This window comes from Paenibacillus sp. KN14-4R (assembly GCF_052180255.1).
Lineage (GTDB): Bacteria > Bacillota > Bacilli > Paenibacillales > NBRC-103111 > Paenibacillus_AM.
In genome coordinates, this window is the sequence record NZ_CP197466.1 from 1106373 (window position 1) to 1164043 (window position 57671).

Annotated in this window: 40 protein-coding genes and 1 tRNA gene (1 of these 41 only partly in view); 29 read left to right on the top strand and 12 right to left on the bottom strand. The window is 41.8% G+C overall.

Annotation, left to right across the window (positions count from 1 at the left end):
• Positions 1 to 45: 45 nt before the first annotated feature.
• Entirely contained in the window at positions 46 to 1419 is a 1374-nt protein-coding gene (locus ACSBOP_RS05350) for a sensor histidine kinase (RefSeq protein ID WP_442603405.1), read from the bottom strand.
• Complete coding sequence (locus ACSBOP_RS05355) at positions 1416 to 2096, bottom strand: response regulator transcription factor (protein WP_442603406.1); 681 nt, start codon at positions 2094 to 2096, stop codon at positions 1416 to 1418. The genes ACSBOP_RS05350 and ACSBOP_RS05355 overlap by 4 nt, the downstream gene beginning before the upstream one ends.
• A 123-nt stretch (positions 2097 to 2219) precedes the next feature.
• Here ACSBOP_RS05355 and ACSBOP_RS05360 point away from each other — a divergent pair, with 123 nt between their 5' ends.
• The 3 genes from ACSBOP_RS05360 (at position 2220) to ACSBOP_RS05370 (ending at position 5397) form a co-directional block, all read left to right on the top strand.
• Complete coding sequence (locus ACSBOP_RS05360; protein ID WP_442603407.1) at positions 2220 to 3032, top strand: MurR/RpiR family transcriptional regulator; 813 nt, start codon at positions 2220 to 2222, stop codon at positions 3030 to 3032.
• Positions 3033 to 3218: 186 nt separating this feature from the next.
• On the top strand, positions 3219 to 4715 hold the full coding sequence (locus tag ACSBOP_RS05365; protein ID WP_442603408.1) for a PTS transporter subunit EIIC: 1497 nt from the start codon (positions 3219 to 3221) through the stop codon (positions 4713 to 4715).
• 37 nt (positions 4716 to 4752) lie between these two features.
• Positions 4753 to 5397, top strand: a complete 645-nt coding sequence (locus ACSBOP_RS05370; protein ID WP_442603409.1) for an N-acetylmannosamine-6-phosphate 2-epimerase — start codon at positions 4753 to 4755, stop codon at positions 5395 to 5397.
• 74 nt (positions 5398 to 5471) lie between these two features.
• Here ACSBOP_RS05370 and ACSBOP_RS05375 read toward each other — a convergent pair whose 3' ends face one another.
• The 3 genes from ACSBOP_RS05375 to ACSBOP_RS05385 form a co-directional block, all read right to left on the bottom strand.
• The gene (locus ACSBOP_RS05375) at positions 5472 to 6977 is read right to left on the bottom strand and encodes a thiol-activated cytolysin family protein (RefSeq protein ID WP_442603410.1); all 1506 of its coding nucleotides are present in this window, start codon (positions 6975 to 6977) and stop codon (positions 5472 to 5474) included.
• Between the two features lie 211 nt (positions 6978 to 7188).
• Complete coding sequence (locus ACSBOP_RS05380; RefSeq protein ID WP_442603411.1) at positions 7189 to 8493, bottom strand: D-arabinono-1,4-lactone oxidase; 1305 nt, start codon at positions 8491 to 8493, stop codon at positions 7189 to 7191.
• A complete protein-coding gene (locus tag ACSBOP_RS05385; protein ID WP_442603412.1) occupies positions 8490 to 9689 on the bottom strand; it encodes an amino acid deaminase/aldolase in 1200 nt (399 codons plus the stop codon). The genes ACSBOP_RS05380 and ACSBOP_RS05385 overlap by 4 nt, the downstream gene beginning before the upstream one ends.
• A gap of 947 nt (positions 9690 to 10636) precedes the next feature.
• Here ACSBOP_RS05385 and ACSBOP_RS05390 point away from each other — a divergent pair.
• From ACSBOP_RS05390 to ACSBOP_RS05410, 5 genes are all read left to right on the top strand, one after another.
• Positions 10637 to 12187, top strand: coding sequence for a stalk domain-containing protein (locus tag ACSBOP_RS05390; RefSeq protein WP_442603413.1), 1551 nt, complete (start codon positions 10637 to 10639; stop codon positions 12185 to 12187).
• A 743-nt stretch (positions 12188 to 12930) separates the two neighbouring features.
• Positions 12931 to 23829, top strand: coding sequence for an amino acid adenylation domain-containing protein (locus tag ACSBOP_RS05395; RefSeq protein ID WP_442603414.1), 10899 nt, complete (start codon positions 12931 to 12933; stop codon positions 23827 to 23829).
• Positions 23830 to 24197: 368 nt separating this feature from the next.
• The gene (locus tag ACSBOP_RS05400) at positions 24198 to 25175 is read left to right on the top strand and encodes an MBL fold metallo-hydrolase (protein ID WP_442603415.1); all 978 of its coding nucleotides are present in this window, start codon (positions 24198 to 24200) and stop codon (positions 25173 to 25175) included.
• A 271-nt stretch (positions 25176 to 25446) separates the two neighbouring features.
• Positions 25447 to 27087 (top strand): thiamine pyrophosphate-binding protein, encoded by a 1641-nt coding sequence (locus tag ACSBOP_RS05405; protein ID WP_442603416.1) that lies wholly within the window; start codon positions 25447 to 25449, stop codon positions 27085 to 27087.
• A gap of 26 nt (positions 27088 to 27113) precedes the next feature.
• Positions 27114 to 29255 carry an ATP-binding protein gene (locus tag ACSBOP_RS05410; protein ID WP_442603417.1) on the top strand — a complete coding sequence of 714 codons (2142 nt, stop codon included), beginning with the start codon at positions 27114 to 27116 and terminating at the stop codon, positions 29253 to 29255.
• 56 nt (positions 29256 to 29311) lie between these two features.
• On the opposite strand, the gene ACSBOP_RS05415 is transcribed toward ACSBOP_RS05410, so the two are convergent.
• Positions 29312 to 29824 carry a phosphatidylglycerophosphatase A family protein gene (locus ACSBOP_RS05415; protein ID WP_442603418.1) on the bottom strand — a complete coding sequence of 171 codons (513 nt, stop codon included), beginning with the start codon at positions 29822 to 29824 and terminating at the stop codon, positions 29312 to 29314.
• A gap of 191 nt (positions 29825 to 30015) precedes the next feature.
• Here ACSBOP_RS05415 and ACSBOP_RS05420 point away from each other — a divergent pair, with 191 nt between their 5' ends.
• The 3 genes from ACSBOP_RS05420 (at position 30016) to ACSBOP_RS05430 (ending at position 32779) form a co-directional block, all read left to right on the top strand.
• Entirely contained in the window at positions 30016 to 31113 is a 1098-nt protein-coding gene (locus ACSBOP_RS05420; RefSeq protein ID WP_442603419.1) for a GerMN domain-containing protein, read from the top strand.
• A gap of 233 nt (positions 31114 to 31346) precedes the next feature.
• Positions 31347 to 32096 carry a ribonuclease PH gene (rph, locus tag ACSBOP_RS05425; protein ID WP_442603420.1) on the top strand — a complete coding sequence of 250 codons (750 nt, stop codon included), beginning with the start codon at positions 31347 to 31349 and terminating at the stop codon, positions 32094 to 32096.
• Positions 32096 to 32779, top strand: a complete 684-nt coding sequence (locus ACSBOP_RS05430; RefSeq protein WP_442603421.1) for a non-canonical purine NTP pyrophosphatase — start codon at positions 32096 to 32098, stop codon at positions 32777 to 32779. Before rph ends, ACSBOP_RS05430 begins: the two co-directional genes overlap by 1 nt.
• 104 nt (positions 32780 to 32883) lie before the next feature.
• Here ACSBOP_RS05430 and asnB read toward each other — a convergent pair whose 3' ends face one another.
• A complete protein-coding gene (gene asnB, locus ACSBOP_RS05435) occupies positions 32884 to 34728 on the bottom strand; it encodes an asparagine synthase (glutamine-hydrolyzing) (protein ID WP_442603422.1) in 1845 nt (614 codons plus the stop codon).
• 193 nt (positions 34729 to 34921) lie between these two features.
• Between asnB and ACSBOP_RS05440 the strand changes: the two genes are divergently transcribed.
• The 3 genes from ACSBOP_RS05440 to ACSBOP_RS05450 all read left to right on the top strand — a co-directional run bounded on the left by ACSBOP_RS05440 (position 34922) and on the right by ACSBOP_RS05450 (position 36511).
• A complete protein-coding gene (locus ACSBOP_RS05440; protein ID WP_442603423.1) occupies positions 34922 to 35278 on the top strand; it encodes a hypothetical protein in 357 nt (118 codons plus the stop codon).
• 131 nt (positions 35279 to 35409) lie between these two features.
• Positions 35410 to 36351: a patatin-like phospholipase family protein gene (locus tag ACSBOP_RS05445; protein ID WP_442603424.1), complete on the top strand. Its 942-nt coding sequence runs from the start codon at positions 35410 to 35412 to the stop codon at positions 36349 to 36351.
• Positions 36352 to 36376: 25 nt separating this feature from the next.
• Positions 36377 to 36511 (top strand): hypothetical protein, encoded by a 135-nt coding sequence (locus ACSBOP_RS05450; protein WP_442603425.1) that lies wholly within the window; start codon positions 36377 to 36379, stop codon positions 36509 to 36511.
• Positions 36512 to 36589: 78 nt separating this feature from the next.
• Here the strand turns inward: ACSBOP_RS05450 and ACSBOP_RS05455 are convergent, their stop codons facing one another.
• The gene (locus ACSBOP_RS05455; RefSeq protein WP_442603426.1) at positions 36590 to 37306 is read right to left on the bottom strand and encodes a LysM peptidoglycan-binding domain-containing protein; all 717 of its coding nucleotides are present in this window, start codon (positions 37304 to 37306) and stop codon (positions 36590 to 36592) included.
• A gap of 199 nt (positions 37307 to 37505) precedes the next feature.
• Here ACSBOP_RS05455 and ACSBOP_RS05460 point away from each other — a divergent pair, with 199 nt between their 5' ends.
• From ACSBOP_RS05460 to ACSBOP_RS05470, 3 genes are all read left to right on the top strand, one after another.
• Positions 37506 to 38564: an ABC transporter permease subunit gene (locus ACSBOP_RS05460; RefSeq protein ID WP_442604389.1), complete on the top strand. Its 1059-nt coding sequence runs from the start codon at positions 37506 to 37508 to the stop codon at positions 38562 to 38564.
• On the top strand, positions 38557 to 39498 hold the full coding sequence (locus tag ACSBOP_RS05465) for a hypothetical protein (protein WP_442603427.1): 942 nt from the start codon (positions 38557 to 38559) through the stop codon (positions 39496 to 39498). The genes ACSBOP_RS05460 and ACSBOP_RS05465 overlap by 8 nt, the downstream gene beginning before the upstream one ends.
• Positions 39499 to 39602: 104 nt before the next feature.
• On the top strand, positions 39603 to 41855 hold the full coding sequence (locus ACSBOP_RS05470) for a UvrD-helicase domain-containing protein (RefSeq protein ID WP_442603428.1): 2253 nt from the start codon (positions 39603 to 39605) through the stop codon (positions 41853 to 41855).
• A 62-nt stretch (positions 41856 to 41917) separates the two neighbouring features.
• Here the strand turns inward: ACSBOP_RS05470 and ACSBOP_RS05475 are convergent, their stop codons facing one another.
• The 3 genes from ACSBOP_RS05475 to ACSBOP_RS05485 form a co-directional block, all read right to left on the bottom strand.
• Positions 41918 to 42322: a VOC family protein gene (locus tag ACSBOP_RS05475; RefSeq protein WP_442603429.1), complete on the bottom strand. Its 405-nt coding sequence runs from the start codon at positions 42320 to 42322 to the stop codon at positions 41918 to 41920.
• 68 nt (positions 42323 to 42390) lie between these two features.
• Positions 42391 to 42969, bottom strand: coding sequence for an undecaprenyl-diphosphatase (locus tag ACSBOP_RS05480; protein ID WP_442603430.1), 579 nt, complete (start codon positions 42967 to 42969; stop codon positions 42391 to 42393).
• Between the two features lie 111 nt (positions 42970 to 43080).
• Positions 43081 to 43154 (bottom strand) — tRNA-Arg (locus ACSBOP_RS05485).
• Between the two features lie 177 nt (positions 43155 to 43331).
• Here ACSBOP_RS05485 and ACSBOP_RS05490 point away from each other — a divergent pair.
• The 5 genes from ACSBOP_RS05490 (at position 43332) to ispG (ending at position 49000) form a co-directional block, all read left to right on the top strand.
• Positions 43332 to 44276, top strand: a complete 945-nt coding sequence (locus tag ACSBOP_RS05490; RefSeq protein WP_442603431.1) for a hypothetical protein — start codon at positions 43332 to 43334, stop codon at positions 44274 to 44276.
• 138 nt (positions 44277 to 44414) lie between these two features.
• A complete protein-coding gene (gene tig, locus ACSBOP_RS05495) occupies positions 44415 to 45704 on the top strand; it encodes a trigger factor (RefSeq protein ID WP_442603432.1) in 1290 nt (429 codons plus the stop codon).
• Between the two features lie 185 nt (positions 45705 to 45889).
• Positions 45890 to 46480 carry an ATP-dependent Clp endopeptidase proteolytic subunit ClpP gene (gene clpP / locus ACSBOP_RS05500; protein WP_442603433.1) on the top strand — a complete coding sequence of 197 codons (591 nt, stop codon included), beginning with the start codon at positions 45890 to 45892 and terminating at the stop codon, positions 46478 to 46480.
• Between the two features lie 14 nt (positions 46481 to 46494).
• On the top strand, positions 46495 to 47760 hold the full coding sequence (gene clpX / locus ACSBOP_RS05505) for an ATP-dependent protease ATP-binding subunit ClpX (RefSeq protein WP_442603434.1): 1266 nt from the start codon (positions 46495 to 46497) through the stop codon (positions 47758 to 47760).
• 142 nt (positions 47761 to 47902) lie between these two features.
• Entirely contained in the window at positions 47903 to 49000 is a 1098-nt protein-coding gene (ispG, locus tag ACSBOP_RS05510) for a flavodoxin-dependent (E)-4-hydroxy-3-methylbut-2-enyl-diphosphate synthase (RefSeq protein WP_442604390.1), read from the top strand.
• 25 nt (positions 49001 to 49025) lie between these two features.
• Here the strand turns inward: ispG and ACSBOP_RS05515 are convergent, their stop codons facing one another.
• A complete protein-coding gene (locus ACSBOP_RS05515; protein ID WP_442603435.1) occupies positions 49026 to 49742 on the bottom strand; it encodes an N-acetylmuramoyl-L-alanine amidase in 717 nt (238 codons plus the stop codon).
• Between the two features lie 189 nt (positions 49743 to 49931).
• Here ACSBOP_RS05515 and lonB point away from each other — a divergent pair, with 189 nt between their 5' ends.
• The 7 genes from lonB to ACSBOP_RS05550 all read left to right on the top strand — a co-directional run.
• Positions 49932 to 51653 carry an ATP-dependent protease LonB gene (lonB, locus tag ACSBOP_RS05520; protein ID WP_442603436.1) on the top strand — a complete coding sequence of 574 codons (1722 nt, stop codon included), beginning with the start codon at positions 49932 to 49934 and terminating at the stop codon, positions 51651 to 51653.
• Between the two features lie 86 nt (positions 51654 to 51739).
• Positions 51740 to 54124, top strand: coding sequence for an endopeptidase La (lon, locus tag ACSBOP_RS05525; protein WP_442604391.1), 2385 nt, complete (start codon positions 51740 to 51742; stop codon positions 54122 to 54124).
• Between the two features lie 37 nt (positions 54125 to 54161).
• A complete protein-coding gene (gene yihA, locus ACSBOP_RS05530; protein WP_442603437.1) occupies positions 54162 to 54788 on the top strand; it encodes a ribosome biogenesis GTP-binding protein YihA/YsxC in 627 nt (208 codons plus the stop codon).
• Positions 54789 to 55067: 279 nt separating this feature from the next.
• Positions 55068 to 55655 (top strand): non-ribosomal peptide synthetase module, encoded by a 588-nt coding sequence (locus ACSBOP_RS05535; RefSeq protein ID WP_442603438.1) that lies wholly within the window; start codon positions 55068 to 55070, stop codon positions 55653 to 55655.
• Between the two features lie 297 nt (positions 55656 to 55952).
• Positions 55953 to 56354: an adenosylmethionine decarboxylase gene (gene speD, locus ACSBOP_RS05540; RefSeq protein WP_442603439.1), complete on the top strand. Its 402-nt coding sequence runs from the start codon at positions 55953 to 55955 to the stop codon at positions 56352 to 56354.
• 123 nt (positions 56355 to 56477) lie between these two features.
• A complete protein-coding gene (locus tag ACSBOP_RS05545) occupies positions 56478 to 57011 on the top strand; it encodes an S-adenosylmethionine decarboxylase (RefSeq protein ID WP_442603440.1) in 534 nt (177 codons plus the stop codon).
• Between the two features lie 102 nt (positions 57012 to 57113).
• Positions 57114 to 57671, top strand: the beginning of a protein-coding gene (locus tag ACSBOP_RS05550) for a hypothetical protein (protein WP_442603441.1). Its footprint extends 921 nt past the window's final position; only the first 558 of its 1479 coding nucleotides appear in the window; the start codon lies at positions 57114 to 57116; its stop codon lies beyond the right edge, outside the window.

Here is a 57671-nt window from a genome sequence, read left to right on the forward strand (position 1 = left end):
TGAACGGAGAGTGAACGGGGGGTTACATATGGGTAGGCTTGGCCGCTATGGAAGCCGAATAATCATCGTCGTTCCGCTATTTTTAGGGCTTTGCGCTTCGATTGTTCCTTGGTGCAAGAGGACGATTTTTTGCACAATAGATAAGCCTAGACCGCTTCCAGCTTGTGACCGATTCCGTGATTGATCGACCTTATAGAAACGATCAAAGATCGAAGGTAGATCAGCCTCGGGAATTCCAATTCCACGATCTGCTATTTGCACGACGACGACTTCGTGATCAAGTTCAATATGAACATGAATGGCACTGCCGGTATTGGAAAATTTTATGCTGTTGGTGATGAGATTGAGCCAGACGAGATGCATCAATTGCTTGTCTGCATTTACATGAATGGCCGTGGAATCGAGGTGAATCTCGATATTCTTTTCTGTCCATTGCCACTCCGTCATGATGATGATTTCCCGAATTTGTTCATCTAATCGGTAGATCGTCTTCTTCAGAACATTGGATTCTTTATCCAGTGATGCGAGAGTTAGCAGCTGTTTGCTGAGCGAAGACAATCTTCGGCTTTCATTATCTATAATGGATAAGTAGCGCATTTTATCATCAGGGGATGTCTCGCTATTCATCGCTTCACTTACGAAACCTTGGATGGAGGCAAGTGGAGATTGAATTTCATGCGAAACGTTCGCGACGAACTCTTGACGCATGTCATCGAGCTGTTTAAGCGATTGGGCCATGGATGAGAAATGTGATGCTAGATTCCCAATTTCATCCCCGCGAGAGACATCGAGCTTGATATCGTAATTGCCATCCATGATCTGCTTCGTTGCTTTTGTTAGTGACTTCACAGGCTTCACGATAAATCTTGTGAATATCACAACAAAGACGATGCTGAAGAAAAAAGTAAACGAGAGCAGGATCGCCATCAAATATCGGACTTCGCCAATCTGCTGTTCTAAATCAGGACGAACGAATAAAGCATAAGGTTTTTCCTCAATTTGCAGTGGAATACCGACACTGTTGCTCAAGCTATTTTTAAAAAAGCTAGTAAAGGAAAAATCATGAGGTTGTTCTAAAATACTGTATGGCTGCTTGTCTACTAGCACTTGTTTCTTGAATGTATCATCCAGATCCAGATATTTGAATGCCCGCCCATAATAGACTCCTTCGTGTTGTCCATCTAGAAGGAACATCTGAAATCCCATACCCGAAATTCGAGTTAAGTAAGCATCTGCCGCTCCTTTAGGGGCTTCTTCTACTAATGATTTGACCTCTAGGGCAATATTCATCACTTTGTCTTCGTAATAAGATTTGATACGGGTCTCGTAATAAATGTTCGATGCTAAGAAGGCAAGACCAATACTCATTATGGCAATGAGGAGCGAAATAATCACGACGCGAAAATATAAAGTTTTCATGATCCACCCACCTCAAGCTTATAACCTACGCTGCGAATGGTTGTGATGACGAAATCTTCGCTGCGATGCATAAACCGCTCCCGCAGCCGCTTAATATGTACATCAATCGTTCGACTATCCCCTTGGAAATCTGCTCCCCATATGAGTTGGAGCAGCTGTTCGCGGGTATAAATTTTACCGGGAAAGCTGGCAAGCTGAGATAACAATTCAAATTCTTTTAATGGCAAAATAATCGTCTCATCGCCTGTCTTCACTTCGTAACTGTTTCGATCAATGACGGTCTGATTGAGCCGAATCACATCCGAAGAGACCATCTGGTAACGACGCAGCAGCGCTTTGATCCGAAAGAGCAGCTCCTTTGGCTCAAATGGCTTGACCATGTAGTCGTCCGTTCCAGATAAGAATCCAATTTCTTTGTCCTTTACGTCCCCTTTGGCAGTTAGCAGGATCACAGGAATATCGTAATAACGTCGGATTTCCTCACAGATTTCCCAACCATTTTTGACAGGCATCATCACATCGATAACAGCGATATGGATTGTCTCCTGCTCAAGAAATTTTGAGGCTTCACCGCCGTCAGCTGCCTGGAAAACCGTATACCCCTCTCTTTTTAACACCAAAGTCAATAGTTCGCGAATATGAGAATCGTCGTCTGCGATCAGAATATGCATGCTCAATGCGTTCACACCTTTACATCAATAGGATTACTTTAATTGTCGGTCAATGGAATCAGGATTGTCAATCTTGTTGAATCTCCATGTAAATTTTGCTATAATTCCCGGATGGTAGGTGGTGAGATCATGGATATACTTACAGTGATTCAACAGCTATATCCGAGTTTTTCAAAGAAAGAACAGTTTATTGCGAATTACATTTTACAAAACGGTAAAGCGATTAAAAATATGAATATATCCGTGCTAGCTAACCATGTAGGTGTTTCAAACGGGACAATTACACATTTTTGCAAAAAGATTGGTTGCTATAATTTTGCAGATTTAAAGGTACAATTGGGTAGTATTAGTACAACAGTTAGTCCTGCTTCGGAGAATGATATTCTTGTACAAGTCCATCATTTTTATCAAACGGCGATTGAGCGTTCCAATCAATTATTGGAAATTAAATATTTGCATCAGCTTGCTGATCGGATCAGAAAAGCAGCACGAATCTATATTTATGGGATTGGGAGTTCGGGACTTTCTGCCAATGAGCTCATGCTCCGATTGCTTCGGATGGGTTTTAATGTGCAGAGTATTACGGACTCTCACTTGATGGTAATAAACAGTTCGATATTGAACGAAAAGGACTTTGTTATTGCAATATCGAGTTCGGGTGAAACAACTGCCATTATTGATGCTGCCCGGATCGCTAAAAATAACAAGTGCAAAGTGGTTTGCTTGACCACTTTTTCTGAAAGTAGGCTAGCCCAACTGACGGACTCTTACGTTATTGTTTCTAATTCTTTATTTATTGATAAAGAACGGTTTGTAAATAGCCAATTTTCTACCATGTATGCGATCGATGTTTTATGTTCGATCTTGCTAACAGATGTGAATCTAAAAGGCAGTATGCAAATTACGGTTGATACGATTCTTGAACATAATCGAGTCGAGTAAAGTTATGACTCCATCTTAATACCTGTAATCTTCAAAGGTGTTTTACACCATTTGATGATTACAGGTATTTTTTTCATGTCTAAATTTTTTATTAAAAATAAAATTATTTTATTTAAAATCTATTTACTAAATTTATTTCACAAATTACAATAACATTATATCTCGTAACCAAATGGGGGGAGTAATATGTTTAAACAATTGCAAAAGCTCGGCAAGTCATTTATGTTACCGATTGCAATCTTGCCTGCAGCTGGTTTGCTTCTTGGGATTGGTGGGGCTTTATCGAATCCGAATACAGTATCAGCCTATCCCATACTGAACGCAAAATTTTTGCAGTCTATTTTTCAAATTATGTCTGCAGCAGGAAATGTGGTTTTTGCGAATCTCGCCCTTATTATGTGTATTGGTCTTGCCGTTGGTTTAGCGAAGAAAGATAAAGGTACAGCCGCTCTTGCATCAGCAGTTGCTTTCTTAGTTATGAACGCATCCATTGGCTCGATGATCACGGTATTTAATCCAGATATTAAGTCCATCGATACAGGAGTAGTTGGAGCAATCGTAATTGGTTGTTTAGTTACTTATTTGCATAGTCGTTATAGAGAAATTCAATTACCTTCTTTTTTAGGATTTTTCGGAGGTTCTCGATTTATTCCAATCATCTCTTCGTTTAGTGCTATTTTTGTCGGAGCGATCTTTTTCATCATTTGGCCGACTTTCCAAGGATGGTTAGTATCAGCAGGTACAGCGATTGCTGGAATGGGTTACGTGGGGACGTTCTTCTATGGATTTTTGCTTCGTTTAACGGGGGCGGTCGGTCTTCACCATATTATTTACCCGATGTTCTGGTTTACTGAACTTGGTGGTGTGGCGACAGTAGCAGGTCAGCAAGTGGTTGGAGCGCAGAAAATATTTTTTGCAGAGTTAGCAGATCCGAATCATGTGGGACTTTTCTCAGAGGGAACTCGCTTTTTTGCAGGACGTTTTGCAACAATGATGTTTGGTCTGCCTGCTGCATGTCTTGCGATGTATCATTGTGTACCTAAAAATCGTAGAAAATTAGTATTTGGTTTGTTTTTAAGTGCAGCGCTTACATCTTTCCTAACCGGTATTACCGAACCGATTGAATTCATGTTCTTATTCGTGGCTCCTTGGTTATATGTCATTCATGCTGCATTAGATGGCTTATCTTTTATGATTGCAGATATGTTATCGATTCGTATAGGCAATACATTCTCAGGCGGGGCAATCGATTTCACGCTCTTCGGTGTTCTACAAGGTAACAGTAAAACGAACTGGATCTATGTCATCATTGTGGGTCTTGTGTGGGCAGTTTTATATTATGTCATCTTCCGTTTCTTAATTACAAAGTTTAAAGTTGCGACACCAGGACGTGAGAGTGATGGTGAAGATGCAGCGGTAGTAGTTGAAACGAAAGATACGATTAAAGAAACAGCACTTCAAGTACTAGATGCGCTGGGTGGTCCATCAAATTTAGAAGATGTAGATGCTTGTATTACAAGACTTCGTGTAGCGGTAAAAGATGTGAACAAGGTAGATAAAGATGCGATTAAGAAATTAGGTGCTACGGCAGTATTAGATGTACAAGGTGGAATTCAAGCTATCTTTGGTGCTAAAGCAGATTTAATCAAGCAAAAAATCAATGATGCTCTTGGTGAAGAATAAATGAAATAGAAAAAATTAGATCGTGGAGGACTATACTGTGAACAGAGGATTAATTGTTTCATGTCAAGCCTTAGAGGAAGAACCACTTCATAGTTCATTTATTATGGGACGTATGGCAATCGCGGCTGTAGTAGGCGGTGCAGTAGGCATTCGTTCGAATAGCGTTGCAGACATCGAAGAAATAAAAAAACAGGTTCATGTACCAATTATTGGTATTATAAAACAAGATTATCCAGGTTTGAAATCATTCATTACTCCAACCATGGCAGAGGTAGACGCTCTTGTACAAACGGGAGTAGAAATCATCGCTGTGCAGGCAACAGAGGATCAAGACGAAAGTTTTTTACAAGCGATTTTCAACAAATACCCATCCCAGAAATTCATGGCGGATATTTCAACACTTGAAGAAGGGCTGCGAGCTGACCGATTAGGGTTTCATTATATTGGAACAACCTTAATTGGCTATACACCGCAATCTCAAAACATTGAAAAGTTTGATGTGTTAAAGCAACTTATTATGCATTGTAAAAAGCCAGTGATCGCAGAAGGTAATTTTAATACACCAGAAGAAGCAGCTCAAGCGATCGAGATGGGCGCCTATTCCGTTGTCGTAGGGACTGCGATTACTAGACCGCAAATCATTTCAAAATGGTTTGCTGATGCAGTAGATGAGGCTCTATAAGGAACACGAAAAAACGGTTAAGCACATTGCTGCTTAACCGTTTTAACGCTATTTCTATTTGATGCTCAAAATGATCAGTGACTAATCTTACCTGTCGGGTATAACGTCGTTCCTCCAATGGAAACTTTTATATCGCTGGATAATGGAACGTTCGTTTCATTTATAACTGTTCTCCACCAATCCCACGCAAGACCTGTACATTCTTTTGCAGAAATGTTGATGTTCTTGGAATTAGGAGGAAGTGGAATCTCTGTCGAGAAATGTGCTGTTTTATCTAGACCATTTCCTTCCCAAGTTCTATGGGTAACAACTTCTTGTCCATCTGCACCAAATGTGAATTCATCCCAAGATACTTGGAATTGAGCCACGTATGCACCACGATGATCAAGCGTTATTTTGCCTTTCGAATATTCTGTGGATTTAGTCTCAATATAATCCGTGTTGTTGTGAACAGCAGCAATGGAATTGTCTTTCAAGAAGACACTTGTATATGAAATTGGGTAAGCTGGATTCTTAGTACTAAATTGTGCATTGTCCTTGATTACATTTTGAATGACATTGAAGTCTTTCGATACGACCTGGTTATGTGTTTGTGCATCGCCGCCTAATACAACAGCAGTAAACGAACTTTCATCATAAATATTTTTGTATTGTCCACTAGCTTGTATGTTAGAATTTTTGAGCAATGCTTTAAATGCAGCTTGTACATCACTGCTCTTCGAAGTTGTCTCTAATTTCACGTAAATGGTTCTGCCATAAGCTACGTTGGAAACCATCAGAGGTGGAGCCTCTTTACTTACCCCTTTGCGGACCAATTCAGCAAACGTCACACTGTTATCAAAAAGGTCGGATGGATTGTTAGGAAGAGCTGCATTTACGGTATAAAAGATTTGCTTATAGGCAGCTACCATTACTTTTTTCTCGCCACTTGCCACCGCGTTAAAGTCGATGCCCAGCGTATTGTTAAGCACTTGAGCGTTCACATTCAGTGCACTGGCAATTTGATTTTTGCTGTAAACCATAGATTCTGCATACTGTAGTCGTGCAGGCAGTGTATGCGTGCTCGAATACTTATCAACCCAATTCGACACTAGCTGATCAACGGCACCAGAAACGCGACTGTAAGTTGGATTTTGAACCGCAATTGTATTTTCATTCTTCAACCCAGGTAGATCAATGCTAATATCTAATGGTTTTCTTGCAGCCATAACCAGACTAGGCTGATTATCCGCAAAATCCTTATTTGCAAGCTGTATTGCGCCTGGATAAGTGCGATTCGTTATCGAATCAATAATAGAAATATCTACTGGTGAAGTTGTTAGTGATTTTTTCTCCCGTTCAACCACGATAAATTTGCCATTGGACTGGGTACCTTCTTTGGGAACAAAACTACTAATTTGATCCCCATTAACGGCCAAAACTTCATTACGATTATAATTCAGGTTTGCGATCCCAGCATCAATCTCATTAGGCACGGTGGCTTCAGCTAATGAAATATTGGGATAAGTAAAGACGTTTAAACTAACTAATAGACTTGCTAATAACAATTTCGCTCCTTTAAAATGTTTTAGTTTTTTCATAAATATCGCTCCTTTTTGTAAACTAGGGGAGTTCCCTACTCTATATATCGGTTTTTTGTAGAGAATTTGTTGTATTTGCAGAAAAATATTCACTCGTGCTGTAAAGAACACGAAAAACGGTTAAGCACATTGCGGCTTAACCGTTCTTCTTTTATATGAACCGATTCCATGCAAAATTAACGCTTACCAGTAAATTTCTCAGTCCGCAATGTCACCCAAACAACCCGCTCACATAGTCATTGGAGAACAACCCATCTGGATCTAACATCCTCCGCACTTCAAGAAAATCCTCAAACTTCGGATACAGCTGATTTAGTTCACTAGCTCGAAGCGAATGCAGCTTGCCCCAATGCGGTCGTCCGCCATGGCGAAGGAAAATAGTTTCCAATGTAGTGAAGTAGTCCTTGTAAGGCATGCCTTTATACATGTGAACCGCAATATAGGCGGAATCACGACCATAAGCAGGACTAAGCCAGATATCGTCTCCTCGCACATATCGGCATTCAATTGGAAAGTGAACGGCGAATTGCTTGCGCTCCATACAAGCTTTGACCTCTTCCAAGATCGGGTGCATACTGTCCGCTGGGACACTGTATTCCATCTCACTGAACCGCACTAAACGTGGCGTAGCGAACAATTGATGCCCGTAGCCTGATTCGCTTAAAGTCGGGATCGCCTTGGCAGATAGTCGGCTTGCCGCCTGACACATTTTCGGAAATATACGGCATCCTTCGGAAATGAGCCAGAAGGCGGCATTTTCCATTACAAGCTTATTCAGATGATTCCAGACATTATTCTTGCTCGCAGGCAAATCGGTTGTATTCATGAACTTCACTTGTGTTTGATCGGTATATGGGAACCAATAAAACTCGAAATGCCGATGCTCCTGTCGCCAGATTTCAAGGTTATCCATACACGTTGTAAAGCTTGCCATTTTACTTTGAAAATGCATCCGTTGTGCAGGTATCACCTTCAATCGAACCTGCACAATAATCCCTAAAGTACCGAGTGACAACTGCATCGCTTTAAAAAGCTGCGGATTCACCTCATCACTGCACTCTAGTACACTTCCATCTGCAGTGACGACAGTGAGCCCCACGACTTGCGTCGATAAGCTGCCAAACTGAACACCAGTTCCATGTGTCCCTGTGCCAATTGCACCCCCAATTGACTGCGCGTTAATATCACCAAGGTTTTCTTGCGCCCAGCCTGCGGCGTACAAATCTTCACCGAGCTTTTTGAGCTTGGTTCCTGCCCAGACAAGAGCGGTTTGTTGTTCCCGATCAATATGAAGAATACCCTGCATGGCATCAAGTGATAATAAAGTGAAATCAGTTCGCGCAAGCGGTGGAAAAGAATGTCCAGAGCCGACAATGCGAATTTTGGTCCAGTCTTTACGGCATTGGTGTACGATGTCCACGACATCTTGAATGGATTCAGGGTAGAGCAGCTCTTGCGGCTTACTCATCGATAATCTAGACCAATTACGCCACGTTGGATTCGCGATTTGCTTCATAGAAAACACCGTCCCAGTCCACGATAAGTTGGAAACACCATCTTTATTTCCCCTTGTGAATAGCCGTGTAGTTGTGTAAAACGCTCACATAGCTCGCCTGCCTTGCTGTGGCGCATGAAGATCGGATCTCCTAAATTCAGTGTTTCAGGTCCTTGGTATACGATGGGGGTCTGCACCTCGCCTGCTCCTTCTAATTTCGTAAGTTCGGCACCTTGAGGCAGATGGACTTTTGGCAATTTATCTCGTGCACATGCACCTGATGCCGTATAGCCACCGCCGAGGCAGGTGTACGTGTCAGTCCGGGGTTGTCTAACGATTTCGATGGCATATCCTGCCGCGGGTTGGAATTGAATATCCTGGTAGTAGTCGAACAAAGCGGGGGCATAGAATGCGGAGCCGACTGTCACTTCAGTAACGACATCTTCCAGTGTAGTGGTAAGTAAGCTGCCGCTACCGCCTCCATTGACAAATCGTGGTGTAATGCCTTTTTGATTAAGAGTATGAAGGAGTTCTGCACGTGTTTTAGTGAACTCAGCAATGGAGCTTTGTTTAAGTAAACGGATAACGTGGTTTTTCATTCGAGTAGCGGGGTTTTGATCACCGAGGCCTGCAATTTGTGCTTCATAACCCATGATACCGTCTAGTACCAGATTGTCTGATAAAGCGATTTTCTCAGCTAATTGAACAGCGGCTTCCACCGTTCGAGTGGGGGATCTCCACACACCAAAATGCAGCTTCCAAAAATCCGAGGAAAGGTCTAGATCGATGCATACAGGCATCTTTACCTTAAACTTTCGGGCAATCTGCTCGATATGTGCGACATGCGCCATGGAGTCTACCATGAGCGTTATGGCTCGTCCTTGATCAACAAGCCCGGCAATGGATTCAATTAGGGTTGGATTCCAGATGGGGTAGCCAAGAAGTAAGTCATTAAAGCCTTGCGAAGCGAGAAAGATCGTTTCCTCCCCTGTGAAAGTCATGAGGCCGATAAAGGCAGGATCACTGTCCATCAACAGATGTAAGACATGGACGGAGCGGATGGATTTGCTGGCAATTCGGATTTTTTTGGTGGTGGCAAGTCGTAGGACTTGCTGGCGATTTTGCTCCAAGAGATCGAGGTCCAGATAAGCAAAAGGCTTGGCTAAACCGGCAAAAGCAGCTTTATATGCTGCATAGGTGGATGCTTGGTTCGGCATGAGGAATGCACCTCCAGGAAATAAATAGATTTCTTGTCGCTGTGAAATCGCTTTCTGCCTATTGTAACATGGAATCTTTTTCCATAAAAGAGTGTTTGCGGGTCTATATCGATAGCAGTATCGAAGGATGTTACACTTGCAAAATGATTAAAACAAAATTGGCTCAAAACCAAAATCAGTTCTTGACGAATTAAAGTTCGGCTAAAATGGAAAAACATCTGCTAATCCTGTATTGTTGTAAGTCCCCACCCACAACAAAAAAGGAATAGACAGATGCATATCCAGTATATCTAAAACGGAAATTGTAAGAGCATTACGTGACCGAGAATTTAGGAGTCAGTTTGAAGGATTTGAACATCCAGCAGGTAACAACATTCAACTTTTGTCCAATGACACAAAAGTGCCTACATAATCGTTATTTGACAGAATGTTATCTACATTGTCGAGGATGCTGGTTTAAGTGGAAAAACACTCACTTTTATGCAAGTTTAAATCGCACTTTATTGAGCTAACGGGCAGACTAACGTAATGGATAAAAATGGCATATAAAGTTCTTGATATTTGACTATGTCAAGAACTTGATCCGATTCTCGAATCATGCCATAAATATTGTCCGATTGCCGATACAATATTACCTGGGTCCACACTTAACATTATGCTTATTATTCCAATTTTCTTTATGGCACGTTTTTTATGTAGACTATGAATGCAATGGATACTTTGATAGGTTTTTGTTTCACATAAAGGAATTTGAGAGATAAAGTCGAAATCAATAATATTTTTCTTAGGCGGACAACCCTGTGAGGTGAACCGCTTCGCGAGGCCAGCCTTTACAGGCGTTAAGGTTCTCGGGTTCGTAAATAAAAGAGACACTAGACGATATCATTTATAGGAGGAAAAGCATTGTCAAAAATATTTGAAACTATATTTAGGGAGATGAATACAGTATGATTCGTAAACTATCTCTTATTACAAGATGTACTCTTCTTTTCATATTATTATTTTTCACGCTGTTTAATCGTACAATTATTACTCATGCGGAGACCTCTTCAGAGATAAGTAATACCAAGGTTGCCTGGAAAGAGATTGCTGTTGGAAGCACGATTAGTTTGGCAGTAAAGCAGGATGGGACAGTGTGGGCATGGGGGATGAATAATTACTACGGTTTATTTGGAAATGGAGAAAGCGGAGATCAGGCGGTAAATACCAAAATACCAGTCCAAGTTAAAGGTTTGAATAACGTGATTTCTGTTGCAGTAGGAGCAGATCATGCACTTGCCTTAATGAAGGACGGAACCGTCTGGGCATGGGGATTTAATGAAGTTGGACAAATTGGGGATGGGACCCAATCAATGTATTATTATGATAAATCTAATGAATCTAGGATTGATAATAATCGCCTGTTTCCTGTAAAAGTTAAAGGTATATCGAATGTTATTGCGATTGCAGCAAACCGATTAGGGAGTTATGCGATTAAGGAAGACGGAACGCTTTGGGCGTGGGGCAAAATACAAGAGACCTGTGAATGTGTAGAATACCAATCATCTCCTTTGGAGATTAAACGATATACGAACGTTGCAGCTATTGCATTAGGGTATGATAATCTTTTGGTATTAAAAAAGGATGGAACCGTTTGGACAACGGAAAAATCTATAACTTTTCAAATTAAAGAGTTGAGTAACATAAAAGCTATTGCAGCAAGTTACGGAGCTAACTTCGCTTTGAAAGAGGATGGCACGGTTTGGGCATGGGGTTCCAACTCGCGTGGACAACTAGGGGATGGAACTTTTATAGATCGACAATCGCCCATACAAATACAAGGAATAAAAGATGTTGTATCGCTATCTGCAAGTATAGCAGGACCCCTTTACTTAAAGGAAGATGGAACGGTATGGGCAAATGGTCAAAATGGTGGAGGTCAGTTAGGAATTGGCTCTTATGAACATAGTAATGTGCCTGTTCAGGTAAAAGGACTAAAGAAAATTACGAAAATAGCTGCATCCTCGATAGGGTTTCGATCTATGGCTCTCCGTGTAGACGGAACACTCTGGTCTTGGGGAATTAATTACGTTGGAGATGGTACAGAAGGGACCAGAACGGAGCCGGTATGGATAAAAAGCTATGATACCGAGATTCTACAAAGCGATCCGATAACAGTAAAATTAAATGAGAAAATATTGGATTTTGAACAACCTCCAATTGAGATTAATGACCGTATTATGGTACCACTTCGCAAAATTAGCGAGTTGATCGGAGCAGATGTGCAATGGGATCAGAATACAACCACCCTGACTATGACAAAAGGAAATAATATAATTAATCTGACAATAGGGAATGATTTAGCATTTAAAAATGGGCAAATCATTCGACTGGATAGTCCACCTACAATAATCAACGACAAAACCTTCGTGCCTGTAAGATTCATAGGAGAATCATTCGGCGTTACGATTGATTGGGACGACAAAACAAAAACCGTTATGATAAATACTACAAAATAATAAAATGATTATTCACCTATTTACTTCCAGAGGAATAAATACCAGTAAACTAATACTTTATACACTTTAAGTTATAATTGAGCATTTCACTTCCAGTAAACTTTGAATCAAAATGAATAAGGATAAAGTGCCCTCCTTGTGGTAAATAGTAGTCACCAGAACAACTTTACACGAAGTAGAAAACACTTTGTCTCATGAAGCAATCGTTCCGCAGTTCGGAACTACCTATTGCAACCGTTTACCATTTTACTTTTTCAAACCATTATAATTACGAACGCCCACACCAATCCCTTAACGACTGCAAGCCATTTCAGTATTATGCACATAGTATTGAAAGAGTTGCATCGTAATCTAGCAATTAAAAACGAACAGGAGGCTTAACTTATTCCTCTTGGTAGAGAGGCTCTAACATCTCTCATTATTGTTAAGCAAGGGCACACTTTTTTTCTACAATGGAACGACAATAAGTGTCAATATTATCTATAGTTGAAAGTTAAATTGACAAAATATTCGTGTATTCATACTATAAGAATAGAGCAAACTCAGGTTCATATTGGAGGGTGGACATACGAAGGATAGGATGTGATAAACGAGTTATCGAGCCAATAACATCATGGAGCAATCGATACAAGGAAGCGAAATATACTCGATGATTCATACTATTTTGTGCATATTTTATAGGAAAAGGCAGGAAAAAGATTGTCTGTATTTCTAAATAAAATGTCTGGGATGGTGAAACATCAGTGAAAAAATTCTTTAGTGATAGTATTACTTTAGAAAGTTACATGGAGAGTCCTACACAGATCGACTTCTCTCCAGGAAGCGTGAATTTTACTATTGATCCTTCGCTTACTAACAGAATGAGATCAATTGCCGAGAAAGATAAGATTTCAGTTAACACCCTTTTATTTACTGCATTTACAACTTTATTGTTTAAGTATACGCGTGAAGAAGAACATAAGATTGGAAATATAGTTGCAACTGAAAATAGCAGTAATCCATTCAAATATGCTTTCATTAACAATGTCATAAATGAAAATGAAACTTTTAGAAGTGCAAGCATGAATGCAGATGTTAAATTTTCTGAATTTTCTATCGCTTCCAATGAGTCGGATAATTATCACGATGTAATCTTTGATACAGTGACTATGCTGAAGGAAATTTCTTTGTTAAAAGAACTTAAGTTTGGTATATGGATTAGATTTGGTGAAATTTCGCAAGGAATAAATGGAAGAATCGAATTTAACACAAGTCTTTTCGAGAAAAATGAAATTAAACAAAAATGCGAACATTTTATCAATATATTAAAAAAAATAACGGAAAATCCAGAAATTAAACTGTGCGAAATAGACATGCTTTCAGATGTAGAAAAGAAGAGAATTTTAGTGGATTTCAATGAAACCAAGGCGGAATTCCCTAAAGATAAAACGATATCTGCGTTATTTGAGGAGCAAGTTGAAAAGACACCGGATAACCTAGCAGCAGTTTATGAAGATAAGAAATTAACCTATAGAGAACTGAATGAGAAGGCCAATCGATTGGCAAGGGTGCTACGGTATAAAGGTGTAGTGCCGGACAGCATTGTAGGAGTAATGGCAGAGCCATCGATAGAAATGCTGATCGGAATAATGGCAACGTTAAAAGCGGGTGGAGGTTACCTGCCTATAGACACCAATTATCCCAAGGAAAGGATACAATATATGCTTGAAGACAGCGGAACAAGCATATTACTTACGCAAAAGGATTTACCCGAAATAGATTTTACGGGAGAAATAATCGACCTGAACAATGAAGAAGGATATTCAACGGAAGGGGGAAATTTAGAAAGTATAAATAGCCCAAATGCATTAGCTTATGTGATATATACCTCCGGGTCTACGGGAACGCCTAAGGGAGTTATGGTCGAACATACAAGCTTAGTGAATTTATGCGTTTGGCATAACGATTATTATGAGGTAGACGAATCTGATCGAGCAGCAAAATATGCAGGAGTCGGTTTTGATGCTTCTGTGTGGGAAATATTCCCTTATCTTATATCCGGTGCTTCCATACATATCCTCAGTGACGAATTGAAACTTGATGTCAATAAGTTAAATCAGTACTTCGAGGAGAACGAAATATCAATAGGCTTCATGCCGACCCAAATTTTCGAACAATTCATAAGATTGGAAAATCATTCGTTACGGAAATTATTAACGGGAGCGGATACGCTCAGATATACAGAGAATAAGAACTATGAGATATACAATAACTATGGCCCGACAGAGTATACGGTTGTATCGACAAGTTTTAAGATCGATCAGGAATATGAAAATATACCAATTGGAAAACCAATAAACAACACAAAGATTTATATTGTGGATAAAAATAATAATCTTCAGCCAATAGGCGTTCCAGGAGAGATCTGTTTATCGGGCAGCGGTATTTCAAGGGGATACTTAAATAATGAAGATTTAACTAAGGAAAAATTCATAGAAAATCCTTTTGAATCCGGTACGTACATCTATAAAACAGGAGATTTAGGAAGATGGTTGAGCGATGGAAATATAGAATTTCTAGGCAGGATAGATAGTCAAGTAAAAATAAGGGGCTATCGAATCGAACTTGGAGAAATCGAAAGTCAGTTGCTGAAATATGAAGGAATAAAGCAGGCAGTTGTGCTGGATAAACAGGATGGACAAGGAAATAATTACTTATGTGCCTATATGGTATCCGAAGAAGAGATAACAGTAAGAGAGTTAAGAGAAAACCTGTCTCAAAGCTTGCCGAATTATATGATACCCACATATTTTATGCAAATCGAAAAAGTGCCTGTAACACCAAATGGCAAGATAAATAGAAGGGCACTGCCAACACCGGACAAGGAAATCGATACAGGAGTGGAATATGTCGCTCCAACAAATGAAGTAGAAGAAAAGCTTGCGAAAATATGGAGTGAAGTATTAGAAGTAGATCGGATTGGAATCAATGATGATTTCTTCACTTTGGGTGGACATTCATTAAAGGCGATCAAAATCGCGCTCATGATCCAAAGAGAGCTAAATGCCGATCTATCTGTAGGTAAAATATTTAGCCATCCGACTGTAAGAGTGCTGGGAGAATATATAGGGAAAACGGAAGAAGCTGTCTATTCACCTATAGAAGTTGTAGAGGAAAAAGAACTTTACGAGGTATCCTCCGCTCAAAAAAGGATGTTTGCTTTACATCAGTTTTCAAAACAGGAGATCCATTATAATCTACCGTTCATCCTGCTTTTGGAAGGCGAGCTGGACAGAAATAAAGTTGAAGAGACGTTGAGTAAGCTTGTGCAAAGACATGAAGCCTTCAGAACTTCCTTTGAATTGGAAGCTGGAGAAATTATGCAAAGAATTCACCAAACGGTTGAATGTAAGGTGGAATACGAAGAAATAAACACAGATTCAGAAGAAATGATGAAGGGTGAAGTAGAGAAATTCGTAAAACCTTTTGATTTATCAAAAGCGCCTCTTCTTAGAGTGAAGCTTATTCGACTTGCGGCAGAAAAACACTTGTTCATGTTCGACATGCATCACATCATATCTGACGGTACTTCCATGAGTATTTTTATGGAGGAGTTCACAAAACTGTATAGAGGTGAAAGCTTAAAAGAGCTAAGCGTACAGTATAAGGATTATTCTGCCTGGGAACATAACTTGCTGAAATCCGAGGCCATGAAAAAACAGGAAATATACTGGACAGAGCTATTCCGTGATGGCGTACCGGTATTAGACTTGCCAATGGATGAACCAAGACCCGCTCTGCAAAGCTTTGAAGGGGAAAGTATCGGCTTTCAACTAAACAAGAGACTAACGGAAAAGCTGAAGAAAGTAGGCAAGGATAGCGGAGCAACCTTGTACATGACTTTATTGTCCGCCTACAATATCTTGCTAGCCAAATACAGTGGACAGGAAGATATAGTCGTAGGTTCGGCGACAGCAGGCAGATCCCATGATGATTTGCAGGGAGTCATGGGTATGTTTGTCAATACCTTGGCTCTAAGAAACTATCCTGAAGGAAAGAAAAGTTTTGCTGCATTTTTAGATGAGGTCAAGCAAAATGCATTGGGTGCCTATGAAAATCAGGATTATCCGTTTGATCGATTGGTGGAAGCACTAAATCTAAGAAAAGATGTAAGCAGGAATCCGTTGTTTGATACGATGCTTGTGCTGCAAAATACGGATACGAAAGAAATGGAACTTGAAAATATAAGCATAAGAGAATATGCGTATAGAGGGAAAGTATCCAAGTTTGATATGACGTTGGAAGCAGAAGAAGTAGGAGACGAAATAAGATTTCATTTAGAATATTGTACCAAGCTATTTAAGCGGGAGACCATAGAAAGAGTCGTTCAACATTTTATCAATATCGTAAAGGTAGTAACAGAGAATCCGGAAATAAAACTATGTGACATCGATATGCTTGCAGAGGAAGAGAGACATCAGTTGCTGCATAAATTCAATGACACCTATGCAGAGTATCCAAGTGGCAAATCTGTTCATGAGTTGTTTGAGGAGCAAGTAGAAAGGACACCGGATCATATAGCCATTGTATTTGAAGATAAGGAGCTTACTTACAGGGAACTAAACAGCAAGGCGAACCAGGTTGCAAGAACGCTCCGAAATGAGGGAATCGATGAGAATAAGATCGTCGGTATTTTAATTTCCAGATCTGCTGAACTTCTCATCGGTATACTTGGCGTACTGAAGGCCGGAGGAACTTACCTGCCTATCGATACGCAATACCCATCAGATCGAATTGAATATATGCTGAAGGATAGCGGCGCAGGCATATTGTTGACACAGGAGAGCTGCCGTACGCAGACGGAAGGTTTGGGTATACAAGTAGTAGGGATAGAAAAAATAGTAGAAGCGTCCGAACAATCCGTAGAAAATTTGAATCTCAAGTATCGTCCGGATCGGCAGATGTACCTGATCTATACCTCAGGTTCTACTGGGAATCCAAAGGGCGCCACGGTAAGAGCCGATTCTTTTACGAACCTTATGAACTGGTTTACAAGGGATTTTGAAATAAATGAAAGCGACAGCATTCTCTTAATCGCACCTGTAGGTTTTGATCTAGCGCAAAAGAATCTTTACGCGTCCCTCATCAAAGGGGGAAGGCTGATTGTGCTTCCAGAAAAAATTTACAGCTACAAAAATGTTCTTTCACTGATGGATGAGCAAAAAGTCACGATCGTGAATTGTACGCCGAGTGCATTTCAAATCCTTGTGGATACAACATCGGACTATCGTGAATTAAGGCATTTGAAGCGGGTATTTTTAGGCGGGGAACCCATCAATATCCCTAAATTGTTAAGCTGGATCAATACGCCGTACTATCAGGCAGAAATCGTCAATACCTATGGCCCGACAGAGTGTACGGATATCGCGGCATACTACAGAATTCCGAATGAACAGATCAAACATATAGAAGTAGTACCGATAGGGAAACCCATTGACAACGTAAAACTGTATATAGTCAATAAAGATGATCAGTTGCTTACCATTGGACAACCGGGTGAACTGTGTATCGCGGGTGACAGTTTAGGAACAGGGTATCTAAACAGACCGGAGCTGACGGCAGAGAAGTTTGTTTCCAACCCGTTCGTACCGGGAACTAAAATGTACCGAACAGGAGACTTGGCAAGATGGCTGCCTGATGGCAACGTAGAATATTTGGGAAGGATCGATCACCAGGTAAAGATACGGGGCTTCAGGATCGAACTGGGAGAGATAGAAAGCCAGCTGCTTTGTTATCCAAATGTCATGGAAGCAGTCGTCGTAGCAAGAGGGGAAGGCGGCAGCAAGTACCTCTGTGCATACATTGTAGGAAATAAAGAACTAACGGTAGGCGAGCTAAGAGTATATTTATCGAAGGTATTACCGGATTACATGATTCCATCCTATTTTGTACAATTGGACAAATTTCCGTTGACACCAAACGGTAAGGTTGACAGGAAGGCGTTGCCCGAACCTGATGGAAGTATGGAAACAGGAACAGAATACGAAGCACCAAGAAACGAAACAGAAGAAAAATTGGTGGAAATATGGCAGGAAGTACTTCATGTAGATGTAGTAGGAATAAATGATAACTTCTTTATCTTGGGGGGTCATTCTCTAAAGGCCATAAAAATGGCAGCCATTGTACAAAGAGACTTACTTGCTGAAATATCCGTAGATGAAATATTTAAAAACCCAACGGTAAGGCAATTGGCAGAGTATGTAGGGAATACCAAGCAAGCTGAATATTCATCGATCGAAGCTGTAGAAGAAAGGGAACGGTATGAGGTTTCCTCGGCACAAAAGAGATTGTTTGCTTTAAATCAGTTCGCGAAGGAAGAAATCAGTTACAATATCCCGTATGTGTTCGTTTTCGAAGGAAAATTGGATCGAGAGAAGTTATCGGAAAGCTTTTCTAGGCTTGTGCAAAGACATGAAGTCTTCAGAACTTGCTTTGAATTGGAAGATGGAGAAATCAAGCAGAAAATTTATGGAACGATTGCATTTAGCATGGAATACGAAGAGAGGAATACAGACTCTGAAGAGATGATCATCTCTGAGGCGGGAAAATTCGTAAAACCCTTTGATTTAGAAAAATCGCCGCTGCTAAGGGTGAAGCTAATTCGGCTTGCAGCAGAGAAGCATGTTGTTATGATGGATATGCATCACATTATATCCGACGGTACTTCCATGGGTATTATTTTGGAGGAACTCGCGAAGCTGTATAAAGGTGAAGCATTAGAAGAGCTGAAAATACAGTATAAGGATTACTCTGCCTGGGAACATAAAATGATAGAATCCGAGGCTATGAAAAAACAAGAAGCCTATTGGACAAACCTATTCAGCGATGAAATACCTGTATTGAATTTGCCTAATGATTATCCGAGGCCAAGTTTTCAAAGTTTTGAAGGAGAAAGCATCGGATTCCATCTGGACAAGCATGTAACCGAAAAGCTAAAGCACATATGCAAGACGAAGGAAGTCACCTTGTATATGACGTTACTGTCCGCCTACAACGTATTGCTTTCCAAGTATAGCGGACAAGAAGATATCGTAGTAGGTTCGCCAATATCAGGCAGGCCGCATGCGGATCTGCAGCATATGGTAGGAATGTTCGTCAACACGCTTGCCATGCGAAACTATCCTGGAAGAACGAAAACGTTTGCCGGATTTCTGCAGGAAGTAAAGAGAAATGCTTTATGCGCATATGAACATCAAAATGTTCAATTCGATCGATTGGTGGAAAATCTAAACCTACGAAAAGATTTAAGTAGAAATCCATTGTTTGACACGATGTTTGTACTGCAAAATACGGACACGAAAGAAATGGAGCTGGATGGGGTAACAATTAAACAGCTTCCATTTGAAAGAGGCGTTTCCAAGTTTGATCTCACGCTAGGAGCGGAAGAAAAAGGGGAGGAAATCTGCTTCGAGTTAGAGTATTGCACCAAGCTGTTTAAGCGAGAAACCATCGAACGAATGATTGCGCATTTTCAGAATATCGTCAAGGCAGTAGTAGAGAATCCGGAAATACAGTTGTGCAAAATCGAGATGCTTTCAGCGGAAGAGAAAAAGGAAGTCGTAGTCGATTTTAATAACACGAAAGCACCATATCCCCAGGATAAAACGATCTGCGAAGCCTTTGAGGAACAAGTAAAAAAGACGCCGGACCAGATCGCAGTCGTATATGAAAATCGAAAATTAACTTACCGGGAACTCAATGAGAAAGCCAATCAATTGGCAGGCGTGTTACGAGGAAAAGGTGTAAAACCGGATACCATCGTCGGAATCATGGTGGATCGATCGGTGGAGATGATGGTTGGAATCATGGGCATTATAAAAGCCGGAGGAGCTTATTTGCCAATTTCACCTGATTATCCGAGTGACAGGATCACCTATATGCTGGAGGATAGTAAAACTACCCTGTTGCTGACACAAAAACATCTCATGCATACGATACAGTTTGAGGGAATGGTATTAGATTTAGAAGACGAACAATGGTATCAAGGTGATAAAACGAATGTAGAAATCGTCAATCATCCGAATGATCTTGTCTATGTCATCTATACTTCTGGTTCAACGGGCAGACCAAAAGGCGTGATGATCCAGCATGGTAATGTGATCAATCTTGTTACAGGGCTGGGTAAAATCATTTATGACCAATATACCGGACCATTACAGGTAGCTTTGGTTGCACAATATGTTTTTGATGCTTCCGTCAAGCAGATATTTGCCAGTTTGTTACGAGGCGACTGCCTGCATCTAATCCCAGAAGACTACAGAACCATAGGGGAAAAACTGGTAGAATACTACATTGATCACGCAATCGATGTTTCAGACGGAACACCGTCTCATTTGAAATTGATCTTGAGCGATAACAGAGAAATAATAAAAGAGATGACCGTCAAGCATTTTATATTCGGCGGGGAAGAATTGACCGTTTCAGCCGTGAAAGACTTCTTCACACTTTGCGGCGAGAGAAAACCCGAGATCACCAATATATACGGGCCAACCGAATGCTGCGTGGACTCGACTGCCTTCCTGATTGACCGAACACGTCTGGATCAGTTGAACACGATTCCGATTGGTCGTCCGCTAGTCAATTATTGTGTGTACGTCTTGGACAAAGACAATCATCCTCAGCCTGTAGGGGTACCAGGGGAATTATGTATTGCAGGAGACGGACTTGCAAGAGGTTATCTCAATAATCCAGAGCTGACAGAAGAAAAGTTTGTAGCAAATCCATTTGCCCCAGGGGAAAGGATGTATAAAACAGGAGACCTTGTTAAATGGCTGCCTGATGGAAATGTACAATTTTTAGGACGTATCGACCACCAGGTAAAAATCAGAGGCTACCGCATTGAAATCGGGGAAATCGAGGCTACGATTAAGAGTTACCCTTCCGTGCAAGATGCCGTCGTACTGGTTCGCGAGGATAACGCGGGCGAAAATAGAATATTCGCGTACATTGTTCCAAAGACAAACAGCGAGGAGAAATATAGCGAAGCGGGAATAAAGGAATATGTAAAGAAACAACTTCCTCAATACATGATTCCGGCTAAATTTGTTCAGCTTGAGTTGATCCCGCTAAATACGAATGGTAAGGTTGACCGTTTTGCACTTCCTGAGCCTGATTTGCTGTCAAGAGATTCGGATGAAGGCTTTGTCGCGCCGAGGAACAAAGAAGAAATGGACATGGCTGAAATTTGGGCCGGCGTACTCGGAATTGAGAAAATAGGCATTGATGAAGATTTCTTTGATTTAGGTGGAGATTCTTTTAAAGCCATAAAGCTGGTCAGAAGTATTAGCAACAACCTAGGAGTCATGGAGCTGTTTAAAAATTCAACGATTCGCGAATTGGTCGCTTATTTATCCCAATCAAAAGGTGCAGGAAACGATGGGAATCGGACGATGCTGCATGAGCTTACCAAGCCGATTGATGAGAAACATAAAGTGGTCTCCCTCATTTGTTTTCCTTACGGGGGAGGAAGCGCGATCTCGTATCAACCTTTAGCCAACTCATTACCGAAGAATTACTCGCTATATGCCGTTGAGCTTCCGGGCCACGACTACAGCTGCCCCGATGAAGAATTGGCTTCTATCGAGGAGAGCGCGGCTCGTTGCTTGGAGGAAATCAAGCAGAAGGTGAAGGGACCTGTCGTTCTTTATGGACATTGTCTGGGCGCCACGATGTCGGTACTTCTTGCTCCTAAACTGGAAGAGGCGGGCATTCAGGTGAATGGCGTTGTTGTTGGAGCCATGTTCCCGACACCGCGCATTACCAATAAATTTTTCGACATATGGGAAAAAATATTCCCTACTCAATTGACGGACAAAGGCAATCGGGACATGTTGAAAATGATTGGTGGTTTAAACAGTGAATTTAGTTCCGATGAAACAGAATTTGTGCTTAGGAATTTAAAGCATGATGCAAAAGAATGCGTCAAGTGGTATACCCAGCACTATAGCAACAAGAATAATACGAAATTCCATGCGCCAATCACATGCATTATTGGAGAGGGCGATCGAGCTACGGAATTTTATCAGGAAAGATATAAGGAATGGGAGTACTTCAGTGACGATGTGGATTTACGAACAATTGATCATGCCGGACATTTTTTCTTTAAAAATCAAGTAGCGGAGCTTGTTGATATTATTGAAGAGAAGGTAGATGTATGGAAGGATCGATCTTCAAAGGTATCTGAAAGCAAGAAAATGAATGAAAGCAAAGAAAACAGGGTAAGGTTGAATGCCTCAGCGAAAAACAAAGTCGTTCCAAGTATGAAATTGTTTTTAATGGTTGCCTTCGTGCAGATCATTTCTGAAATAGGTACAATTTTATCTACGTTTGGGACCGGGATCTGGATTTTCAATCAAACCAATGCACTATCGGAATTTGCCATGATGTTTCTTATGGGAATGATTCCCACCATTTTGGTGCTTCCATTTGCAGGTGCCATTGTAGACAGGTTTGACAGACGGGTCATTTTAATTATTAGTGACTTGCTTTCGACAGTATGTTCTTTAGGTTTGCTTATCTTGTTAGGGTTTAATGAGCTTCAACTTTGGCATGTCTATGTCTTTACCATCGTATTATCTGTTGCAAACAGCTTCAGGCAGCCAGCGTATATGGCAGCAGTGACGCAGATTACGCCAAAGATGTACTTGCCGCAGGCAAATAGTGTTTCTCAATTTTCCGTTGCAATCGGAGGCGTACTGGCAGCCATCTTCGGAGGCGTATTTATGGATTCTATAGGCTTTAAGGGGCTTGTTATTATTGATCTTATAACATTTGGACTATCCGTGATCGTTTTGCTCTTTTTGAGATTTCCGGATACCATGTTTACAAGATCAGAGGAACCGATTCGGAAAGAGTTAATGGGTGGCTGGAATTTTATCATGAGAAGAAAAAGTTTGATTGCCATGGTTGTCTTCTTTGTTGTCGTTAACTTTTTACTGAGCATTTTTACGGTTACGATGACGCCGCTCATCCTTTCTTTCACGAATTCATCCACGTTGGGGATTCTTAATGCATTTGCAGGAATCGGCGTTCTTTGCGGAGCTATAGCGATGTTAATAACTGGCGGTATGAGTAAGAGAGCAAAAGGGATGGTTGGTTTTGTCCTTCCATTAGCCATTTCTATTATGATTGCAGGAATACAACCATTGCCTATTTTTGCGGCGATTGCTTTGTTCGTATCCTCTTTGTCTATAACGATTACAAATATTCATTGGCAGTCATTGATCCAGGTGAAGGTTGGATTGGAATTGCAAGGACGTGTATTTGCTGTGAATCGTATGTTGGTAGCTCTATTAGCACCGGTCAGCTATATTGTCGCAGGTGTATTAGCTGATAATGTATTCACGACTGTACTGACATCCAGTGTATTTGATTCCCCAATTGTAAACTTGATTTTAGGGCCGGGTGCAGGCCGCGAAATGAGACTTAGTCTATTACTTGCCGGAGCCGTATTATTTGTCTGGAGCATAATCGGGATCAAGTATAAACCACTGAGTGATATGGATGACATCCTTGAAGATGCAACTCCAGGCGAAGTAATTATTAAAGATAAGGATAAACTACAAAGAATAGCCGATGAAAAAGTTCAAGGGTTTACATTCTAAATGACAAAGTAGATCCAATTGCTTAAGGTGAAAGTCAATATGCAAAATGTAAGAGGAAAGACGCGTGGATATTAAATTCCACAGCGTCTTTTTTCTGTGAAAAGAAATATGCACGCATGAAATGTATCGCTTCTTAAAGCTCATCATTTCAAGAAGAATGTGCTGCTTATAATGCCGCCAGAACCTGAGACACGGGAGAGTGAAAAATAAGTTATACTAGAACTATGGAAAAACGAATTCGAAAACCCTCGCGAGCTGCGCAAGGGCACATTGGAGAGCATTACAATAACACTATAATTCTAATTTTGAGTTCATATCGCACTGAGACAGTTGAACACAGGAATGAAACCAGTCAGGGGGAATGCAAAATGCGTGAGATTACAACATGGCGCAGAGAAGATTTATTACAAGTGAGGGTACCACTTCCGTTTCCGCTGCGCTGGGTGAATGCGTATGTGCTTCGCGGGGATCGCGGTTACACGATCATTGATCCGGGGCTGCATACACCGGAAGCAGAGGCACTCTGGGAGAGCGTCCTTCGCGAGGAAGGAATCGGCAACGACCAAGTGGAGCAGGTCGTGCTCACCCATTTCCATCCCGATCACTACGGGATGGCAGGTTGGTTCCAGGAGCGTACGGGCGCACCAGTCCTCCTCTCTGAGGAGGGCTGTCGGATCGCTTCGCTCCTGTGGGGGCCTGAGCAGCCGATGACGCGGCTGCTCGCAGATTGCTTCGCTCAGCACGGGCTGCCTGCTGAGCTGCAAGAAGAGATGACGAAGCACATGGATGGCTTCGTCCAATGGGTATCCCCGCAGCCTACGTTAACCCCGCTTCGGCTGCAGGCTGGGGAACACATTCGCCTCGGTAATGACATGTACGAAGCCATTGAAACCCCTGGCCATGCCGCGGGGCATCTATGCTTCTACGATCGCGAGGCGAAAGAAATTTTGTGCGGTGACCATGTGATCTCGCACATCTCCCCAAACGTCGGCTACATGCCGGGTGAGCATCCGAATCCGCTTGAGCAGTATTTGCAATCTTTACAAGCAGTAGCTTCACTTGAAGTCGACCATGCATACCCGGGTCATCGCGAGCCGTTGATGAATTTCAATACCAGGGTGCAAGAACTTATCGAGCATCATCATGAGCGTTTGGCCCATATGGAAAATCTGTTACAAGACTCGATGACTGCTTATGAACTATGCATGACTGTATTTGGAGGTAGATTGACCGTTCATCAACTCCGATTTGCATTAGCCGAGACGATCGCCCACATTTTGTATTTACAAGAGGTTGGCAGAGTCAAGCAAACAGATCGAGACGGATTGATCTATTACCAAAGCTAATTTTAAACGACGATTGCATGCATAATTTCCTATGAAAAAAGACGTGCTTATGGCTGAGAAGCTAACGGGCACGTCTTTTTCATGTTGATATTCTTCTCTCAATTTTGTCATTTTCGACACTTTTATAACTTCTGGTTCAATTCTTTGTATAATATAAAGGAAAAACATGGAGATAAAGAAGGATTATTTATAAAAATGTCAAATATTTCATTTAAATGATTTTCCAAAAACAGAGGCAAAGTGCCAAAATTACACAAAGGGAGTGAGTGTGATGAAAGCGGTTCGAACAGTTGTTCAATTATTATTAGAAGGAGGAGTAAAGTATATTTTTGGCATACCTGCAGGGTCAGTCAATGCATTCTTCGATGAATTAATGGATGTGCCACAGATTGAACCCATTATTGCCAAACATGAAGGCGCAGCTGCTTATATGGCAACTGCCTATGCGAAGCATTCTAAGAGTTTAGGTGTCTGCATCGGCTGCAGTGGTCCGGGCAGTACGAATTTAATTACGGGTGCAGCCAATGCAATGCGCGAACATCTTCCCGTTTTATTCTTAACAGGTTCAGTACCAAGGCGGACAGTAGGTTTGAATGCATCCCAGGAATTAGATGCAGTTCCGCTGTTTCAGCCCGTGACGAAATACAGTGTGTCCGTTCAAGATCCAGAGCGTCTTGGTATTGAGGTTGCTCGTGCGATCCAGATTGCTCAATCGGGTATTCCCGGTCCCGTTCATGTTGCAATGCCTATTGATGTACAGCTTAGTGAAATTACCTCACCTGTTATTCCCTCCTTTACCCACAGTCAACCGCTTGTCCCCGATGAGATTAGTATTCACATTGCAGCGACAGAACTTCTAAAGCGAAAGCGTGGCTTTATTTTTGTAGGACAAGGGGCAAGACATGCAGTGACGGAACTTATTCAACTTGCAGAGATGTTGAATTGGCCATTTGTCACAACCCCTCAAGCCAAAGGGCTAATACCAGACAGTCATCCTTTACATCATGGAGTCTTCGGTTTTGCAGGAGAGGAACAAGCTTCAAATTTGGTTCAAGATCCAGAAAGAGATGCCGTGTTGATTGTTGGTTCCAGCTTAGGTGAAACAGCCACAAGCAATTGGAATAATCATTTGACAGATCAGCGTTATGTCGTTCAGATTGATACAGATTCGACTGTTTTTAATCGAGTGTATAAGGTGAATACCCCCATTCATGGAGATGCGACATTAAGCTTGGATGCTATTATTTTTGAATTAGAGCAGAAGGGTTTCAAGCATAAACCTTATGCACATCGTGCGAAGGACAAGCTTCAATCTACATATAATGAGCTTCCTTTTAACACGCAAAATGTACTGACTACCCTACAGGATTCACTTCCAGCTTCAACTCGGTACACGATCGATATTGGCGAGTTTATGTCGTATGTCATTCATTACATGTCTGTGCGATCTGCTGATTCATTTGATATCAATGTTCATTTTGGTGCCATGGGTTCGGCAATTGGTTCAGCAATTGGCTGGAGTCTAGTTGATCGGAGCAGACCGATGGTGTGTGTAACGGGGGACGGATGCTTCTTCATGCACGGAATGGAAATATTAACAGCCATTGAGTATCAGCTGCCTATCGTATTTGTCGTTATGAATAACGCCAGATTAGGGATGGTCTATCACGGTCATAATTTGCAGTACAGACGAAGTCATCCACGATTTGAGCAATCCCCAATACGGATTAGTGATATGGCACAGGCGATAGGAATACCGAGTGCGCGTGTAGAAAATATGGAACAGCTCTATGAATGGTGCCAAAATAAAGAAGAGTACAAAGGTCCTTCAATTATTGAAGTGGCGCTCGTCGATAATAACGTACCTCCGATGGGAGATCGCGTGAAATTTTTGTCTTCATTCCAGAGATGAGACTTCGGAAAGATGAGGGAAAAGCAATGTTAGATCAAGCGAGATACGTACGACTAGCCGAGATGTGTCAGTTAATTAACTCCAATAGGGATTTGAGATCTGTACTAGATGCGGTAGCAACAGCGATATCAGCAGAAGTGGCAAGATGTAATTCAGTAGGCATCTATTTGCCGCAAGAAGATGGTGGATTTCGTGGTTATGTAGGAAAACCAAATCATATAAACGGTGTTACGTTAGATGAATTGCTCGTAGATCCTTCAACAGACCAGCTTGTATCGGATTTGATTCACTCGCGCAAAAGCATTTATATCCCAGATACATCCGTTGATGGCAGGCCTGATCCACGCCCTATCGAAATGTTTCAGATCAAGTCTTTATTCGGCCTTCCGATTACTTATGAGAATGATCTGTATGGTTTAGTGTTCCTCTTCAATTATGGTGTGGAGATGAATTTGACTCCAGAAGAGATGCAATCGATTGAAGCTTATGTGAATATGGCAGCAGTCGCGATTCGAAATTGTAAGCAATTCAATCATATTCAAACCTTGTTGGCTGAAAAACAATTATTGCTCGATGTAACCCGTGAATTAGCGCATTGCTCGACAACAGAACAAATATTGAGCACCTGTTTCCGTTATGTCGGACAAGTATTGAATAATAGAAACATTGGCGTACATTTATGTGACATCACGGCTTTAAATGGAACCCGTTTCCGACCAGCGAAAATGAGCAAGCAAAGTGATTGGACAGAAGAGGATTGGAAGAAGACACATAGTGAGATCAAGCTCGATTACAACCGTGACCTTCTATTCCAGGAAGTGATTCAGAAGAAAAAAGCAATCTTTGTTCAAGATGTGGATCAAGATCATCGACCTAATCATACGGCTTGTCACAAGTTTGGGATTAAGAGTATCTTCATGCTTCCGCTCGTTGCGATGGGGCAAGTTCTTGGAACGATTCCTGTTGTTAGTCTAGGCGAGATAGGTAGTTATACGGAAGTGGAGATGATGCTTGCGCAGTCTGTTGTTGATGTGACAGCAACCGCATTATCCAATGTAATCCGAATGGAGTATTTGGAGTGTATTGTTGCAGAGAGAACGTCTGAATTAGAAGAAAAAACGAAGCTGTTTCAGCTTATCTTAAATTCCGCAGGTGAAGGAATATATGGACTGAATTTAAAAGGGCGGATCACCTTCTGTAACCCCTCTGCAGCTGAAATGCTAGGCTATGAAGTGTCTGAACTCATTGGTGCTTCCTACACAACCATTCTAACAGGGCCAAATGATGGCGAGGTTCTCAAAAATCATTTTTTAACATTATTAGAACAAAATGGTTGTCAACAAGCTTCTAGTTGTGATTATAATTTTTATAGAAAAGATGGCAAATCCATTCCGGTTGAGTACGTCCTTACTCCAATTCAAGAAGAAGGTAGAACAACAGGTGCGGTCGTTACATTCAAAGATATTACCGATCGTAAAAATACGGAGGAAATTATTCGTAAAGCAGATAAGCTTTCTGTCATTGGTGAACTTGCGGCCGGAGTTGCACATGAGATTCGGAATCCTTTGACCACAATTCGTGGATTCATTCAGCTGTTACAATCCCGTGCGAAGCAGGATTCAGCTAATTTTGGTATTATGTTGGATGAACTTGATCGGATTAATTTTATAATTAGCGAATTGCTGTTTGTAGCCAAGCCGGAAGATGTTATTTTCAAAAATAAAGAGCTGTTGCCCATCTTAAATAATGTCATCTTACTCCTGCAAGCACAGGCAACGATGAATAATGTGCAGTTGATTATTGAATACGTGACCGACATCCCCGAAATGCTTTGTGGGGAGAATCAGCTCAAACAGGCCTTTATTAACATTTTGAAAAATGCGATAGAGTCGATGGAACATGGGGGTACCATTCGTATTCGGGTACAGATGGATGACGATAAGCATGTGTCCATTGAATTTGCGGATCAGGGTATCGGGATTTCAGCCGAACGAATCAAAAAGCTGGGTGAGCCGTTCTACACAACGAAGGAAAAAGGCTTTGGACTTGGTCTTATGATAACTTTTCAAATTGTCAAAAGGCATCAAGGGACGATTCGGATTGCCAGTCCGGAAAATGGAGGAACCCTCGTAACGGTTACATTACCTATCCTTACACACGAAGAATAAATGAGAAGAGAAATGCTGCTTGTGCGAATGAGGCACATAGCAGCATTTTTAAATATTTAGGTAGCAGATTCCATTTCTGCTTGTTTTCTGTGAGCAATACGTGAGCTAGCGGCAGCTGCAATAGCACCAACGATATCATCCAAGAACGTATGTATTTCGCCAGTACTCTTATCATTGAGCCGCTCTAGAATACCGGGCTTTACTTTATCGATATAACCATAATTAGTGAATCCAATTGAGCCATACACATTCACGATCGAGAAGGCTAGCACCTCATCACAGCCATATAAGCCTTCATCATTCACGATCATATCTTGTAATTCAGGCAGGAGCTGCCGTTTTTCTGCCAGTAGATCCAGTTGAATGCCTGTAAGAATCGCGTTTTGCACCTCACGCTTAATAAGCACACTTTCAACACTATCGATGCACTGCTCCATCGTCAGCTCTGGATAATATTTTTGCTGTAAGAAATGAGTAAGCTCAGCGATTTGTTCCACCTTAATACCTCGACTTTCTAACAGTTGGCGAGCCGCTGTGGCTACTTTTTTACTATTTAAGCTATATTCCATTCCTGACACTCTCCTTATTTGTTTCTTTACGGATTAGTTTTCCCTGTTCACCCTGCAATATGTTGGCAATTATATTTTGGCTTGTACGTGCATGTGGACAAAAAGTCGGCATAATTTGGACAACGTCTTTGTATACATGTACTACCAAGCCAACCGTGCAGCGGGGCTCAATTTGCGAAGGGGGAATAAACATGAAACATGGATATTGGATTCGATCTGTAGCTGTGACAGGAACAGTCGCGATTTTGATGTCAGGATGCTCGATGCTCGGTCTCGGGGAAAAGAAGGCGATTGACGAGCCACCACCAAATAGTTTGGAACAGCAAACAGCGAAATCATTAGAGGAAACATATCTGACGGCACAAACCAATCAGACGAATCAAAACTCAAACGTAAGTCCAACTCAAAGCCAGACTGCACAAACACAAGGCGCATTAACGGTTTATGCGAAGGATACGAAAGGTTTAGTTGCTCCAATTACATTACATGGTCCACAAACACCGGCATCAGCGAAAATAGCGCTTGAATATATGGTGCAAGGCGGACCGGCTCAAGCTCAGCTTCCAAAAGGATTTAGCTCTTTGCTTCCAGAAGGAACAAAGGTTGATGTAACCATTGATAAACAAAAAGTGGCTACTGTTAACTTTTCTAAAGAACTGCTTAATTATCAGGCAGCGGACGAACGCAAAATTGTAGAGGGAATCGCATGGACACTGACCTCGTTCCCGACTGTAGAAAAAGTACAATTTAAAGTAGATGGAAAAGACCTCAAACAAATGCCAAAGGCAAAACTTCCATTAGATGGTCCTGTGAATCGTACAATGGGGATTAATTTAGAAAAAACGGACGGTTTGGATTACGGACAAACAACAGCGGTCACCGTTTATTATATGAATCAAACCGATGCAAGCTATAAATATTATGTGCCAGTAACGCGTCTAGTTGCCCGCACAGACGATATTCCGAAAGCTGTTATGGATCAGCTTATCCAAGGAACTTCGAACACGAAAGGTTTATCATCACCAGTTAACGCTAAGACCAAAGTAATTGGTCAAATCAAGCCAAGCGACGGCCTCCTGACCATCAACTTATCCAAAGAAATATTGAATGATCAAGGCAAAGCTCCAGTCGAAGCATTGAATGCGATCATCTTGTCCTTGACCGAAAATACGAATATGTCCAAGGTACAATTGATGGTCAACAATAATATCCAGTTTGCATCTTCTGACAATAAAAACTACTCCAAGCCAGTTACTCGTCCTATCGAGCTGAATGCAACGAAGTTGTAGAGAACATTTTCTAAACGGAAAGAAGAGAAAAACCTTAAAGCGCCAATTTGGCGCTTTTTTGCAATCACACTTCATTTTTTTAAAATGAAATGTATGTTATTTGCCCTTTTTCCGTACAGTATAAAAGGTTATTATCTTGCCGAGCTTTATGAGCAGTGTACTTTACAGGAAGTAGTTTGTTACAATAAGATAAAATGTACAACAGATAAGGTTCAATACGGGAGGGACTACATATGAGAATAGATGGAAGAGTACCAAATCAACTGCGTGAAATGAAAATTACGCCTCATTATAATAAGCACGCCGAAGGATCAGTCTTGATCGAAGTAGGCGATACGAAAGTTATTTGTACAGCGACAATTGAAGAGCGCGTACCTCCTTTTATGAAAAATCAAGGCCGAGGCTGGGTAACTGCTGAATATTCCATGCTTCCGCGTGCAACACAAACTCGTAACCAACGTGAAGCAAACAAAGGCAAGCTTGGCGGACGTACGATGGAAATTCAACGACTTATTGGTCGTGCGCTTCGTTCTGTCGTTATTCTTGAAAAATTAGGTGAGCGTACAATTACACTGGATTGCGATGTTATTCAAGCTGATGGTGGAACACGTACAACATCGATTACAGGTGCTTTTGTAGCTATGGCAATGGCGATGCATAAGCTTGTGAAAGACGGTAAATTGTCGATCATTCCAATTTCAGATTATTTGGGTTCTGTTTCAGTTGGAATCGTGGAGGAACAGACTTATTTGGATTTAAAATATGAAGAAGATTCCACGGCCAAAGTCGACATGAACGTCGTTATGACGGGGCAAGGCAATTTTGTCGAAGTACAAGGTACAGGCGAAGATGCGCCATTCTCCCGAGAAGAACTTGACTCTTTGTTAGCAATGGCAGAAAAGGGCATTCACGAAATGATTGAAAAACAAAAAGAAGTGTTAGGTAGTGAAGTTACGGCGTACATTGGTAAGGTGTCGCGTTAATGAATATCGAACAAACACGAGTGGTCGTAATTGCGACCTCCAATAAAGGCAAAGTGAAAGAATTTGCGAATTGGTTTGGAGCAAGAGGTATGGAAGTCCGCTCTTTAGCCGATTATGACAATCTACCGGAACTCATTGAAGATGGCGATACATTTGCAGCGAATGCACGGATTAAAGCAGAAACGATCGCGAAGCACTTATCCTTGCCCGTTCTTGCTGATGATTCAGGTCTGAGTGTTGATCGTCTTGGCGGTGATCCTGGTGTATACTCGGCTAGGTATGCAGGTGAACCATCTTCCGATGCGAATAATAACGCCAAGCTGCTTCATGAGTTAGGCATACTCGGTGAGACAGACGGCTTTATCCCAACTAAATTGCCCAGCTCGGTTAGCGGTGAGAATAATAATGCTCTCGTCTTGCTTAGTCAAGCACACTTCGTAAGCGCACTGGCACTTGCTCTACCTGAACAAGGTACAACGCTCGAAGCGGAGGGACGTTGCTCCGGTTACATCCTATCTGAGCCGCGTGGTACAAGTGGTTTCGGTTACGACCCACTCTTTTATCTCCCTGAGTTCGACAAAACAATGGCCGAACTCTCCCTAGACCAAAAGAACAAAATCTCACACCGCGCCAAAGCACTCGAACTTTTCTTTCAAAAGTATCCGGATCCTTTTGGTGCGTAAGCGTTCATACTCGCACGTACAAGCAAATGAGCTTCCATATTTGGAAGCTCATTTGCTTTCTTGCCCTTTTTCTACTCATCGTCGTCAACCCTCAAAATGAGGCATTACCTTATGCTCACCTTATATTCCCTCAGCCACATATCCACCTGAATCAAATAAGCAAATAACTGCGGTCCGCTCATTAATTGCCCGAACCATGGCAAGTTAAACGAGGTATGATCTGAATTTGCCAAAGCATGAATTTTGGCTGTATCGATAAAAGGTAATAACGGTGAAGAAGTATCATTCAGAATATCTAATATCTGCTCACGTACAGCTGCTAAATAATTCGGATTGTGCGTTTTCGGATAAGGACTCTTTTTGCGTGTTAAAATTTCTTCAGGTAAGACACCTTTAAGCGCTTTTCGCAAAATGCCCTTTTCTCGATCACCGGCCGTTTTGATTTCCCATGGGATGTTCCAAACATATTCCACAAGGCGATGGTCACAGAAAGGGACACGAACCTCTAGACCGACAGCCATACTGGTCCGATCCTTACGATCGAGCAGTGTAGGCATGAATCGAGTGATATTCAGGTAGGACATCTCACGCATTCGATTCTCGATTACATTCTCCCCTGCGAGTCGGGGTACCTCATTTAGCGCCTGCTGATACCGATTGCGCACATATTCTTGGGGGCGAATCCATTGCACCAGTTCATTCGATAACAATTCCACACGTGCAGGCAGAGCGAGTGACCAAGGGAAAGTTTCCGCTGTTAGTGACTCTTCTTTGTGAAACCAGGGATAGCCGCCGAATATTTCATCTGCTGCTTCACCTGAGATTGCAACCGTTGAATGCTTCTTAATTTCCTCGCAAAATAAAAATAAGCTTCCATCCACATCCGCCATTCCTGGCGTATCTCTAGCTAATACGACGCGGCGCAGCGATTGAACCAATTCAGGGGTATCGAACTCAATAGAATGATGGGCACTGCCGAGATATTCTGTCATTTTTTCAATCCAAGGTGCATCTGCATTAGGTTGAAAAGCGCTAGCTCGAAAATGCTTCTGATTATCCACATAATCGACTGAGAACGTATGCAATTGCTCATTCTTCGTCTCCCGTAAATGCTTAGCGGCGAAAGAACTAAGCGCGGATGAGTCCAGACCGCCAGAGAGCAATGTACAGATCGGAACATCTGATATTAATTGACGTTCTGTTGTGTCCTTTAACAGCTCGAAAACCATATGCGCCGTTTGATCAATTCCGTCTTCATGAGGTTTACTCTCCAGCTTCCAATATGCGCGGGTCGTAAGACCTTCACGATTAAGCAGCATGAAATGACCTGGTTTTAATTCGGACATATTGCGATATATGCCATGCCCAGGTGTTCGGGCAGGACCTACTGCGAATATTTCTGCCAGCCCGTCCGCACCAATTTCTGTTTTAAAATCAGGGTGGGCAAGAATCGCTTTCGGCTCAGAACCGAACAACAGCACACCACTTTGATACGAATAGAACAGCGGCTTTACGCCAAGTCTGTCACGGGCTAAAAACAGTGATTGTTCCATGTCATTCCAGACTGCAAATGCAAATATTCCATTCAACCGATCCACACAAGCGCGTCCCCACTCTACATAGGAAAGCAGCAGCACCTCGGTGTCACAAGTCGTTTGGAAAATATGCCCCTTATCCTCTAACTCCTTACGTAACTCTAAGAAATTATACAATTCTCCATTATAGACAATGGAATAAATTTGATCGCCGTACCTACGAATCATAGGCTGGGCGCCATTCTCAGGGTCAATTACGCTCAAGCGTCGATGTCCGAGTGCACAGTGCTGTGTAATCCATGTACCCGATGCATCTGGACCTCGATATGCCAGTGTTTCTGTCATATTTTCAAGAATGGTTGGGTATCCGGTCAAATCCTTGCGCCAGTCAATCCAACCTGTAATGCCACACATTGCGCTCAACCCCTTTGTGCATACGATGATAACAAGGTATGCACAGCCCGCCTAGATAATGTCTGTCCGAAAGTCAAAGTCATGCAGATCGTTCCACTACTTACCGATTCTCGCGAAGTAGGGAGCAGCTGTGTTTTTTTAACAAAGTCTGTTACAATAGTACAACGATACAATTTGAGTAGAAGGTGATCCTGTGAAGAGAAGAAGACTCGCGCGCGCGCAAATTGATTATATGGCGGCCAAAGAGCATTTTTTATTAACAAGTAAACAAGCGGACCGTAAACTTGAAGAGATGAAGGATAACGGTTTTGAGATCGGTGAAAAAGAAATGGAAGATGCAATTAACCGCAGTGGTTTCCATAAAGCATTTAACGAACTCATTCAAGCTGAGAATACATTGATCGAATGGTCTCATACTTCCATTAGAAGCGTTCCTCATGTCCAAGAAAACCGTGCAGCATATGAAGAGCTGTATCGTGAAGCAAAGGGTAATGTAGAATCTAGAGCGACTCTTGTTGAATTAGCAATGCTTCTTGGAAATGAAGATTAATTCCTACTATCAATAAGAGCTAACACCCATGGTGTTGGCTTTTTTTGTATGTGAACAATTGAGCCGGTACGGGAATATTTCATTGCCAAAAATGAAATAGTAACTCATACATAAGGAAGGGTGGCGCGAACATGGTTCGGATCGGAATTGCCTTTGGCGGGGGTGGAATCGCTGGAAGCGCCCACCTTGGTGTGCTGGCTGCATTAGAAGAAGCGAATATTCCTATACATTGCATGGCAGGTACAAGTTGCGGTGCATTGGTTGCAGGTTTGTATGCATGCGGCTTTACAACAGGGCAGCTTATGGATATGGTTCCGGAGTTCTCAAAAAAATATTTAGATTATGACTATCGATCCATGCTCGCTAAATTCGTACGAAGACCTGTTAAATTACAAGGTCTCATTAAGGGTAAAAAATTTCGTGATTACTTGTTTACACAAACACAGGGACGATCAGTTAAGGATCTGAATTTTCCAATTGCATTAGTTTCCGCTGATTTGCGAAGAGCTCGTAAAGCGATTTTTAATTCTTCTTCCTTAATCTCAGATACGAACAACGAAGTGGACTATGATCCAATTTCGGACATACTCGTGGCGGATGCGATATTAGCTAGCTGCTCCATCCCTTTCTTATTCCCGCCTGTATTAATGGGAGATCGCGTTTTGGTTGACGGCGGACTGCTGGACAACTGTCCGATTTCTTTTGTTCGTGCACTTGGTGCAGATTTTGTGATCGCTGTTGATCTTTGCTCGGATGATGAACTGATAACACCTCTTAATTCCATATATGACATCGTATCTCGCTCAGTATCGGTAAATCTCATTCAACAGTCCAAGCATTTACCGACCCAATCAGATATTCTCTTGCGCCCCAATTTGGGAATGGTCAGTGCATTTGAATTTAATAAAGGCCAAAGCTGTATCGAGCTTGGGTATTTATATGCTTTACAGAGAATGGATGAAATTCTTTTGAAAATACAACAAAAAAACGAACAGAATGACTCAATCAACACGATCCCATTCATCGGGGAAGTCGATTCGTCGGCTCCACTTGGTGGACAATTGTATCAATAAAAGAGATAGAAAGGAGGGGGAATAGATGGCACAAAAGTTTAAGAAAAATAAAGGGAATAAGTATGCTCACGATGCTGAATTTGCTGATGAGGTCATTGCTAAAAATGCAAAGATGCCTGGACAGCAAAAACCATCTGAGGGTAGTCGTAATAATTACTAATTATTGTGAACGAAAGAAAGAGGCAATCTCCAAGGTCATCTTTATGACCTGAGAGAGTGCCTCTTTTTTGATAGTAAGTTATTTTTTCAAATTATGAAGTTCTTTGTTGCCTTTACCATCCATCATTTTCGTTACCATTTGTGTGAAAGAAGCTTTGCGTTTGTCGGCCTGCTCTTTTGTGATTTTGCCATCTTGAACTTGCTTCTCTACATTTTTCATGAGTGCAGTGACTTGTACATCAATTAATTTTTGTACATCGACATTTTTTTCCTTCGCCAGATCAGCTAATGATTTTCCTGACTTCAAAGCCTGTTTTAGATCAGCTTCACTTAGGCCAAGCAATTTTGCGATTTCTGTGGAATTCATGTGAATTGCGGATTTGTGTGCCTCTTTATTTGGATGCTTTTCACTGATAATTTTATCGACGGAGTTCGCGAACTTCGATTTAGCTTTCTCCAACATTTGATTGTTAGCATCGATGAGTGCTTTCTTCAGATCATCTTGAGAGACCCCTTGCTGCTCCGCGATTTGCTTCAATGTCTCACCTTGAGCTAATTTTGATTTTAATGTCTTCGCATCGAGTTTTAGCAATTTAACAAGCTCTTCTTGGATATCTTTACTGGAAAAACCAATATTATCTCCCCGTTTATCATGCATACGGTGGTTTACGCCTGCGTCTTCTTTATGTACGCTGGGGGTCTTGCTAGCTGTACCAACATCTGCTGCATTAGCGCTGATCGGTACCATAGTTGCGAGAAGAACAGCAGCTCCAAGCATTTTAATTTTTTTTTTCATGTCATACTCCTCCTTAAGATCGCAATCATTTGCCTAACATCGTCAGTATAAGGAGGTTAGCTTAAAAACACCTTAGGATTAGATAAAAATATCACTTATAATATTCTAAAATTTCTGTCAATATATAGCGATTCTTTTGAAAGAAAGCTATAATTTACTCATAAATGATGGTAGAGAAGGAGTAATGGATTTGAAGAAAATGATCGTCACCGTATGTTCGGTCTTATTTGCTTTCATCTTTATTTTTTTATTAAGTAACCTACAGTATGGAATTTCAAGTAAGCCGTCTGAGCGTATTCAAGTCTTTGTGGATAAGCGGATAATTGACAATTTTGAAGATCTGGTGAAATTGTATCCCGGTGTTAAAGTTCTAGACAATGAGAAGGGGATATTAGGAGTAACGACAGAAAATTTAATCTCGACCGTTAAAAAGATTCAAAAAGTACCGGGTGTAGTCGAAATTAATACACTTCCAGGTAACCCATCGTATTCATTTTCGAAATATTTTGAAAATATTAGCGGCATGCTAAGTAAATATGCAAAAGGTGATTTTGGTTATTATTACATGCCGTCAGGTGGGAAGAAGCCTTTCCTAGACATTCTTCCGTCGGTTCTCAAAAATTCAGCTTCCTATTTTATTCCCGGTTTTCTACTTGCAATTGTTGGTGCGATATGTTTTTCCTTAATTGCGACGATGAATCGTGCTCTCGGTAGAGTGTGTGATTTGATTCAACGTGTTTTGCTTACGATACCTGATTTTTTTATTAATACATTAATTATTCTGTTCGCAATCTTTATTAGCCAATTCACTTCCAAGCGACTTATTCTCATCGTACAGCTTAATAATGAGATTCCATTTTTTATCCCATTTATGACGATTATGATCGTACCTGGTGTATTGATTTATGGATCTCTTCGCCTAGCGCTTCAACGTGAAATGGCAGAACCTTATATTCGAACGGCGATTGCCAAAGGCTTTTCTCAACAACGAATTGTAATTACACATGCATTTCGTAATGTTATGGAAGATTTGTTAACGATCCTGCCCCGAGCTACAACGGTTGCAATTGGAAGTATGATTATTGCTGAAGTTTTATGTCATATCTCTGGAATTGGAGGTTATTTGACCAGATCGTTTACCACATTGCCATTAACCTGCATGATCCTTGCCCTTTTTGCCTTGATTTTGCAAGGGGTATACTCTCTTTTACGTAAGATGCTTGTGGTTTCTACGAAAGAGGTGAGTGTAAGTGCGTAATCGTCGCTTTTTATATTTGCTATCGTGGGCATTGATGATCTTTCTCGTCTTACTAGCTATTGTAGGGCCATTGTTTAAACCGCATAGTATTGAAGCAGATGCCAAAATTTATTGGATTGATAATCCCAATCCAGCATCTGTTCTGAAAAAGATTTCACCACCACTTGCACCAGATCATAATTTCATGTTAGGTACGGATCAGCGGGGTTACGACATTTTAAGTCTGCTTCTTAATGGAATGCGATATACGCTCGGAATTGCTTTTATTATTACACTAGGCCGTTTTCTGCTTGCGCTTCCAATTGGAATGTATGTAGGGGCGACAGGAAGATTTCGCTCATTACTATCATCCCTGCAATGGGTAACATCGGCGGTGCCTCCTATCGTATTCGTGTTTCCTGGATTGCTTGCGCTTTTCTATGGTTTGGAAGTCGCGTATGGGATCCCAACGGATCACCTGAATCAATACATATTTAATGCAATTTTTATCCTTGCGGTTATTTTTATTGGGCTGTTCCCAATTGCCCAGCAGTTTGCCGAGCGTTCCCGTTATTGGAATGAGAAGCTATTTGTCACGGCATCTTCCTTATTAGGCGCATCCATTTTCCGACGTATTTGGAAGCATATTTTCCCAAGTATACGTTCGGAAGTATTGTTTGCTTTCTTAGCTGATTATGTACAAGTCTTGTTTTTGATGGGACAGTTAGCTGTACTTGGAGTCTTTTTAGGTGGCGGTGAAATGTTGATTATTGATGATGGTATTTCATTGGTCATAACAAAAACAGGTGAATGGTCGGCTATGATTGCTTATGGCATATATAAGTACCGCCAATCTCCTTGGATTATTTCAAGTGTACTCGTGTTCTTCGTGGTTTCTGTTGCTATTGTTCAATTTTTCTTGCACCAACAAAAGAAAGAGTTTGTACAGCGATAACGGATGATTCGGGATAAACTTTCGGCGAAACTTTGTCAAATGGATCAAGATGCTCTACACTGATAGGTACATATTTTGCCGAAAGTGAATCAGGAGATAGCGACATGACAGCCTTAATACCTATGTTTACAAGACCCGAAGGTACGATGAAAGAAAGCATTCCGAATGCTTCAATAGCAAGCACATTAACAAGCATTGATCTTGTCCCTGAGCAGGACAGCGATGCTTTTTACTTTCGTTCTTTAGAAGAGCGAAATATTAAATTGAATAAACCGCAAATTGAAGCTGTGCGGCATGTAGAAGGACCGGCCTTAATTGTAGCAGGAGCTGGCAGTGGGAAGACTTCTGTTCTTACTTCAAGAGCTGGATACCTCATTACAATGGGACATGTGAACCCGAATAACATACTGCTCGTCACATTTACAAGTAAAGCAGCGGAAGAGATGAAGCAGCGCATTTCGTTACTGCCCGGGTTGACTTCACGGATGGCGCGCGATGTCGTAACAGGCACGTTTCATTCGATTTTTTATCGCATTTTAAGAAGCGAAGGCTTCGACCAGAAGATTATGAGTAGTGAGAATCACCGTCAGACGATTATTAAGATTATTTTACGAAAAATGAACCTGCACGACGCATACGAACCCGAGACGCTATTATCCTTACTTTCATCTTATAAGAGTAATATGATGGCCATAGAGGATTTGCCCAACAAGTCGCCTGCTGAGAAGGAGCAGAAAGAAGTCTTCCGTCAATACGAGGCTTGGAAGCGGGATAATTATTATATGGACTTTGATGATATGCTGCTGGAAGCTTACTTGTTACTGCAGCGTTCCCCGAATTTACTATGGTCACTCCAAGAGCGTTTCCGTTATATTATGGTTGATGAATGGCAGGATACGAACCCGATCCAGTATGAGTTGGTTAAGATGCTGGCAGGTACACGTCAAAACTTATTCGTCGTTGGAGATGATGACCAGACGATTTTCACCTTTAATGGGGCAGATGGATCGATCATTCTAAATTTTGATCAGGTATTTCCCAAGGCTAAAGTAATCTTACTTGATGTGAATTATCGTTCCACGAATAGCATTGTAGGGCTCGGTAATGAAGTGATTCGCTTCAATCAGATGCGTAAAGTAAAGACGCTTCAAGCGACAAAGACAGGTGAGCATCAGCCCTATTTCCTGCGGCCTAGTACAACTGATGATGAAGCGATGATGATTGTGAACAAGATTAAACATGAAGTGCAGCAGGGAAAAAGGAACTTTCGAGATTTTGCCATCCTGCATCGTACAATAAGCAGCAGTCGGGCTATTTTTGAACAATTAGTCATGGATGAAATCCCATTTATGTCATTTTCCATGGGCGTCAGTTTTTATGAACAATCGATTGTGAAGCCTATTATTGACTACTTGCGATTATCTTTAAATGCCAAGCTTCAGACTGCTATGGAAGGCATTATCCCATCTTTATATCTCAATCGTGAAAAGTCGCTGACTTTTATTTATGCACAAGATTTGAAGGAACCCCTTGAGAAACCTTTACATCATCTGCTCAAGCTTCCCGATTTGAAATCATTCCAACAGCAGCAGCTAGCCGGGCGTCTACGTATGATAGACAAGTTGAAAGATATGAAGCCCTTGTTAGCGATTCAAGAAATAAGACGCACGTATGATGCATTCTTGGATGCTAGTGAGCGTCAGCAGTTAACCTTGCATAAAGAAATGGTGAAAGAAACGCTCTCTGAGATCGAAGCTTCAGCCAAACGTTTTGATACGGTTGCTGAATATGTCGCATTTATCGATCATGTTATTCAGAAAAATAGCCAAATGGAGCAGCTGCGCAAAGACCCAACATCAGATGCGTTATCACTGCTCACCATTCATAAAGCAAAAGGCTTGGAGTTTCCCGTCGTATATGTGATTGGAGCGTCAGAATCGATTTTACCGCACAGTTCGGCGTTGGATGCAGACGGACGTAAAGATATGATTTCGGATAAAAAGGGTCCAGAGAAAGTTGCTGCTGCGATTGAAGAAGAACGGCGCCTCGCCTATGTTGCCGTTACACGAGCGATGCAAGAGGTGTATATTAGCTCGCCTTCGTATTATAGGGGAGATCAGGTTGAAGTTTCGCGGTTTTTCATGGAGCCGTATGGTTTCAAGAAGAAGGATGAAGCGGCCAAGCTAAAAGCCACACAGGAGCAGGAAACGTTCCCTACATGGGAATGCACGAAGATGGGCTGCCGTGGCTGGATGCGCATTACTTCGTTGAAGCATGCCCCGAAGGAGAAGACGTGTCCGTTATGTAATGAAGCGATGGAGCGTTCCAAGCGTACAATTGTTATGGATAAAAAATAAAAGAAATCAACCTAGCGTGACGTTTGATTGGCTAGGTTGATTTCTTTATTATTCCATGGCATTCAAATGCCTTTGTTGTCACGAAGTTCGACAATAGTACCTTCTGGAGCTTTTACTTTGCATAAGGAACCGTTCTCAACGTGATAAATGTATTCAGAGTTCTTCAATAAGAATTCGGTGCCTAACTCCCGTAGACGAGTTACCTCTGCATTTAAATCCTCAACCCATAAACAAAAATGGGCTAGGCCTTGATTATTTGTATTTCCATCACCAAGTATTTCATTGTGTTTTCCAGTTTGCAGTTCAATGTAAAATTCCCCTAATTGTATCCATGTGTTAAAACTACGACCATGGAAATCAGGTGACTCATGTACTAACTTAAAACCTAGTCCTTCCGTGTAAAATCTCAATGTTTCTATATATGAATTGGTTTGTATACACAAATGATGAACATAACTTTTTGTCATTAAAACTTCCTCTTTTCACAAAAAATCAGCCTTCTGTGAAGAAAGCTGCATTGCTAATTAATATTTTATTATCCTTTTTTTGCCCAAATCGATTGTTCGATGTTGTTGTAGATTTTAAAAATGGTTCCCATGAACTTCTGGGCTGGTAACCAAGCTGCGAAAATAAGAGTGACGATTAGAACACATAAAACTCCATTAAGCATTCCGCAGATCACATCAAGAGGATAGTGAACACCTACCCAAACACGCGAAAAGGATATTGCTGCTGCTAGAATTAACCACACACGACCTTCTTTTCTTCGGAATAACCAAATGGACGTTGCGATTGCGAATGATGCAGTTGCATGGTCACTTGGAAAAGAAGCATTCATTGCATGCGGAACTAATTGAAAGACTTGATGTGTAACGAAAGGGCGGTCACGATAAAAAATGTCACCCAGTAGCATACTGATGGCTAGTGCAACCGCTGCAGATATGACAGCAATGAATATCATTCTCCGATTTTTAACAGTACGTGTAAACCAATAGATAATTACTGCAGCATAAAATAAGTACTCAGCACCACCTGCTAGGAATTTCATGAATGGGTTTAGAAAAGAGAATGTCTCAGAGAGATTATTAATTGACTCAAACACCATATAGTCCATGTATCGAAATCTCCTTTTAATTTTATAAACGTATAAAAAACGCTGAAACCCCTTATAAAGGATTTTCAGCGTTTTGGTTTTGACCAAACTTGTTCAAGTTTGACCTATTAACGTCCCAGGAGGGATTCGAACCCCCGACCCACGCCTTAGAAGGGCGTTGCTCTATCCAGCTGAGCTACTGAGACAAGTAATCTTCACTTTAAGCTTACGTGCTGTTCTTGTGAAGCGAGATTAATAATATCATACAAAAATAATAGAAGTCAATACGATATTCATGGTAATTTCATACAGTTACTTTTGCTTTCCACTCACGTATCCGTTACACTTGTCTGCAGTGGATTTTGATAGTGAGGTGTAAAGTCATGATAGAACGAGATGAGCTGGCTCATCCTAATGTTGTAATGCTGCCTCAGACAGTGAAGTATTACGAAGATCAGTTGGCTTCTTATTTTAAAATGGAACGATATGAGCAGGCTGCAGGCTTACTGTCTCACTTGTTACAATTCTCAAACGTAGAGCGAGCAAAGCGGGAAGAGTGGGAAATGCTGTTGGTATGGCTGCAAACCATGTTCCCTGAAGTGATGTTTGCTCCGCTTCATACAGACGATTTTGAACAAATAACTGCAATCGAAGAAGATGAACCGACAGAAGAAGAGATGCATCGACAAGCGATTGATACACGTATTCAGCAAGATCATGGATATGTCGACAATTTACTTGCTACGTTCTTGGAGTCTCACTCGCCACAAGAACAGTTAATTGCATTGGAAAAGCTTCCGTTTGTCGATCATCCAGATGCGCCCCATATTCTCATGAACTGGCTTACTGCTGAAGTACGTCATCCTTTACTCCAGTTCAGAGGACTTCAAGCTTTGAAACATTGGGGAGTTCAAGATGAAATACATCTTCCCAAACTCGTAGGTAGCGTACATCTTCGAATAGAAGATACTCCACTTGACTCAGAAGATATGCCGCAAGCGATTCGTGACATTTTTCGCCATCTACGTGAGACATGTGAAGAAAAGTATCCTGATTTAGCACTTTTCTCAACACAGATCGAATGTGAATTTTCAGCTTTCGCTTACGGTACAGAGTTGTATACGGAGATGTCGCAAGTACCGGAATCTGACATCCATCTGTGGGCTAGTGCACTGCAAGATGTGTTACAAGAGCATATATTTAAACTACCTGAGACAGTGGTTGGGTACGACCGAAATGAGATTGATGTGAAGTATGAAGCGGAATGGCAGCGTATCAGGTGCGCACTGGGCCAATTTTTTACCGAACAATTTCCACCTCACTCCTAATCGATCACCTTGAAAAGAAGATGTTTTATGTTATAATAAGGTGGTTATAATGGCGGATAAAAGATTCTTTTAACGTTTTTTGCCTGCCTGAACGTGAAAATACAAGTATGTGTACATTTTTGGAGGGGAAAGCATAAAATGAAAGCAAGCTGGGAAAAAATAGAGAAGAACGTTGGCGTTCTTGAAGTTGAAGTTAACGAGGATCGCGTATCCGACGCATTGGACAAGGCATTTAAAAAAGTCGTAGCTAAAGTAAACGTACCTGGTTTCCGTAAAGGAAAAGTACCTCGTGCAATGTTCGAAAAGAAATTCGGCATCGAGAGCTTATACCAAGACGCTTTAGATATCATTTTGCCTGAAGCTTATGTACAAGCAGTCGAAGAAGCAGGAATTACACCTGTTGATCGTCCTGAAGTTGACGTTGAGCAATTCGGTAAAGGTCAAACTTTGAAATTCAAAGCAAAAGTAACTGTGAAACCAGAAGTTACTTTGGGTGATTACAAAGGTCTTGAAATCGAAGCTGCTGACGTAAACGTAACTGACGAAGAAATTCAAGAAGAGTTGAATCGTCAACAACAACGTCATGCTGAGCTAGCAGTTGTTGAAGAAGGCGCAGCTGAAAACGGCGACATCACTGTAATCGACTTTGAAGGTTTCGTTAACAACGAAGCATTCGAAGGCGGCAAAGCTGAGAAGTATTCCCTAGAACTTGGTTCAGGTTCCTTCATTCCAGGCTTTGAAGATCAAGTGGTTGGTATGGCGATTGGTGAGACGAAAGACGTTAACGTAACGTTCCCTGAAGAATACCAAGCAGAAGAACTTAAAGGTAAAGAGGCTGTGTTCAAAGTAACACTTCACGAGTTGAAGCGTAAAAACTTGCCAGCACTTGACGATGAGTTCGCAAAAGATGTAAGTGAATTTGATACTCTTGATGAGTACAAAGCTGACATCAAGACTCGTCTTGAAGAAAAGAAAGCAAAAGATGCAGAAGTGAAGAAAGAAGTAGACGTAGTAGCTAAGGCATCTGCGAATGCAGAAGTTGAAATTCCAGCTGCAATGATCGAAACTGAGCTTGTGCAAATGCTTAAAGAATTCGAAAGACGTCTAAGCTCACAAGGCTTGAACTTAGATCTTTACTACCAATTCTCCGGTCAAAACGAAGCTGCTTTGAAAGAGCAAATGAATGACGACGCATTAACTCGTGTTCGTAACAATTTGGTTCTTGAAGCAATCGGAGCTGCAGAAAAAATTGAAGCATCTGATGCTGATGTTGATGCAGAAATCACGAAAGTGGCTGAGCAGTTCAAGAAATCTGCTGATGAAGTTCGTGAAATCTTCGAAGCTAACGGTTCTTTGGAAGGTATGAAAGAAGATTTAGCGCTTCGCAAAACGGTTGAGTTCTTAGTAAGCAACATCAAGAATGCTTAAATAGGTATACAAGGCACGTAGTTTTATGAAGCGTGCCTTTGTTTTACCCAAAAAAGCACCCACAGAAGAAGAAAAGCGGACGCATGTTCGTTTTAGGGCGAATATGACTTTGATTCGCAAACGTGTTAAAATATACTTGCATGTTGTTTCAAAATTAAAAATTTGCATTCTGAGGAGTTGATACCATGAATCTTATTCCAATGGTTGTTGAGCAAGAAGCGCGTGGAGAAAGGTCGTATGACATTTATTCACGTCTGCTGAAAGACCGAATTGTTTTCATCGGAAGTGCTATTGATGATGATGTAGCTAACCTGGTCATCGCCCAGCTTCTCTTTTTGCAAGCACAGGATTCAGAGAAAGATATTCACTTATATATCAACTCTCCGGGTGGTTCTGTTACAGCAGGACTCGGCATATACGATACAATGCAGTTCATCAAACCCGATGTATCCACGATTTGCGTAGGAATGGCAGCAAGTATGGGCTCAATTCTGCTTACGGCTGGAGCAAAAGGCAAGCGTTTTGCACTTCCGAACTCGGAAGTAATGATTCACCAACCGCTAGGCGGTGTTCGCGGTCAGGCGACAGATATCAAAATCCATGCGGATTGGATTTTGCATACGAAGAAGAAGCTGAATGAAATTTATGTTCACCATACTGGTCAACCGTACGATAAAATCGAACGTGATACGGATCGAGATAATTTTATGAGCGCTGAAGAAGCAAAAGCTTATGGTTTAATCGATGAAGTTATCACTCGAAACGACCTGATATAAAAAGGAGTGATAGAATGTTTAAGTTTAACGATGAAAAAGGGCAGCTCAAATGCTCATTTTGCGGTAAATCACAAGAACAAGTGCGTAAACTTGTAGCGGGTCCAGGCGTCTACATATGCGACGAGTGTATTGAATTGTGCACAGAAATTGTAGAAGAAGAACTCGGACACGAAGAAGAACTTGATCTGAAGGATATTCCGAAACCAAAAGAGATTTGTGATATTCTTGGTCAGTATGTGATTGGTCAAGACCAAGCGAAGAAATCGCTTTCGGTTGCTGTTTATAATCATTATAAACGGATCAATTCCCACCAGAACAAATCCGAGGAAGTGGAATTGCAGAAGAGTAATATCTTGCTCGTAGGTCCTACGGGTAGTGGTAAAACGCTTCTTGCACAAACCCTTGCGAAGATTCTCAATGTACCTTTTGCAATTGCAGATGCGACTTCCTTAACAGAAGCGGGTTATGTAGGGGAAGATGTCGAGAACATCTTGCTTAAATTAATCCAAGCTGCGGATTATGATGTGGAAAAGGCTGAGCGCGGCATCATTTATATCGATGAGATCGATAAAGTGGCTCGCAAATCAGAGAACCCTTCTATTACACGTGATGTGTCTGGTGAAGGGGTTCAACAAGCCCTGCTTAAAATCCTTGAAGGTACAGTAGCTTCTGTGCCACCACAAGGTGGACGTAAGCATCCACATCAAGAATTTATCCAAATCGATACAACGAACATTTTGTTTATTTGCGGTGGAGCATTTGATGGTCTAGAGCAAATTATTAAACGTCGTATTGGTAAAAAAGTGATTGGTTTCTCGACCGATGGAACAAAAGTCGATTTGAAACCAGGCGAATACTTGTCGATGGTATTGCCAGAAGATCTATTGAAATTCGGTTTAATTCCGGAGTTCGTAGGTCGTCTGCCTGTGATCTCATCACTTGAGCCGCTGGATGAAGCTGCACTCGTTCGTATTCTGTCTGAACCGAAGAATGCGCTTGTGAAACAGTATCAAAAGCTGCTTGAGATGGATAATGTGAAGCTTGATTTCAATCAGGAAGCGCTTGAAGCCATTGCAAAAGAAGCGATTAAGCGTAATACAGGAGCAAGGGGGCTTCGTGCAATCATCGAAAGTATTATGCTTGACGTGATGTTCGACGTACCATCTCGTACAGACGTGTCCAACTGCACCGTTACGCAAGATGCTATTCAGAACAAGCTTGCGCCTGTGCTGACGACAAAAGAAGGTAAGCCTTCGAAAAAGAAAGAAGAAAGTGCATAAACGTAAAGTTGATGTGCTGACAATAAATTAACACAAACAGCCTCCAATCTGGATTGCGGCCCCTAATCAATCGATGATCATTGATCTTGCTTGGGCCGTGCCGGAGAGGAGGATGTTTGGCGTATGGGAGAGAGCAGCGCTTATGTTCCATAGAAAAGATACCCGTCCCGTCCGTGTGGGGAATTTAACGATCGGCGGAAGCAACGAAGTTATTATGCAAAGTATGTGTACGACGAAGACAGCAGATGTTAAAGCCACGGTGGCTGAAATTCATCGTTTGGAAGAAGCGGGTTGTCAAATCGTCCGCGTGACAGTTAACAATAAGGAAGCAGCAGAAGCGATCAAAGAAATTAAGAAGCAAATTTCGATTCCTCTTGTTGCAGATATACACTTTGACTATCGATTAGCCCTTTCTGCGATTGAGAATGGGATTGATAAAGTACGTATTAATCCAGGTAATATTGGTCGCCGTGAGAAAGTTGAAGCGGTAGTTAAAGCATGTAAAGAACGCGGCATTCCGATTCGTATCGGTGTGAATGCGGGCTCACTTGAGAGTCATTTGTTGGACAAGTATGGGTATCCGACTGCTGATGCGATGGTGGAGAGTGCATTGTATCACATTGGGATTTTGGAAGAGCTTGATTTCCACGATATTATCGTGTCACTCAAAGCTTCGGATGTTCCCATGGCGATTGAAGCATACTCCAAAGCAGCGCAAGCATTTAATTATCCCCTGCACTTAGGGATTACGGAAGCAGGAACGTTGTTTACGGGCGCAGTAAAAAGTGCGGCAGGAATCGGAACTTTGCTGAACATGGGTCTTGGTTCGACTCTTCGTATTTCCTTAAGTGCCGATCCTGTGGAAGAGATTAAAGTAGCACGTGAATTGCTCAAAACGTTCGGTTTGATTACGAACGCAGCAACGCTTGTATCTTGCCCAACTTGTGGTCGACTGGATATTGATCTGTTCTCGATTGCCAATGAGGTAGAAGAGTACATTTCCAAGATCAAAGTGCCGATTAAAGTATCGGTTCTTGGCTGTGCGGTAAACGGCCCCGGAGAAGCACGTGAAGCGGATATTGGTATCGCAGGTGCTCGCGGCGAAGGGATGCTGTTCAGATACGGAGAAATGATCCGCAAGGTACCTGAGGCTGAACTTTTGCAAGAGCTGAAAAAAGAAATTGATATCATCGTGAAAGTTTACGAAGAGACGGGTCAAATTCCAGGTCGTAAACACTAAGCGGAAAAATAAAGCCGACGTGAGCCTAATTAGCTTCGTCGGCTTTTTGGTATGTTTCAAGCATTGCTAAAAATTCCATTATTCCTTCTGCTATTGACTTGGTGATGGCATCCTGCCCTTTTGTCGTCGTAAGTCGGTTACGATCCTCCGGATTGGAGATATATCCCATCTCCACAATGACCGTGGGACATGTTGTATGATTGAGTAGATAAAACGGTTTGCCGTGTATGGTAAGCTTTCTTGTTTGGAACAAGCGATTCATTGAGTTTTGGATCATTTCAGCTAAATAAACACTTAGTTCCGTATTCTGGTGCATCACGAGTGGCCCATGATGGAAAGGGCGTTTGGACCAGTTTACATGCAAAGATACCATCAACTTGGGATGCAAGTCATTAGCGAGCTGCTTTCGCTGTGCGAGATCACGTTTATGACGAGAGGGGTTTTTTAACCATTGATTATGATCACTTAGCGAGTGGTCTCCCGTTCGATCTACAATGACAGCAAGTCCTCGCTTGGACAACTCGCGGAACAACTTATTGGCGATAATCAAGTTAATGTCTTTTTCATATAAAGTACCGAAAGTGGTTCCGCCATCTATGCCGCCATGTCCCACATCAATAATGACATCTGTATCCGAAGATAGGGGGACCGCAAGTGCAGGTTGAAGTGGAATGATGGCTATTGAAAGTATAAGAAGCACACTAATAACCCGTGCGAAAGCCAAATTTAAAGTAAATTTCAAATGAGTTTCCGTCCTCCCGGTCATAAATTTGCAAATGGAAGTGTCATTCGCATTCCCCTTTATCCTCACACATTTCAGTCATTTACATTCATTTGTGAAGCAAGAACATTTTTGTTGATTATTCGTTAGTTTCCAGGGTAATACTACCGAGTATTAGATTTTTTTTCAAAAAGCCTTGGGAGGTAAGTTATGAACGGATTAAGTGTAATTGTGATGCTGGTACAATTCTTTTTTGCGATCATCATTGGACTTTATTTTTGGAACATGCTGCGCAATCAACAGACGAATCGAACAGCAGTTGATAGAGAATCGAAGAAAGAGATGGATAAGCTTCGCAAGATGCGCTCCATTACATTGTCCAAGCCTTTAGCAGAGAAGACGAGACCACAAACCATGAATGACATTGTTGGGCAAAAGGAAGGCCTTCGTGCGCTTAAAGCCGCGCTTTGTGGGGCAAATCCACAACATGTCATTATTTATGGGCCGCCAGGGGTTGGTAAAACAGCCGCAGCAAGGGTTGTTTTAGAAGAAGCCAAGAAAAACAGCTTATCTCCATTTGGGGCAGAAGCGAAGTTTACTGAAATTGATGCGACTACCGCTAGATTTGATGAACGTGGAATCGCGGACCCATTAATTGGTTCTGTGCACGATCCGATTTATCAAGGTGCAGGTGCAATGGGCGCTGCCGGAATCCCGCAGCCGAAGCCAGGTGCAGTGACGAAAGCGCATGGCGGTATCTTGTTTATTGACGAAATAGGCGAATTACATTCAATCCAGATGAATAAGTTATTAAAAGTATTGGAAGACCGCAAAGTATATTTGGAAAGTGCTTATTACAATTCGGAGGACGCTAACATTCCGAATTACATACATGATATTTTCCAAAATGGATTACCCGCTGATTTTCGTTTAGTGGGTGCAACAACGCGGATGTCCACGGAAATTCCACCTGCGATTCGATCACGGTGCATGGAGATCTTTTTTCGCCCATTGCTTCCAGAGGAGATTGGTGAAATTGCTGAAAATGCGCTTCGTAAAATTGGGTTGCCTGAGAACCAAGCTGCAATTAATGTAATTAAAAAATACGCAACCAATGGCCGTGAAGCCGTCAATATCGTACAACTTGCAGCTGGTATTGCTTTGACGGAAGGCCAAGCAAGCATCTCAGCTGCTGATGTGGAATGGGTTGTAAATTCCTCGCAAATTCCACCAAGACCAGAGCGGAAAGTACCTTTAACGCCACAAGTAGGTTTTGTAAATGGTCTTGCTGTGTATGGGCCTAACCAGGGAACATTGCTTGAAATTGAAGTAACAGCCGTACCCGTTCATAGTAATCAAGTGGGTAAATTTACGATCACAGGTGTTGTAGATGAGGAAGAAATGGGCGGCGGTTCTAGAACGATTCGTCGTAAAAGTATGGCGAGAGGTTCTGTTGAAAATGTACTAACTGTACTCAAAAGATTCGGCTATGACTCCAGTGGTTATGACTTGCATATCAACTTCCCAGGTGGGGTACCGATCGACGGCCCATCCGCAGGAATATCGATGGCTACTGCAATCGTATCTGCGATGCTGCAAATCCCTGTGGATAACCGCTTAGCGATGACAGGTGAAGTTAGTATTCATGGAAAAGTGAAGCCGATTGGCGGGGTTGTTGCTAAGGTGGAAGCAGCTTTACAGGCAGGTGTAACAAAAGTGCTTATTCCGAAAGAGAACTGGCAGGAAATGTTCACGGATTTGCCAGGTGCCACCGTCATTGCAGTAGATTCGGTTGAGGATGTACTGAAAGAAGCTCTCGGAATTGAAAGTTTCGAAATGGCAGGTCATGCGGTTATTTCACAAGAGGAAGATGCTGAACTTCCACTAACGAACCTGATACATTCGGATTTTCCACTTCAGTTAGAGTCCTAACTGGAGGATAGATTGGAGTTTTGTGGTACATTTTGATACAATGTTAGCTACAGTCAATGGGAAAAGACAGTGGAGGTGCGTCAATGATGGGGGCTAACAAAAATAAGGTGAGTCGGTTGCCCTTGTTGCCTTTGCGGGGACTGTTAGTATATCCCAGCATGGTGCTGCATTTGGATGTTGGCCGAGAAAAGTCGATTAAAGCATTAGAGAAGGCAATGATTGATGAAGGCATGATTTTGCTATGTTCACAATCAGAGCTCAGTATCGAAGAGCCGACTCGCGAAGACATTTATCGAATTGGAACTATTTCCAAGATAAGACAAATGCTCAAACTACCGAATGGAACGATTCGCGTCCTTGTGGAGGGTGTGCTTCGTGCAGAAATTTTGGAATATGTAGGTAATGAAGAGTACTATGAGGTGTCTGTCAAAGAACTTCCTGAGCAGGAGATCAACGATCCTGAGATGGATGCGCTCATGCGTACGATTCTTGCCCAATTTGAGCATTACATTAATTTGTCAAAAAAGGTTACACCTGAAACACTTGCTGCGGTTTCTGATATTAATGAACCCGGTCGTTTGGCGGACGTAATCTGTTCTCATTTATCGCTAAAAATAAAAGATAAGCAGGACATTCTTGAGACGATTGATGTGCGTTTGCGTCTAGAAAAGTTGCTCGAGATACTCAATAATGAACGCGAAGTGCTGGAGCTTGAGCGGAAAATTAACCAGCGCGTAAAGAAACAAATGGAGAAAACGCAAAAGGAATACTATCTACGCGAGCAAATGAAGGCGATTCAGAAGGAGCTTGGAGAGAAAGAAGGCCGAGCGGGTGAAATTGAAGAGCTTCGTGCACAGTTAGCGGAAAAAGAAGTTCCGGAGAACGTCCAGGAGAAGATCGAGAAAGAAATTGATCGTCTGGAGAAAATGCCAATAACTTCTGCTGAAGGCAGCGTTATTCGTAATTATATTGATTGGCTCTTATCCATTCCTTGGGGCGATAAAACAGAAGATATTCTGGATATTGTAAAAGCCGAGCAAATACTAAATGAAGAGCACTATGCGCTAGATAAGCCGAAAGAGCGGGTGCTGGAATACTTAGCCGTTCAGAAATTAGTGAACAAACTAAAAGGACCCATTTTGTGCTTAGTCGGGCCTCCAGGGGTTGGTAAAACATCCATAGCCAGATCGATTGCAAAATCAATGGGACGTGAGTTTGTTCGGATGTCGCTTGGTGGTGTGCGGGATGAAGCAGAGATTCGTGGACATAGACGCACGTATGTAGGTGCAATGCCGGGACGTGTGATTCAAGGGATGAAGACTGCGGGTGTAAGTAATCCGGTATTCTTACTTGATGAGATCGATAAAATGGCGATGGATTTCCGCGGCGACCCAGGTGCTGCCTTACTCGAAGTACTTGATCCAGAACAGAATAATACATTTAGCGATCACTATATCGAATTACCCTTTGATCTTTCGAATGTCATGTTCATTACTACGGCAAACGTAGTTCATAACATTCCCAGACCCTTATTAGATCGGATGGAAATGCTTCATATTCCGGGCTACACAGAGCTTGAGAAAGAGCAAATTGCACGCAAGTATTTGCTTCCGAAGCAGATGAAAGATCATGGACTGCAAGAGCATCAGCTTATTGTAGATGATGAGGCATTAGTTAAAGTCATTCGTGAATATACGCGTGAAGCGGGTGTGCGTAATTTGGAACAGCAGTTAGCGGCATTGTGCCGGAAAGCTGCGAAGCAAATTGTGACCGATCCATCGCAAATTGTACATGTACAGACAAGCAACTTGAAAGACTTACTTGGTCCGCTTAAATATAGTTATCGTAAAGCCGATGAGGAGGATCAAGTTGGGACTGTAACAGGTCTTGCGTGGACTGAAGTAGGCGGTGTCACGTTAGTCATTGAAGTGACCGTAATGCCAGGTAACGGCAAGCTAACGTTAACTGGACAGCTGGGCGATGTCATGAAAGAATCTGCGCAAGCTGCATTCTCGTATGCCCGATCACGTGCTGAGCATTTTGGTATCCCAACTGATTTCCATGAGAAAAATGATATCCATATTCACATCCCAGAAGGGGCAATTCCTAAAGATGGACCTTCTGCAGGTATTACAATGGTAACTGCGCTCATTTCTGCGCTCGCTAATATCCCGGCTTCCAGCAATGTTGCGATGACAGGTGAGATTACACTTCGCGGTAGAGTACTTCCGATAGGTGGTCTTAAGGAGAAGTCGCTCGCTGCGCATCGTGCAGGATTTACGAAGATTATTATCCCGAAAGATAATGAGAAGGACCTAGAGGACATTCCTGAGAGTGTACGACAGGAACTCACATTCGTACCGGTTGCACATATGGATGAAGTATTAGAACATGCACTGACCAAATCGTTTGTGATCCCGAATGAATCGGTGTCTCAGACAGATAACGAATCCTCGCACATCCATCACTAGAAGAGATGAGGAACGTATAAAAGGAAGCGAGTAAACGATGAAAGTAAACACAGCTGAATTTGTTATTTCTGCCGTTCAGCCTAGCCAATATCCAGAAGACGCTTTGCCAGAGGTTGCTCTGGCAGGGCGTTCAAATGTCGGGAAATCTTCACTTATTAACCGTATGATTAGCCGCAAAAACTTAGCTAGGACAAGCTCCCAACCGGGGAAAACGCAGACTTTGAACTATTATCGCATTAATAATGATTTACATTTTGTTGACCTTCCAGGTTATGGATATGCAAAGGTTTCCAAGACTGAGCGCGAGCGCTGGGGACGTTTTATTGAGCAATATTTAGTAAGTCGAGAAGAGCTTAAACTTGTTCTTCAGCTTGTTGATTTACGTCACCCGCCGTCCAAAGATGATCAAGCGATGTTTGAGTGGCTGCAGCATTTTGATAAGCCTATGCTTGTAGTTGCGACAAAAGCGGATAAAGTGCCGAAGAGTCAATGGCAAAAGCATGCCAAGATCATTCGTGAGACACTCGGTATGACGCCAAGTCAAGGTCCACTGCTCTTCTCTTCTGAGCTAGGTCTAGGCAAAGATGAGTTATGGAATCTAATCGAGCAAAGCATCGGATATCCAACACTAGAAGCTGCACCAGAAGCTCCAATTGTTGAGTAATAAAAACACAGTTTGATTCTTTTGAACACGTCGTTCACTGCGGCCCTATGCCGCCAGTTTGAGCGACGTGTTTTTGTTTTAATAAGGGATTCCCAGAACATTCATAAAGAAACAGCGTTTTTATAGGGAAAAAGCTTTAGAAAACCGTCTCAAAGCGATTTTTCCTTATTTTAGCCTGATTTTACTAGCGGATGACACAGGAATATTACCTTTTGTTGTAGTATAATAATATACAAGGTTACAAACATTGCTTGAACAAAAAGAATTGAGGGATTTTCCATGGCGATAAGGTTAGCGACTGAATTTGTCAAAGCCTGCCTGCATGTAACGGAAGTCGAATTGTCAAAATTTATTGATGCTTTTGCTGAGCAAGGCGTGAAGCTTCATGTTCACGTGCTAGAAAACGGTAATCAAGAAGTTGGTTTTGAAGATGATAACGGGCAAGAAATTTTACTTTCTTTTGAGAAGAAAGCTGGGATTTATGAGTGTAAAGGTTCGTCTCGTATTTATGACGTGCGAATTGCGAATGTGATGCGCAAAGTTCTCTGTCAATTTAAAGGGGATGCGATTGTAAATCGAATTTATACGGGTTACACGATGGTGTATCACTATGAAGGCGGATCCGTTGTCCGGATTGTTGAAGTGAAGAATGGTGTACAAAAATTAATTTATGAGCACAAAGATACGCTTGGTCAATTAGAACGTTTGTTCAACCAACAATTGGTTGAAGAAGAAATTTCTATGATTAACAGTCAGATTAATCATTTACTTGATATGAGAAATGAGATGAAAGATCCCGTCGTTCAACATGAAATTGATGGAAGACTGAAGCGACTGACCAACCGTTTGTTTGTTCTTGAAGTATAAATAGTAAGATAAGATAAAGGGCGTTCCGATAAGGGCGTCCTTATTTTTATGTGCGGATATAATGGTACCAAGGGATAAATGCTCACATATGGTATGTATTGGGGGATCAAAAAAAACTATTGCATTTCTTCGCAAGAGATGGTATTTTTATTGTCGTTGACAACAATATAGGAACCAGGATTCACTCAGGACATGTAATGTTGCGAGAGATTACTCCCTCGAAGAGAAGTGAATGACGTAGGTCCTAGCGGATGAAATTTTTAACACATTTTATTCCTAGGAAGGGGGAACCGGAAGATGGAATATTCAACTTTCGGAAGACACGTTGCTGTAGATACTTGGGGTGTAGACTTTGCACTTCTTAACAGCGCAGAATGGCTACAAGCACAAATGGTGGAGGCTGCCGAGGCTTGCGGCGCAACAGTGATGTCTGTACAATCGAAGCAATTCGAACCACAAGGAGCGACAGTATTAGTACTGTTATCAGAGAGCCATCTCTCGATTCACACGTATCCTGAGAAAGGCTTCGCGGCACTTGATTGCTACACATGTGGCGAGACAGTGGACCCACAGCTTGCCATTGATTACATGGTATCCGTACTAAAACCAGAAACTGTACACGCGAAGAAGCTCGTACGCGGTATGGGAGAATTGATAGTTGAAACGCCGGTCATGAAACAAGCTCAGCTTGTGCGCTAAAACGTGCTGTGTTTGAACACATAATAAAGATAAAATAACCACGAACTCTGTTCGTGGTTATTTGTTTTATTGGCCTTCCATACAATTAAAAGTGTAGACAACTAGTACGGGGGCGAGTATAAAATGCGGTTACGGAAATTCAAAATCAATGGTGGTATCTTGTATGTGCTGTTGGCGATCTTGTTGATTTGGCCAACCTTCCAACTTTTTAGCGGCGGCAGCGATAGCAGTGGACATCATGGAAATGCGGAAAAGCTGCTTTATGAAGTCAGTTTGTTCCAAATGGAAATATTAAATTCACAACTCAGTAATCCATCTCGCTTCACACAAACGACTGCACTTGATGGTGTGAAAAGTGCAGTGTACTCGGTATCTTTTACGCATGAACGATTGAGACTTGCTATTGGTGAAAACAATCTTGCTGATATGGATGGTCTGCCACAATTGTTGCAATATATGATGCGGCTGCAAATGGGCGCTCAACGACCGCTTAAAAGTGAAGAAATGGAAGTGTTCGTAGCTGCATCAAAGCTTGTGTCGGAGATGTATGGCAATTACGAAAAGTTACTGACTTCTACCGGCGAAGTGGTTCCATCGCAGAATGAGCTGCTTGCAGGGAATAATACGAAGCTTCGGAAGCTGCTCCAGAACAAATAATGGGCTTGTAGCGATTGTAATAGCATAAATGGTTAATGGTTACAATATAGGAACATCCTAGTTCTAGATGTAGGGTGAGTAACCTGAGAGGCAGCGGCATCCATGAAAAATAAGATGAAAGTAATTATGCTCAGTATGTGTCTGTTGGCAGGTGGTTGTGCGATGAACAAGAAGGATGCACAACCCAATATCAAGCCAAATTCCAATCCCAATCCCCTACATATCCAAAATGTAAATCAAGCAGGCAACGCTGAAGAGTATGCCAATTACGTGCAACTCATGACTATGAAGGTATGGCCGCATATGTCTGTCATATGGCCAAATATAAATTTTTCCCGTCTCCATATGCTATTTACAGATGGCAAGCGTGCCTGGGACATTTCTGCAAGCGGCATCCAGGAAGTGCCCTTGGAGGAAGTTCTGAAATCTTTTGAAATGCCAAGTAATTCGCCTGGCATACCTGGGGGCTATTCGACGGGAATATGGCATCAACAATCCAGTGTGCTTGTCTATATGAATCAAGATGAAATCATGAATCATTTGAAAACATACATGACTAACGATCGCTTTGGCATGTCGTATGGAACCCCTTTTGCATTTCCGCTCGGGACGCATGAGTTATTTCATTATGCCATTCAAATGCCGAAGTGGAATTCGAAA

Bases quoted from the DNA above. Each gene is read 5' to 3' on its own strand.
- ACSBOP_RS05350 (WP_442603405.1), bottom strand. From the start codon at position 1,419: ATGAAAACTTTATATTTTCGCGTCGTGATTATTTCGCTCCTCATTGCC.
- ACSBOP_RS05360 (WP_442603407.1), top strand. From the start codon at position 2,220: ATGGATATACTTACAGTGATTCAACAGCTATATCCGAGTTTTTCAAAG.
- ACSBOP_RS05365 (WP_442603408.1), top strand. From the start codon at position 3,219: ATGTTTAAACAATTGCAAAAGCTCGGCAAGTCATTTATGTTACCGATT.
- ACSBOP_RS05375 (WP_442603410.1), bottom strand. From the start codon at position 6,977: ATGAAAAAACTAAAACATTTTAAAGGAGCGAAATTGTTATTAGCAAGT.
- ACSBOP_RS05380 (WP_442603411.1), bottom strand. From the start codon at position 8,493: ATGAAGCAAATCGCGAATCCAACGTGGCGTAATTGGTCTAGATTATCG.
- ACSBOP_RS05385 (WP_442603412.1), bottom strand. From the start codon at position 9,689: ATGCCGAACCAAGCATCCACCTATGCAGCATATAAAGCTGCTTTTGCC.
- ACSBOP_RS05390 (WP_442603413.1), top strand. From the start codon at position 10,637: ATGATTCGTAAACTATCTCTTATTACAAGATGTACTCTTCTTTTCATA.
- ACSBOP_RS05400 (WP_442603415.1), top strand. From the start codon at position 24,198: ATGCGTGAGATTACAACATGGCGCAGAGAAGATTTATTACAAGTGAGG.
- ACSBOP_RS05405 (WP_442603416.1), top strand. From the start codon at position 25,447: ATGAAAGCGGTTCGAACAGTTGTTCAATTATTATTAGAAGGAGGAGTA.
- ACSBOP_RS05410 (WP_442603417.1), top strand. From the start codon at position 27,114: ATGTTAGATCAAGCGAGATACGTACGACTAGCCGAGATGTGTCAGTTA.
- ACSBOP_RS05415 (WP_442603418.1), bottom strand. From the start codon at position 29,824: ATGGAATATAGCTTAAATAGTAAAAAAGTAGCCACAGCGGCTCGCCAA.
- ACSBOP_RS05420 (WP_442603419.1), top strand. From the start codon at position 30,016: ATGAAACATGGATATTGGATTCGATCTGTAGCTGTGACAGGAACAGTC.
- rph (WP_442603420.1), top strand. From the start codon at position 31,347: ATGAGAATAGATGGAAGAGTACCAAATCAACTGCGTGAAATGAAAATT.
- ACSBOP_RS05430 (WP_442603421.1), top strand. From the start codon at position 32,096: ATGAATATCGAACAAACACGAGTGGTCGTAATTGCGACCTCCAATAAA.
- asnB (WP_442603422.1), bottom strand. From the start codon at position 34,728: ATGTGTGGCATTACAGGTTGGATTGACTGGCGCAAGGATTTGACCGGA.
- ACSBOP_RS05445 (WP_442603424.1), top strand. From the start codon at position 35,410: ATGGTTCGGATCGGAATTGCCTTTGGCGGGGGTGGAATCGCTGGAAGC.
- ACSBOP_RS05450 (WP_442603425.1), top strand. From the start codon at position 36,377: ATGGCACAAAAGTTTAAGAAAAATAAAGGGAATAAGTATGCTCACGAT.
- ACSBOP_RS05455 (WP_442603426.1), bottom strand. From the start codon at position 37,306: ATGAAAAAAAAAATTAAAATGCTTGGAGCTGCTGTTCTTCTCGCAACT.
- ACSBOP_RS05460 (WP_442604389.1), top strand. From the start codon at position 37,506: ATGATCGTCACCGTATGTTCGGTCTTATTTGCTTTCATCTTTATTTTT.
- ACSBOP_RS05470 (WP_442603428.1), top strand. From the start codon at position 39,603: ATGACAGCCTTAATACCTATGTTTACAAGACCCGAAGGTACGATGAAA.
- ACSBOP_RS05475 (WP_442603429.1), bottom strand. From the start codon at position 42,322: ATGACAAAAAGTTATGTTCATCATTTGTGTATACAAACCAATTCATAT.
- ACSBOP_RS05480 (WP_442603430.1), bottom strand. From the start codon at position 42,969: ATGGACTATATGGTGTTTGAGTCAATTAATAATCTCTCTGAGACATTC.
- ACSBOP_RS05490 (WP_442603431.1), top strand. From the start codon at position 43,332: ATGATAGAACGAGATGAGCTGGCTCATCCTAATGTTGTAATGCTGCCT.
- tig (WP_442603432.1), top strand. From the start codon at position 44,415: ATGAAAGCAAGCTGGGAAAAAATAGAGAAGAACGTTGGCGTTCTTGAA.
- clpP (WP_442603433.1), top strand. From the start codon at position 45,890: ATGAATCTTATTCCAATGGTTGTTGAGCAAGAAGCGCGTGGAGAAAGG.
- clpX (WP_442603434.1), top strand. From the start codon at position 46,495: ATGTTTAAGTTTAACGATGAAAAAGGGCAGCTCAAATGCTCATTTTGC.
- ispG (WP_442604390.1), top strand. From the start codon at position 47,903: ATGTTCCATAGAAAAGATACCCGTCCCGTCCGTGTGGGGAATTTAACG.
- lonB (WP_442603436.1), top strand. From the start codon at position 49,932: ATGAACGGATTAAGTGTAATTGTGATGCTGGTACAATTCTTTTTTGCG.
- lon (WP_442604391.1), top strand. From the start codon at position 51,740: ATGGGGGCTAACAAAAATAAGGTGAGTCGGTTGCCCTTGTTGCCTTTG.
- yihA (WP_442603437.1), top strand. From the start codon at position 54,162: ATGAAAGTAAACACAGCTGAATTTGTTATTTCTGCCGTTCAGCCTAGC.
- ACSBOP_RS05535 (WP_442603438.1), top strand. From the start codon at position 55,068: ATGGCGATAAGGTTAGCGACTGAATTTGTCAAAGCCTGCCTGCATGTA.
- speD (WP_442603439.1), top strand. From the start codon at position 55,953: ATGGAATATTCAACTTTCGGAAGACACGTTGCTGTAGATACTTGGGGT.
- ACSBOP_RS05545 (WP_442603440.1), top strand. From the start codon at position 56,478: ATGCGGTTACGGAAATTCAAAATCAATGGTGGTATCTTGTATGTGCTG.